The organism is Pseudomonas sp. COR18, from assembly GCF_048568395.1.
Taxonomy (GTDB): Bacteria; Pseudomonadota; Gammaproteobacteria; order Pseudomonadales; family Pseudomonadaceae; genus Aquipseudomonas; species Aquipseudomonas fuscovaginae_B.
Genome location: NZ_CP183808.1, coordinates 5,019,100 through 5,073,937 on the forward strand (window position 1 = coordinate 5,019,100; position 54,838 = coordinate 5,073,937).

Sequence of the window (54,838 nt, forward strand, 5' to 3'; positions counted from 1 at the left end):
AGAAAGCCGGGTGTCACCGATTGGCGAGGCAGGTCAATGCGGGTGCGGTGTGTTCGTCGGATCCACTACCTGAAACACCTTGCCATTGCGCCAGGCATCCGCCCCTGGCGCAATGGCAGGCGCCGGTATATCGGCCCGCGCCTTCTTTTTCTGCGCGCTGTCTATCCCGAATCGACGATCCCGTTCGGCCACCATTTCCGGATCGCTCTGACCCTCTGCGGTGAAGCCCATCATGAGCTGTGGAACGCCAAGGGGAAGATCCTTATTCAGATCGGTATGCCAGGTATGCCAGGTCTTGCCGTAGGTATGGACGAGCTTTTCCATCAAGGCATGTTCGGCCAGTTCGGGAATCCCGGGAGCCACGAGCTGGCCTGATTTGACTTCGTGAACATGACTGTGCCAGAGCGCTTGCTCGGCTTTGGGCAGACCGGCGAACAATGACTCGCTGATGATGTACTCGACCCCCATCAACTTGGCGTCCTGGCGATTACCGTCGTAGATCACGCACTGGATCACCTCCTCGTTCAGGATGGTGCAGTAATGATGTGCCTCCATCTGCGCTTCCATGTGTCCGTTATAAAAATGGAAACCATCCAGGTAGGCATTCAACGCGTCTATCGGCGGGCGCGCTTGAAGCAATGCGGCGCCCGTATCCAGGGAACGGGTGGTGAGTGACGGGGCGTCGCCCGGGGCGACCACCCCAGACGGCGAATTGTTGCCAGCGCATGCGCTCAGGAGCGCGGCGAGCGCTGTCGCGTAGAGCGCTTTGACCGGGTGGCCTGTTCGTACTTCATTCATTCCAGAGTCCTTTCCGTCAAGGGGGGTCGGTTTCCGTCTTTGTACCCTGCAAACGCTTTTTCAGCGGGCATGCTGCTTGATGGACCAGTAATCGGTCAGTGTCCCCGCCTTGCCTTGTACGGGGTCCTGGTCGGGAAAGGGCAGGGTGGCGATACGTTCAAGCTGTGTCTGGCTCGGTGCCTGCCGGCAGATATCGGCATGCTGGCCTGGTGGATACGCCCCAACCACCAGAAAGTCGGCACTCGAGCCGAGATTGCAGTGCCCCGTTCCCGCAGGAAGCAGCAACACGTCGCCCGGCCCCACTTCGATCACATGCCCATCCGGGCCGCCCAGCATCAGGCGTGCCTGGCCGCTTGCGACACCCAATACCTCGTGTCCTTCGGTGTGGTAGTGATGATAGTCATACACCCCGTCTCGCCATTGAGGCGGCCAGCCGTGAGCCGAGAAGGTCTTCTCAAGCAGCGTCGCCTGATCATCACCTGATGCAGCGATCGCGTTTCGATAAATGATCACTGGCAGGCGGGGATGATTCGGTACCCAGTCGTTGCGTTCCAGCATGAGTGTTTTCGGTGTGTTCACCGTGTCTCGAAGGTCTTTCATGTCAGCCATCTCCTGGATGGAAAACTACCCGGCATGAGATTTATGAGCGGGATCTGCCAGGTTCGTTCCTCCAGGAAGGGGAGAGCCAGGCTGTGGCGCCGGCCGCTTTCGGCGGTGCGAGGTCCTGAAGTCGAGTTACCGCTCGTCAGACATGCAGCGGATTTCTTGAACAGGCGATTCGTTCTCTCGGACAGATTGAACATGTGCTGACGAAAATTCCCTTTCGTCTCGCCTCTGGGAGAACGCAATGAAAGCCATCGTGTACAACGGTCCTCGCGACGTCAGCGTGCAAAATGTGCCGGACGCCAGGATCGAAAAGCCCACCGACGTGCTGGTACGAGTGACGACCACCAACATCTGCGGATCTGACCTGCATATGTATGAAGGCCGCACTTCTTTTGAAACAGGCAGGGTATTCGGCCATGAGAACCTGGGCGAGGTCATCGAAGTAGGTGCCGCTGTCGATCGGATCAAGGCAGGCGACCGGGTGTGCCTGCCCTTCAACATCGGCTGCGGCTTTTGCGAGAACTGTGAGAAGGGCCTGACCGGATTCTGCCTGACGGCTAACCCGGGCAGCGCGGGTGCGGCCTACGGATTCGCTGAAATGGGGCCTTATCAGGGCGGGCAGGCTGAACTGCTGAGGGTGCCATATGCCGACTTCAACTGCCTGGTGTTGCCCGATGACGCGCAAGAACGTGAAGACGATTATGTCATGCTGTCCGATATCTTCCCGACGGGATGGCATGCAACCGAGCTGGCTGGCCTCCTGCCGGGGGAGAGCATTGCCATCTACGGTGCCGGCCCGGTTGGCCTGATGGCCGCCCATTCGGCCATGATCAAGGGCGCCTCCGAGGTGTTCGTGGTCGACAGCCATCCCGACCGTTTAAGGCTCGCGGCCCAGATGGGGGCCACGCCCATCAGCGCGCTTGAGAAGGAGGCGGTGGATCAGATATTGAACCTGACCCATGGCAAAGGGACCGATCGCGGCTGTGAGTGTGTGGGCTATCAATGCTGTGACCGCCACGGGCATGAAGCCAATCACCTGACCATGAACAATCTGGTCGCCTCGACAAAGGCGACTGGCGGCATCGGTGTCGTGGGCGTGTTCGTGCCGCAGGATCCGGGTGCTGAAAATGAATTGGCCCAGGAAGGCAAGATGGCTTTCGATTTCGGTGCCTTCTGGTTCAAGGGGCAGCAGATTCGAACCGGGCAGGCCAATGTCAAAGCCTACAACCGTCGTCTGGCCGAACTGATCCATCATGGCCGCGCCAAACCTTCCGGGATCATCTCTCATCGTCTCAAGCTTGCCGAAGGCCCGGACGCCTACAGGCACTTCGACGCGCGCGACGATGGCTGGACGAAGGTGGTGCTCAAGCCCGCAGCTTGAAACGACCCGACCATTTCGGTTTGTGCAGGTTCGCGATGACCGCTACGAGGCCTCGCGCTCTGCATGACCCTCTCGCTCAAAGGTGAACGATCATGAAAAGGTTATCCATGTGCCTGGGCTTGTGCACGGTATTCATGCTTCATGGATGCTTCGACAAGTCCGATAACGAAACGAAGAACAATTCCAGTGGTACCCAGTCTTCTGTACAGATGCAAAAGGGAAAGGCAGAGGAGAGTCAGTAACGGGATGATGGCGCAGGAAACGGTCGGGAAATCCTGCCGGTTCAGCCGCAGGCCTTGAGATCCACCGCGCCGACGAACTCGTTGCCGCGGCCCATCACGCAGGCCACGCTCTGGTTGCGCTGGCGTTCCCATGGCTGTACCGGGTAGGTCTTGTCCCAGGCTTCATACAGCTGGCGATCCTGTTTCGACAGGCGCAACCCGTACTGCTTGCTCATGTAGAAGTAGGTGCGGGCGATCATTCCGCGGATCGAGGGCCGCGGCATGACCTTCTTGGCCTTGAAGTCGACCTGGGTCAGGCATGAGCCGTACTGGCCCTTCTGTTCCGGAAGCCAGCCGAAACTGAAATTGCTGCGATCGCCATTCACCTCGCCGATGCTCGGCACCAGGTTGTGCAGGTCGGCTTCGGCGCGCTGGTAGGTCGGATCGCTCTGCGTACAGTTCTTGCGCCCGCCCTGTTGCCAGCACTGGCGCTGATGGCCGATCTGCCAGGCCGGCACGATATGTTCCCACTCGATGCGCGCCGCGCGGGCGGCGTTCTTGCGCGGTACATAGCCGCAGGCCTGGAGGTCGACCCGGTTGCCGTTGTACTTGCAGCCGCAATAGAACTCCGTGGATTGTCGTTCATACAGCTTCCAGGCGACTTTCTTGGCTTCGCTGAAGGTTCGTGGGGCGTCGGCCTGGGCGGGCAGCACCCAGCACAGGCCGAGCAGGGCGATGACGGGCAGACGCATCACTCAGTCTTCCTTGGGCACGGTCCAGAAAATCTGTACGCCACCGTCATCGCGGTAGGCGAGGGTGACGTTGTCGTTTTCGTCGATCTCCTCGAGCAACTGTTCCCAGTCCTCGGAGGGCTCGTCCGGCATGCGGAAGATCAGCGCGGCCTTGGCCTGTTGGGCCGCTTGGGAGTTGATGATTTTCTGTACGCGCAGGCCCATGCGCTCGTAGGAACTGAGGGCGGCGGAGGCTGAAGTTGGGTTTGCCACGAAACAATCCTTAATTAAGCTGTACGTGCATACAGTATTTAACTGTAGGCAGTTTCGCAACTATCAGAGAGATCTAGAGCGTTTCTGACAGCGCTTTTTATGATTTGGCGTCAGCTGTAGGAAAAATTATAAGGATTTGCCTGAGCCTGAATGTCAGCAAATGGCTGCCTGCCAAGTGAGGTTTTTCGCGGCCTCTGGTGGGCGGAAGGCGCATAGCTTGCAGGAGCTTTGTATCGGCACCCGATGCACTCTCGTACGTCGTGGCTAAAGTTCAGCAGGCCACCGCCGATACGCCGGTACAGAAATTTTCCGAGGTTCTTACCATGTCAGTAGGTTTTCCTTCTCCCGGCGGCCTGATGATCAACGGCCACACCGCCGGCTCGACGGAGTCCAAGACCATCGCCATGACGAGCGAGATCGACAAGGCGGTCAAGGACAGCGATGAGGCCGACAGCAAGGACGGCAAGGTCCGTACTGGCGGCGGCAGCGCCGAAGCGGCCGGCGGCGCCCAGGAAAGCTCGGGCGGTGGCCACAACGCCGCGGTCAAGGCGCTGCAGAAGCGCATGAAGGAGTTGCAGCAGCAACTGCGTGAGCTTCAGCAGCAGTTGGAGGCCGCGCAGAAGGCTTCCTACCCTTCGGAGGATGCCCGTACCAGCGCGGTGATGGCTGTCCAGGGGCAGATCAGTACCGTCAACGGTGCGCTGATGACGACGGCCGCGGCACTGCTCCAGGCCCTGACCAAAGAGGCCAAGTCCGGCAGCAGCGGCTCGCTGGTCAGCACCACCGCGTAACCTGTTCCCACAGGGTTTCTTCGCACTTTCCCCTCGCCACCGGGCATCGCGCCCGGTGGCCGACTCACGACTATTCTTTGGATCGAACCCAGGGCAGCCCGTTGACAAATGTCGATGAGGTTCGCATAGTTCATTCACGCAAACGTTTGCGCGGGTTGTTTCCCTGGCGTTCCACCGTCGTGGAAGCGTCCTGTCGCGTGGCTGACGTTGCTCACAATAATCATAAGATCCGGAGTGAACCCCATGAAGTTGCCATTCGCTGGTCGTCTGCTCGCTGTCGCCGTACTCGCTGCCACCTTGCCGATGTCGTCGGCCTTCGCTGACGCGGCCAAGCCCAAGGTCGGCCTGGTCATGAAATCCCTCGCCAACGAATTCTTCGTCACCATGCAGGATGGGGCCAAGGATTACCAGAAAACCCACTCCGCCGATTTCGACATGATCACCAACGGGATCAAGAACGAAACCGACACTGCTGCCCAGATCGACATCGTCAACCAGATGATCCTGTCCAAGGTCGATGCCCTGGTGATCGCCCCGGCCGACTCCAAGGCCCTGGTGACGGTACTCAAGAAAGCCTCCGATGCCGGCATCAAGGTGGTCAACATCGACAACCGCCTCGACCCGCAGGTGCTCAAGAGCAAGAACCTCGACATTCCCTTCGTCGGCCCGGACAACCGCAAGGGCGCGCGCCTGGTCGGCGACTACCTGGCCAAGACCCTGGCCTCCGGCGACAAGGTCGGCATCATCGAAGGCGTACCGACCACCACCAACGCCCAGCAGCGGACCGCCGGTTTCAAGGACGCGATGGATGCCGCCGGCATGAAGATCGTCTCCACCCAATCCGGCAACTGGGAAATCGACCAGGGCAACAAGGTTGCCTCGGCCATGCTGAGCGAATACCCGGACCTCAAGGCGCTGCTGGCCGGTAACGACAACATGGCCCTGGGCGCCGTGTCCGCGGTGCGTGCCGCCGGCAAGGCGGGCAAGGTGCAGGTGGTCGGTTACGACAACATCGAGGCGATCAAGCCGATGCTGCAGGACGGCCGGGTGCTGGCCACCGCCGACCAGGCCGCGGCCCAGCAGGCGGTGTTCGGTATCCAGAACGCGCTCAAGCTGGTCAAGGGCGAGAAGGTCGATGCCGTCGATGGCGTGATCGAGACCCCGGTCGAACTGGTTCTCAAGAAATAACCCCGAGAAGCAACCCCTGGCTGCAACCGCGCCCGCTCGTCCTGAGCGGGTGCCCGGAGATTTTCCTATGTCATCTTCCGCACCGAACGCTGTCCTGTCGGTCAGCGGTATCGGCAAGACCTATGCGCAACCTGTCCTGAGCAACATCGACCTGACGCTGTTGCGTGGCGAGGTGTTGGCGCTGACCGGTGAAAACGGCGCGGGCAAAAGCACGCTGTCGAAGATCATCGGCGGGCTGGTTACGCCGACCACCGGCCAGATGCACTTCAAGGGTCAGCCCTATGCCCCCGGCAGCCGGACCCAGGCTGAAGAGCAGGGCATCCGCATGGTCATGCAGGAACTCAATCTGTTGCCGACCCTGTCGGTGGCGGAAAACCTGTTTCTCGACAACCTGCCCAGCCACGGTGGCTGGATCAGCCGCAAGCAACTGCGCCAGGCCGCCATCGAGGCCATGGCCCAGGTCGGCCTGGAGGCGATCGACCCCGACACCCTGGTCGGTGAGCTGGGAATCGGCCACCAGCAGATGGTGGAAATCGCCCGCAACCTGATCGGCGATTGCCATGTGCTGATTCTCGACGAGCCGACCGCGATGCTCACCGCCCGCGAGGTCGAAATGCTCTTCGAGCAGATCACCCGCCTGCAGGCCCGAGGCGTGGCGATCATCTACATTTCCCACCGGCTGGAAGAGCTGGCGCGGGTGGCTCAGCGCATTGCGGTACTGCGCGATGGCAACCTGGTCTGTGTCGAGCCGATGGCCAACTACAACAGCGAACAACTGGTCAACCTGATGGTCGGCCGCGAGCTGGGTGAACACATCGACCTGGGCGAGCGCAAGATCGGCGCACCGGCCCTGACGGTCAAGGGCCTGAGCCGGGCGGACAAGGTGTTCGACGTGTCCTTCGAGGTGCGCGCCGGCGAGATTTTCGGCATCTCCGGCCTGATCGGTGCCGGGCGCACCGAGCTGCTGCGGCTGATCTACGGTGCCGATGTCGCCGACAGCGGCACCGTGGCCCTCGGCACGCCGGCGCAGGTCGTCGATATCCGTTCGCCGGTCGATGCGGTGCGCCATGGCATCGCCCTGATCACCGAGGACCGCAAGGGCGAAGGCCTGCTGCTGACCCAGTCGATCAGCGCCAACATCGCCCTGGGCAACATGCCGGCAATTTCCAGCGGCGGGGTGGTCAACGGTCGCGACGAAACCGCGTTGGCGCAGCGGCAGATCGGGGCCATGCGCATCCGCAGTTCCAGCCCGGACCAACTGGTCTCCGAGCTGTCCGGCGGCAACCAGCAGAAGGTGGTGATCGGCCGCTGGCTGGAGCGCGACTGCTCGGTGCTGCTGTTCGACGAGCCGACCCGAGGGATCGACGTCGGTGCCAAATTCGATATCTACGCGCTGCTCGGCGAACTGACCCGCCAGGGCAAGGCGTTGGTAGTGGTCTCCAGCGACCTGCGCGAGCTGATGCTGATCTGTGACCGCATCGGCGTGCTCTCGGCCGGGCGCCTGATCCAGACCTTCGAGCGCGACAGCTGGACCCAGGACGACTTGCTTGCCGCCGCGTTTGCCGGCTACCAGAAACGTGATGCGCTGCTCAACGACGCGGCGCCTAGGGATACCCTATGAAAACTGCTCCTTCGACCGCCAAGGCCGGTCGCAACTTCTATGGCCTCGGCACCTACCTGGGCCTGGCCGGCGCCTTGCTGGGGATGATCATCCTGTTCTCCAGCCTGAGCAGCCACTTCCTGTCCTACGACACCTTCAGCACCCTGGCCAACCAGATTCCCGACCTGATGGTGCTGGCGGTCGGCATGACCTTCGTGCTGATCATCGGCGGTATCGACCTGTCGGTCGGCTCGGTGCTGGCGCTGGCGGCCTCCGCGGTCAGCGTCGCGGTGCTCGGCTGGGGCTGGAGCGTGCTGCCGGCGGCGGTGCTGGGCATGGGCTGCGCCGCGCTGGCGGGGACCATCACCGGTTCGATCACCGTGGCCTGGCGGATTCCGTCGTTCATCGTCTCCCTCGGCGTGCTGGAAATGGCCCGTGGCCTGGCCTACCAGATGACCGGCTCGCGCACCGCCTACATCGGTGATGCCTTCGCCTGGCTGTCGAACCCGATTGCCTTCGGTATTTCGCCGTCGTTCATCATCGCGCTGCTGGTGATCATTGCCGCGCAACTGGTGCTGACCCGCACCGTGTTCGGCCGCTACCTGATCGGCATCGGCACCAACGAGGAAGCCGTGCGCCTGGCGGGGATCAACCCCAAGCCGTACAAGATCCTGGTGTTCAGCCTGATGGGCCTGCTGGCCGGTATCGCGGCGCTGTTCCAGATCTCGCGCCTGGAAGCGGCCGACCCGAACGCCGGTTCCGGCCTGGAGCTGCAGGTGATCGCCGCGGTGGTGATCGGTGGCACCAGCCTGATGGGCGGGCGCGGTTCTGTGATCAGCACCTTTTTCGGCGTGCTGATCATTTCCGTACTGGCCGCGGGCCTTGCGCAGATCGGTGCGACCGAGCCGACCAAGCGGATCATCACCGGTGCGGTGATCGTCATTGCCGTGGTGCTCGATACCTATCGCAGCCAACGCGCCCGTCGGCGGGCCTGAGTCATGGCGACCATCAAGGACGTGGCCGCGCTGGCCGGGATTTCCTACACCACGGTGTCCCACGTGGTGAATAAGACCCGGCCGGTCAGCGAACGGGTGCGGCTCAAGGTCGAGGCGGCCATCGCCGAGCTCGACTACGTACCCAGTGCCGTGGCGCGCTCGCTCAAGGCCAAGTCCACCGCGACTATCGGCCTGCTGGTGCCCAACAGCCTGAACCCGTATTTCGCCGAGCTGGCGCGGGGGATCGAGGATTACTGCGAACGCAATAACTATTGTGTGATCCTCTGCAATTCCGACGATGATCCGGACAAGCAGCGCAACTACCTGCGGGTGTTGCTGGAGAAGCGCGTCGACGGGCTGATCGTCGCCTCCACCGGCGGTGATGACAGCTTTGCCGCCGGCCTGTCGGCGGTGCGTACGCCGATGGTGATGGTCGACCGCGATATCGACGGGGTCGACACGGACCTGGTGCGCATCGACCACGAGGAGGGCGCCTACCTGGCAACCCGCCACCTGCTGGAACTGGGGCATCGGGCCATCGCGTTCATCGGCGGACCGAAGGACACCAGCGTCGCGCAACTGCGCCTGGCCGGTTATCGCCGGGCGTTGCAGCAGGCCAAGGTCAAGGTGCCGGCCAAGTGGGTGCTGGCCAGCGACTTCACCAGCACCGGGGGGTACCTGGCGGCGGCAAGACTGCTGGACGGCGAGCGGCCCAGCGCGATTTTCGCCGGCAACGACATGCTCGGCATCGGCGCGCTGCGTGCCGCGGCGGAGCGCGGGATCCGCGTGCCGGGCGAGTTGTCGGTCATCGGCTTCGACGATATCCGCATGAGTCGTTATGTCTACCCGGCACTGACCACGGTCGGCCAGTCGATCCTGGAGCTGGGTGAGACAGCCGCCGAGTTGCTGCTGCGGCGCATCGCGACGCCGGGCCTGGCGCTCGACCAGCGTATCGTGATCCCCAGCATCGTCATGCGCGAATCGACGGCGCAGGTTTCGGATGGTTTCGCCTGAAACGTCGGCCCAGCAGTGCTGGCGCCGGCCGAACTGAATTCAAGAGTACAGATGCATGCAAGCAAAAGTAGTGGTCATCGGCAGTCTCAACATGGACCTGGTTACCCGCGCCGAACGCCTGCCCCGCGCGGGTGAGACCCTGATCGGCCAGTCGTTCGGCACCGTGCCCGGCGGCAAGGGTGCCAACCAGGCGGTGGCGGCGGCACGGCTGGGCGCCCAGGTGTCGATGGTCGGCTGTGTCGGCGATGACGCCTACGGGCAGCAGCTGCGCGATGCGTTGCTGGCCGAGGGCATCGATTGCCAGGCGGTCACCGCGGTGGAGGGTGTTTCCAGCGGCGTGGCGCTGATCGTGGTCGACGACAGCAGCCAGAACGCGATCGTCATCGTCGCCGGCGGCAACGGCCGGGTGAGCCGCGAAGGGGTCAAGGGTTTCGACGCGGTACTGCAGGCGGCCGATGTGATCATCTGCCAGCTCGAAATACCGCTGGACACCGTCGGCTATGCGCTCAAGCGCGGCCGCGAACTGGGCAAGACCGTCATCCTCAACCCGGCACCGGCCAGCGCGCCGTTGCCGGCCGACTGGTACGCGTCGATCGACTACCTGATCCCCAACGAAAGCGAAGCTTCGGCCCTGAGCGGCCTACCGGTGGATTCGCAAGCCTCGGCCGAGGCGGCTGCCGCCAGGCTGATGGCGGCCGGGGCAGGGAAGGTGATCATCACCCTCGGCGCCCAGGGTTCGCTGTTCGCCGATGGCCAGGGTTTCACCCATTTCCCGGCGCCCAAGGTTCAGGCGCTGGACACCACGGCCGCCGGCGACACCTTCGTCGGTGGCTTTGCCGCGGCGCTGGCCTGCGGCAAGAGCGAGGCCGAGGCGATCCGCTTTGGTCAGGTCGCGGCGGCGTTGTCGGTCACCCGCGCCGGTGCGCAGCCATCCATTCCGCAATTGTCTGAAGTGCAGGGGTTCGAACTGTCATGAAAAAAGCACCGTTGCTCAACATTGCCCTGTCACGCTTGATCGCCTCGCTGGGTCATGGCGAGATGCTGGTGATCGGCGATGCCGGTCTGCCGGTACCGCCGGGCGTCGAGCTGATCGACCTGGCCCTGACCCCGGGTATCCCCGATTTCGTCAGCACCCTGCGCGTGGTGCTCAGCGAAATGCAGGTGGAAAGCCATGCATTGGCCGAAGAGATCCTGCTCAAGCGCCCACCGGCGCTGGAGACCTTGGAGGCGCTGACGGTCCAGGGTGACCTGGGGCTGCGGCGCCTGCTCAGCCACGAGCAATTCAAGGCACTCAGCCGCCAGGCCAAGGCCGTGGTGCGTACCGGTGAGTGCCAGCCCTACAGCAACGTCATCCTGGTTGCCGGTGTGACGTTCTGATTTTCCAATCGCGCACAAGGAGTGCACCATGCAACGCTATGCTCAGAATTTGTCACGCTGGTTCAGGAGTCTGCTGATCGTGTCCCTGCTCACTGCCACCGGCGCCCAGGCGGCGGAAAAGATCGACCTGATCATCGACACCGACCCGGGTGCCGACGATGTGGTGGCCCTGTTGTTCGCCCTGGCCTCGCCGGAGGAGTTGAACATCCGCGCGCTGACCACCGTCGCCGGCAACGTGCGCCTGGACAAGACCTCGCGCAACGCCCGCCTGGCCCGCGAGTGGGCCGCACGCGAAGAGGTGCCGGTGTACGCCGGCGCGCCGCGGCCGCTGCTGCGCACGCCGATCTACGCCGAGAACATCCACGGCAAGGAGGGCATCTCCGGGGTGACCGTGCATGAACCCAAGGCGCCGCTGGCCCAGGGCAATGCGGTCAATTATCTGATCGACACCCTGCGCGCGGCCAAGCCCCACAGCATCACCATCGCCATGCTCGGGCCGCAGACCAACCTGGCCCTGGCGCTGATCCAGGATCCGGAAATCACCCAGGGCATCAAGGAAGTGGTGGTCATGGGCGGTGCGCACTTCAACGGCGGCAATATCACGCCGGTGGCCGAGTTCAACCTGTTCGCCGACCCGCAGGCGGCCGAGGTGGTGCTCAAGAGCGGCGTCAAGCTGACCTACCTGCCGCTGGACGTGACGCACAAGATCCTCACCAGCGACGAGCGCCTGAAGAAGATCGCCGCGCTGAACAACAACGCGAGCAAGGTGGTCGGCGATATCCTCAACGACTACGTCAAGGGCGACATGGAGCACTACGGCATTCCCGGTGGCCCGGTGCACGACGCCACGGTCATCGCCTACCTGCTCAAGCCTTCGCTGTTCAGCGGGCGTGAGGTCAACATGGTGGTCGACAGCCGCGAAGGCCCGACCTTCGGCCAGACCATCGTCGACTGGTACGACGGCCTGAAGCAGAACAAGAACGTGTTCTGGGTCGAGAACGGCGACGCGCAGGGCTTCTTCGACCTGCTGACGGCGCGCCTGGGGCGTCTGAAGTAAACCGTGTGGCCCGCAGGCGCTCGCCTGCGGGTTGGCTGGGCACAAGGCCCGGCAACGTGCCAAACTGCGGTTTTGCCTTTTCGGGAAAACCGCCGTGCAGATCGACCTGAACAACCCCGACAACCTCACTCTCGAAGCCGTGCGCCAGTTGCTCGCATCGGCCAGTGATGACGTGCACACCCAGTTGCGGGTGACCCGTTCGGGCATCGCCTACCTGTCCAGCGGCGTGGTCGGCGGGCGCGATATCGAGGGGCTGCTGTTTCGCCTGGAAACCTGGGCGGCCGGTTCCGGCTATGTCGGCAACGTGGCGGCGGCCGATGAGGTGTGGGTGCAGCAGGTGTTCAACGCGTTGAAGGACAACTGGCCCAATCCGCCCTTCGACTACATCGACATCTACTGAAATATACAAGCCGTTCATATTCAGTCACGATTGATTGCGCCAGCGGGCTGTTGGCTCAGGCAGACTTGTCCGGTATTGCTGTCAGAATCGGTTCGTCCGCCTGGCAATATGCAACCAATTGCCTGAACGGCGGTCGCACGCACTCTACCTATTTTTCACAAGGAGGCTTCATGCCTTGGAAGCTTGCATCTTTGGGGGCGATTTTCGCCATGTCGGTCTTGGCCGGTTGCTCGACGAACACCGGCTCCGCGCCGGCCAGTAGCAGCGAGCCCGTGACTCGGAACGACGGCGGTCGCTGCGAGGCCAAAGGCGCCGAGTTCGCGATCGGCAAGCAGGCCTCTGCCGAATTGCTGGAGCAGGCACGCAGCCGCAGTGGCGCGCAGACCGCGCGGGTGGTGGGGCCGGATGACATGATTACCCTGGAGTACCGCTCCGATCGCCTGAACCTCAATGCCGACCGTACCGGCAAGATCGAGCGGGTCAACTGCGGTTGATCGCGGCGTTGTCTGTCGCACGCCTTTTCGGGCACCCATAAAAAACCCCGTCACATGGACGGGGTTTTTTTCAGGCCGGGGAGATTACTCCGCGCGAACCTGGGCAGCTTGCATGCCCTTTTGGCCTTTCTCAGCCACGAAGGAAACGGTCTGGCCTTCTTTCAGGCTTTTGAAACCGTCAGCTTCGATAGCTTTGAAGTGTACGAACAGGTCGTCACCGCCACCTTGAGGAGTGATGAAGCCGAAGCCTTTTTCATCGTTGAACCATTTTACGGTGCCGGTTTGGCGATTAGACATGGTGTATCTCCAAGAAACATATATTTTCAGTAGTGCTGTGCTGCTCAGGCCAACTGGGCACACGGAGCTATCATAGTCGAAATGTTCGGCTTGGGAGCCCCCCGCGGCTGCGGATTGCCAATCAGTCGCGCTTTCTTTACCGCCTCGGTCGGCTGAAAGCCCCGGTTTCAAAGGCTTTCAGCGAAAAACGGGGCTGACAAAAAAAGCCGTAAAAACTGCATAAAATGTGTGAAAAAACTGCTTTTTCGCTCTGAAGCCGGCCAAGGGTTGCCGATTCAGCGGCTTATTTGCTCACGCGGCAGGCGGCAACGACATTCAGCGCCTTGGTTTGCAGTTCCTTGCTGGGGCCCTTGTTGGGGTCTTTCGGGTGCATCAGTTCGGACAGCTCGGCCGTGGTGAACTTGTCGTTGAGCTGGTCGGCGCTGCAGGCGCAGTGCTGCTGGGCGGTCTTGAGGTCGACGCTGCGGTTGGCGGCGGCGGTGCAGTCCTTCATGTAGGCGTCGCGTTGGCCGGCCGGCCAGGCAGCCTGTGCGCTCAGCGGCAGCAGCAGGGCGATGGGCGCGGCGAGGGCGAAAAGGTGAGTCAGGCGCATGTTGGAATACTCCTTTGGATAGAGCGCGAACTGAGCGTCGCTTGCAGGGTGTTTGAGGGCCGCAGGGCCGCTCAAGTTCACCGGTGGCAGATGAAACCTGCTGAACTGTAGCAGTTTGTGCTTGTGGCGAGGCGATGACCGTTCATCTGTGCTAGCATCCCCGCCCTGGCTGTATTCGGCGCCGTAGCGGGGTTCCTCCTGCGACGCCACGCCATCAACCCTTTTTTGAACTCCAGTCACTCTGGTTCGTTTCCGGTTGGCCTTGCGGCTCCTGCCACTGTGCGGCAGGCGTTCTTCACTGAGCGGCTGGACGGATCGCGTACTGGCTGCTCATCCCAACCCACGTGACCTTTGGTAGGGGTCACCACTAGGAGAGGAGGCGCCATGCCCACTATTACTCTTCCCGACGGCAGTCAACGTTCGTTCGATCGCCCGGTTTCCGTAGCCGAAGTCGCCGCATCCATCGGTGCCGGCCTGGCCAAGGCCACCGTGGCCGGCAAGGTCAACGGCAAGCTGGTCGATGCCTGTGACCTGATCGACGCCGATTCCACACTGCAAATCATCACGCCCAAGGATGAAGAGGGGCTGGAGATCATTCGTCACTCTTGCGCCCACCTGGTTGGCCACGCGGTCAAGCAGTTGTATCCGACCGCCAGGATGGTGATCGGTCCGGTCATCGACGAAGGTTTCTACTACGACATCGCCTACGAGCGGCCTTTCACCCCGGACGACCTGGCGGCGATCGAAGAGCGCATGCACCAGCTGATCGACAAGGACTACGACGTGATCAAGAAGGTCACGCCGCGCGCCGAGGTCATCGAAGTGTTCACCCAGCGCGGTGAAGACTACAAGCTGCGCCTGGTCGAGGACATGCCGAACGAAACGGCGATGGGCCTGTACTACCACGAAGAATACGTCGACATGTGCCGTGGCCCGCACGTGCCGAACACCCGTTTCCTCAAGTCGTTCAAGCTGACCAAGCTGTCCGGCGCCTACTGGCGCGGCGATGCGAAGAACGAGCAGCTGCAGCGCGTCTACGGCACCGCCTGGGCGGACAAGAAGCAGCTGGCCGCCTACATCCAGCGCATCGAGGAAGCGGAAAAGCGCGACCACCGCAAGATCGGCAAGCGCCTGGGCCTGTTCCACACCCAGGAAGAAGCGCCGGGCATGGTGTTCTGGCACCCCAACGGCTGGACCCTGTACCAGGTGCTCGAGCAGTACATGCGCAAGGTGCAGCGTGACAACGGCTACCTGGAGATCAAGACCCCGCAAGTGGTCGACCGCTCCCTGTGGGAGAAATCCGGGCACTGGGCCAACTACGCCGAGAACATGTTCACCACCGAGTCGGAAAGCCGCGACTACGCCATCAAACCGATGAACTGCCCGTGCCACGTGCAGGTGTTCAACCAGGGCCTGAAGAGCTACCGCGAGCTGCCGATGCGCCTGGCCGAGTTCGGTGCCTGCCACCGTAACGAGCCGTCGGGTGCGTTGCACGGCATCATGCGCGTGCGTGGTTTCACCCAGGACGACGCGCACATCTTCTGCACCGAAGACCAGATGCAGACCGAATCCGCCGCCTTCATCAAGCTGACCATGGACGTCTACGCCGACTTCGGCTTCAAGGACATCCAGATGAAGCTGTCCACCCGCCCTGAAAAGCGCGTGGGCTCCGACGAGCTGTGGGACCGTGCCGAAAGCGCACTGGCCGCGGCCCTCGACAGCGCCGGCCTGCCGTATGACCTGCAGCCGGGCGAGGGCGCCTTCTACGGGCCGAAGATCGAATTCTCGCTCAAGGACTGCCTGGGCCGTGTCTGGCAGTGCGGTACCCTGCAGCTGGACTTCAACCTGCCGATCCGCCTCGGTGCCGAATACGTTTCCGAAGACAACAGCCGCAAGCATCCGGTGATGCTGCACCGGGCCATCCTCGGTTCGTTCGAGCGTTTCGTCGGAATCCTGATCGAGCACTACGAGGGCGCGTTCCCGGCCTGGCTGGCGCCAACCCAGGCGGTGATCATGAATATCACCGACAAGCAGGCCGATTTTGCCCTCGAAGTGGAAAAATCTCTGGCCGAAAGCGGATTCCGTGCCAAGTCCGACTTGAGAAATGAGAAAATCGGCTTTAAAATCCGCGAGCATACCTTGCTCAAGGTTCCCTATCTTTTGGTTATCGGAGACAGGGAAGTCGAAACGCAAACTGTCGCTGTGCGTACCCGTGAAGGCGCTGACCTGGGCTCCATGCCCGTCGCCCAGTTCACGGCGCTCCTCGCGCAAGCGGTTTCCCGGCGTGGTCGCCAAGATTCGGAGTAATTATTATTAAGCGTGATATGAGACAAGATAAACGAGCTGCACCGAAAGCGCCGATCAACGAGAATATCTCGGCACGCGAGGTTCGGTTAATTGGCGCTGATGGCGAGCAGATTGGCATCGTCTCGATTGATGAAGCGCTTCGAATTGCCGAAGAAGCCAAACTGGACCTGGTGGAAATTTCCGCTGACGCCCAGCCACCCGTCTGCCGGGTGATGGACTACGGCAAGTCGATCTTCGAAAAGAAGAAGCAAATTGCTGCTGCGAAGAAAAACCAGAAGCAAGTGCAGGTTAAAGAAATCAAGTTTCGTCCAGGGACGGAGGAAGGGGATTACCAGGTAAAACTACGCAACCTGGTACGTTTCCTGAGTGACGGGGACAGGGCCAAGGTTTCCTTGCGATTCCGCGGCCGTGAGATGGCCCACCAGGAGCTGGGGATGGATCTGCTCAAGCGGGTTGAAGCTGACCTGCAAGAGTACGGATCGGTCGAACAGCATCCTAAGATGGAAGGACGCCAGCTGATCATGGTCATCGCCCCGAAAAAGAAGAAGTAACCACCAGGGCACGGCAGGCCTTGCGGTTATGTTTATCCATTGAATGCGGAGTATCCGAACATGCCAAAGATGAAAACCAAAAGCGGTGCTGCCAAGCGGTTTCTGAAAACTGCTAACGGCATCAAGCACAAGCACGCTTTCAAGAGCCACATCCTGACCAAAATGTCGACCAAGCGTAAGCGTCAACTGCGTGGTAGCAGCCTGCTGCACCCGTCTGACGTTGCAAAAGTCGAGCGCATGCTGCGCCTTCGTTAATTTTTGGCTCAAGAACAGAGGAAGTAACTCATGGCTCGTGTAAAGCGTGGCGTCATTGCCCGTAAGCGTCACAAGAAAATTCTGAAACTTGCCAAAGGCTACTACGGTGCACGCTCGCGCGTATTCCGTGTTGCCAAGCAAGCGGTAATCAAGGCAGGCCAATACGCCTACCGTGACCGTCGTCAGAAAAAACGTCAGTTCCGCGCTCTGTGGATCGCTCGTATCAACGCTGGTGCGCGTATCAACGGTCTGTCCTACAGCCGTTTCATCGCTGGCCTGAAAAAAGCGTCGATCGAAATCGACCGTAAGGTTCTGGCTGATCTGGCAGTGAACGAAAAAGCGGCGTTTGCTGCGATTGTCGAGAAAGCTAAAGCCGTTCTGGCCTAAGTCCCCCGACAATCACCGTGGCCTGCATTCGCAGGCTGCGGTGTTAAACGTCAGTAAATAGGGGAAGAGCCTTCAGGCTCTTCCCCTATTTCGTATCTGGAGTCTGTACATGGAAAACCTGGACGCACTGGTCTCTCAAGCACTTGAGGCTGTGCAAAGCGCTGAAGACATCAATGCCCTGGAGCAAATCCGGGTTCACTACCTTGGCAAGAAGGGTGAGCTGACTCAGGTGATGAAGACCCTGGGGAGCCTGCCGGCAGAAGAGCGTCCGCAAGTCGGCGCCCTGATCAACGTCGCCAAGGAGCGTGTCACCGAGGTGCTCAATGCGCGCAAGGCGTCGTTCGAGGAAGCGGAACTGGCCGCCAAACTCGCCGCCGAGTCCATTGACGTGACCCTGCCTGGCCGTGGCCAGACCTCCGGTGGTCTGCATCCGGTCACCCGGACTCTGGAACGCATCGAACAATTCTTTACCCACATCGGCTACGGCATCGCCGAAGGTCCCGAGGTGGAAGACGATTACCACAACTTCGAGGCGCTCAACATCCCAGGCCACCACCCGGCCCGGTCGATGCATGACACCTTCTATTTCAATGCGAACATGCTGCTGCGCACCCACACCTCGCCGGTCCAGGTGCGCACCATGGAATCGCAGAAGCCGCCGATCCGCATCGTCTGCCCAGGCCGTGTGTATCGCAGCGACTCCGATATCACCCACTCGCCGATGTTCCACCAGGTCGAGGGCCTGCTGGTCGATCGCGACATCAACTTCGCCGACCTCAAAGGCACCATCGAGGAATTCCTGCGGGTGTTCTTCGAGAAGGAACTGGCGGTGCGTTTCCGTCCGTCCTACTTCCCCTTCACCGAGCCATCGGCCGAAGTCGACATGGAATGCGTGATGTGCAGCGGCAAGGGCTGCCGCGTGTGCAAGCAGACCGGTTGGCTGGAAGTCATGGGCTGCGGCATGGTGCACCCGAACGTGCTGCGCATGTCCGGCATCGACCCGGAAGAATTCCAGGGCTTTGCCTTCGGCATGGGCGTTGAGCGTCTGGCCATGCTGCGTTATGGCGTGAACGACTTGCGTCTGTTCTTCGACAACGACTTGCGGTTCCTCGCGCAATTTCGCTAGTCGTCACGAATCTATTGGGAGAACAGGATGAAATTCAGTGAACAATGGCTGCGTGGCTGGGTAAGCCCGCAGGTTAGCCGCGACGAGCTGGTGGCTCGTCTGTCGATGGCGGGTCTGGAGGTCGACAGCGTGACCCCGGCCGCCGGCGAATTCAGCGGCGTGGTGGTCGGTGAAGTACTGAGCACCGAACAACACCCGGACGCCGACAAGCTGCGCGTGTGCCAGGTCAGCAACGGTGCGGAAACCTTCCAGGTGGTCTGTGGCGCGCCCAACGTGCGTCCGGGCCTGAAGGTGCCATTCGCCATGATCGGCGCCCAACTGCCGGGCGACTTCAAGATCAAGAAGGCCAAGCTGCGCGGTATCGAATCCAACGGCATGCTCTGCTCGCAGGCCGAACTGCAGATCGGTGAAGGCAACGACGGCCTGTTCGAACTGGCCGCCGATGCGCCGGTGGGCGACGACATTCGTGCCTACCTGAGCCTGGACGACGCCAGCATCGAGGTCGACCTGACCCCGAACCGCGGCGACTGCCTGTCCCTGGCGGGCCTGGCCCGTGAAGTCGGCGCGCTGTACGCCGCTGACGTCACACGTCCAGCCGTGCCTGCCGTTGCCGCCGTGCACGACGAAGTGCGCCCGATCGAAGTCCTGGCGCCGGCGGCCTGCCCGCGTTACCTGGGCCGCGTGATCCGCAACGTCGACCTGTCCAAGCCGACGCCGCTGTGGATGGTCGAGCGCCTGCGTCGTTCCGACGTGCGCAGCATCGACGCCGCGGTCGACATCACCAACTACGTGATGATCGAACTGGGCCAGCCGCTGCACGCCTTCGACCTCGCCGAAATCAACGGCGGCATTCGTGTGCGCATGGCCGAAGAGGGCGAGAAGCTGGTGCTGCTCGACGGTCAGGAAGTCACCCTGCGCAGCGATACCCTGGTGATTGCCGACCACAACCGCGCCCTGGCGATTGCCGGCGTGATGGGTGGCGAGCACAGCGGTGTGAACACCGCGACCACGCGCGACATCTTCCTGGAAAGCGCGTTCTTCGATCAGATCGCCGTGGCCGGCAAGGCCCGTTCCTACGGGCTGCACACCGACGCTTCGCACCGCTACGAGCGGGGCGTGGACTGGAAGCTGGCCCGTGAAGCCATGGAGCGCGCCACTGGCCTGCTGCTGGAAATCACCGGCGGCGAAGCCGGCCCGATCATCGAAACCGTCAGCGAAGCGCACCTGCCATCCGTGGCAGCGGTGACCCTGCGTGCCGAGCGCATCACCCAGATGCTGGGCATGGAAATGGACGCGGCCGAAGTCGAGCGCCTGCTCACTGGTCTGGGCCTGGGCGTCACCGCCAATGGGGCAGGGCAGTGGACGGTAGAAGTGCCAAGCCATCGCTTCGACATCAGCCTGGAAGTCGACCTGATCGAAGAGCTGGCGCGTCTGTACGGCTACAACCGCCTGCCGGTTCGTTACCCGCAAGCCCGCCTGGCACCAAAGGCCAAGGCTGAAGCCCGTAGCGGCCTGCCGGAGCTGCGTCGCCTGCTGGTGGCGCGTGGCTACCAGGAAGCGATCACCTACAGCTTCATCGATCCGAAGCAGTTCGAGCTGTTCAGCCCAGGCGTCGAGCCTCTGCTGCTGGCCAACCCGATCTCCAACGACATGGCGGCCATGCGCTCGTCCCTGTGGCCGGGCCTGGTCAAGGTGCTGCAGCACAACCTGAACCGTCAGCAGGATCGCGTCCGCCTGTTCGAAAGCGGCCTGCGTTTCGTCGGTCAGCTGGAAGGCCTGAAGCAGGAGCCGATGCTGGCCGGTGTGGTCTGCGGCAGCCGCCTGCCGGAAGGCTGGGCGCACGGTCGCGACTCGGTCGACTTCTTCGACGTCAAGGCCGACGTGGAAGCGATCCTCGGTGCTGCCGGTGCCCTGGGCGATTTCACCTTCGTGCCGGGCAAACACCCGGCGCTGCATCCGGGCCAGACCGCTCAGATCGAGCGTGACGGGAAACGGGTCGGCTTTATTGGCGCGATTCACCCGGAACTGTCCAAGACCCTGGGCCTGGATCGTCCGGTGTTCGTCTTCGAGCTGGTCCTGGCTGAAGTGGCGGCGGGCAAGATGCCGAAATTCAGCGAGCTGTCGCGCTTCCCTGAAGTGCGTCGTGACCTGGCCCTGCTGGCGGACAAGGGCGTGGCAGCCACGGCCGTGCTGGAAGTCATTCGTGAGAATGCAGGCGAATGGCTGACGGACCTCAGGCTTTTTGACGTCTATGAGGGTAAAGGCATTGATCCTCATAGAAAAAGCCTCGCCGTTGGCTTGACCTGGCAGCATCCATCGCGCACTCTTAATGACGATGAGGTGAACTCCGCAACGCAAGACATCCTCACCTCGCTTGAAACCAGGTTGAACGCCACGTTAAGGAAGTGACGTATGGGGGCTCTGACGAAAGCTGAAATGGCGGAACGTCTCTACGAGGAGTTGGGTCTTAACAAACGCGAGGCCAAGGAATTGGTCGAGCTGTTCTTTGAAGAGATCCGCCACGCACTCGAGGACAACGAGCAGGTCAAACTGTCGGGTTTCGGCAACTTTGATTTGCGCGACAAACGCCAGCGGCCTGGCCGCAATCCAAAAACGGGAGAGGAAATCCCGATCACGGCGCGCCGTGTGGTCACCTTTCGTCCAGGGCAGAAACTGAAAGCCCGAGTTGAGGCCTATGCTGGAACCAAGTCATAACGACGAGCTCCCGCCGATCCCAGGCAAACGCTACTTCACCATTGGTGAAGTCAGCGAGCTGTGCGCGGTAAAACCGCACGTGCTGCGCTACTGGGAGCAGGAATTTCCTCAACTCAACCCCTCCAAGCGGGGCGGCAACCGCCGGTATTACCAGCGCCACGACGTGCTGATGATCCGCCAGATCCGTGCCTTGCTGTACGACCAGGGCTTCACCATTGGCGGGGCGCGTCAGCGCCTCTCCAGTGACGACGCCAAGGAAGAGAACATCCAGTACAAGCAACTGATCCACCAGATGATCGCCGAGCTGGAGGATGTGCTGGTGGTGCTCAAGAAGTAAATTTTTTGGAAATAATACTTCCAAAATTCAAAAGGTTAGGTTACATTCCTAATCGCTTTCAGAGGTTTGAAAGCACAGCTACTCAGTGTCGGGGCGTAGCGCAGCCCGGTAGCGCACTTGCATGGGGTGCAAGGGGTCGAGTGTTCGAATCACTCCGTCCCGACCAATATTCGATGACAGAGCCACCTTCGGGTGGCTTTGTTGTTTCTGGCGTTTGGGGATTTTGGGGTTATCTTGAGTGTGGCCAGCATGGGGTAGCGGGTGGTGATCGGGTAGAATTGTTCGGTCAGCACACGTGAGATTTTGCGCCATGGGTACTCTCAGTCTGGAAGCCAAGAAGGCCTATGCGGCCAGGACTCGTCAGTCCAACTATGCGGCGAGTTTGCGTCTGGCGGGTTTCAAAATGACCGTTGCGGATGGAGAGAAACCTCTTCCATCGCGTGAGGAGGTTCTGAAGGCTTTCTCAAGAGCAAAATAGCTCCTTTAGTCGCTTTTTCTTGTCTTTTTCGCGCAATTTCACCGTCTATCGGTGAGGCTTGTTGTACGTCTGATTGGGCCTGTGTGTCTGTTTGTCATCTCGTCCGTCTTGCTGATCATCGGTACTGTGTCCAGCTAGGGCCGTCTCTCTTCATCATGCCATTTACGGGCGCACAGGTTGAGAATACCGTTGACCTTCTCCTGTCGGAGCTTCTCGAACCGGTGTATCAGGTACTGTTCTGCTTCCTCCCGATTGCTTGTGCCAGTGCTTTCTTGAAGTAGCTGACCTCTGACGACCTTATCGACATGCCAGATTCTGTTTCTCTCGTAGAGGCCAGTGATGGTTTTACGCGCCATGGTTTTTCTCCGTGGCGCTCGCTGCGGAACCGATCTTGTTCCTGGACACCGTTCTTTACAATAACCGCTCGTTCGATGTCGTCGTCTGCCCAGGCGCCCAGCTCCTCGTGATAAAAGCCGATGCCTTGCCGGCTTATGCGAAATTCGAGGACATATGGGCGTACAGTCTTGTTGAACTCATCCCTGCATATCCCGAGATAAGCGGGCGCCGCGCTGGCCCGGAGAACGCGGGGGCAAGAATGCCGATTGGGCAGGGATCGCCTGCTTGTGTCTGACATGGCATCTGCATCCTGGCATGACGGTATCATGCTCAAGGCCGAGCAGTTGAAGGGGCAACCCGGTGTGGCGGGTTGCTGCGTACCTAGGCAAAGGTACAGTCCCTTGCGTCCAGGCGATGTGGGTGATGTCGGCATGGGGATGTGGAACTACAGGAGGATGGTGGGTGAATTCAGTTCCGTCGGATGCTACGGATCGTGACGATCCGCCTGGGCAGGTGTCCCGTGAGGCACTCTACGATGAGGTTTGGCGTCAACCGATGCTCAGGGTGGCCGAGCACTATGGGGTTTCGTCTAGCTTCATGGCGAGGGTCTGCACTTCCATGAACGTGCCGCGCCCGCCGCGCGGTCACTGGGCCAAGCTCGAGCATGGCAAGCCAAGCCCACAGGTGCCCTTGCCAGACGCACGCCCGGGGGACCATTTGATATGGCGAAGAGGCGATGCCCCAGGGCCAGCCGAGTATCCGCTTCCCAAGCCGCCGGAGCGTCAGGTTGTTCGTCCGCGGCCACGTATTTCGCGCTCAACCAGCCATCCTCTGATCAGCGGTGTACGAGACCTCTTTACCAAGGGAAAGGTGATCGACAGTGGCTACCTGAAGCCTTCGCAGAGGCGGCTGGTGGATGTCGTGGTGTCGGAGCCGATGCTCGACGATGCGCTGGATACGGCCAATGCTCTTTTCGTCAGGTTGGAAGCCGCCGGTTACCGGGTCATGCTGGCCCCGAGTGATCGTACCTATTCCCGCGCTTCCGTGGAGGAAAGGGAATATCCCGGAAAGACGGCTAACAATCGTTATCCGAGCCTTTGGCATCCTTCCAGGCCGACTGTCATCTTCGTGGGCTCTATTGCCATCGGGCTGACTATCTTCGAGATGACCGAGCAGTTGGAGGCGCGGTATGTCGACGGGGAGTTCATCCCTCTTGGCAAACTGCCGGCTGCCGAGCGACGTCGTCCGATCCCCAGTTGGAGCTGGACCACACATAAGCACTTCGCTACCGGGCGTCTGTGCCTCCAGGCATTCAGTCCTTACCCAGTCGCGGATTGGGTGCATCGCTGGCCGGAGGCCAAGGCGCGCGAACTTCGGGGGCGGCTGGACGAAATAATCGACTATCTGGCAACGGCGGCGACAACCATTGCTGGACTGGTCGAGGAGGGTGAGCGCCAGGCTGAGATCCGAAGGCGGCAATGGGAGGAAGAGCGGCGGCGACTGGAGGAGCGGTGGGAGCGGCAGCGCCAGGAGAAAGCCAGGGCTGAAGCCCGGCAAGAGCTGCTTGAGGCCATTCGTGCCTGGGATGACGTTCGGCGCATACAGGCATTCTTTCGGGAGGCCGAGGACGAAGCCTTGTCGCGAACGAGCGAGGAGAGGGAGGTACTGTTGAGGCGTCTAGCTATCGCTAGGGAGCTTGTCGGGGAAATGGATATGTACGGCATGTTGATGAAATGGCGAGGGCCAGCAGAGCGATGATCCGGTATCGTACGCTATGTGGGGCGGTATCGTGGATTCAGTTTTAGTCAGTCAAAGTGACCATTATTCCAACTCACCGTTTAGACTTTAGAGCTCTCGGCATGTGCGTGCTTTAGATCCTGCCCAAATAAGGCCGCCACCGAGCTGTTCCATGACCCAAGAATGCGTCGTAGCTTCAGATGATCGATTTGAATTTGGATATACTTGAAGAAACTCAGAGTGTTGCCGATAACTATTGCTGGTATTGGTAAATTCGCCGGGGCATGACGCGACGGCTGCTGTGTCGGTAGAAAATTTTAGATATGAGAAATAATAAAGTATGAACTTTTCATTGAGGCGATTCATGAGTGGAGCTTCAGCGCGAGCAGTATCACTGGCGGTTTTGCTGGCGGGGGTATTTGCTTTTTTGAATAATGTCAGCGGAGTAATGAGCTATTTTAAAGGCTTCATTCCCCGTAATGAACCGCTGGCGGTTATTCAAGCTCGGCTAAGCCCGGTTTTCAGACATCCTAAAGTGCGCAGAGGGCGAGAGGAAGCGTCGCTTAGCTTGCAGGTCAGAAATTATAGTGAGGCCCCCATAACCCTTATTTCGGCCTCGCTATATCTGGAGGATAGTCAAGTGGTTTCAGTTGGAAAGGGCGGAGGGATGGGCGGTTGCACTCTTAGCCCGGTTGCTAACGAAAATAACCCTATAGTTATTGCTTCAGGAGGTACTGAGTGGTTTACTATCAGTAAACATGTTGACTTGCGAGGAGTGTCGTTGCATTTGGCTGACAAAAAATTATCTGGTTTGTATGTTCATGACTTAGATGGGGAACCATTTTCAATAGCAGAGCTGCAATACGTGGACGAGCTAAATGATTTTTTCGCTAAAGCATATGGGAGGGAGGCACGGATAAAAGTTATAACGAAATCTATCTCTGGGGATGAACATATTTTTATATTTACTTCTCAAAAGGTAAAGACCTTTTTTCGAAGGATGGAAGCCTGCATCACGATTGGTTTATTGCCAATTGGAAGAACTGGAGGGAGAGAAGATCCGTAAATGGTTATGATTGTAAAGCGTCATTTCCCACGATTGGGTGATTGAGACGTAGGTCCAGAGAGCTAGATAATAATATCTGATTGGATTTTGAGTGAGGGGATATGGTTGATAAAGATAGTAAAAATTTAAAGGGCTCGGAGAGGAATAAAGGTTTTCCTACGGAGCTGATTACTGAACCTCAAGATAAGCTAAGTTTTAATAGCCTTTTTTTGCATTTGCTTCATATTGATGCAAAAGATTTTACACTGAAATGGATTTTTGATCATATTAGAAACTACATTATCTGTGGAGTGTTATTTTGGTCCGGGTTGCGTGCAATTAATTCGCCAAAAATTACCTATGTGGATACTATCTCTGAAAACGTTGGCGGAGGCGTTCTGGTTCTGAGTTCTCTGGTCCTTTTTGCTTTTAACATGCTTCACGGTATTGTCGGTGTGTCAAAGGTGCGAAATCTAAGCACTGTTGGAAAATTTAGCTACTTGATTTTTTGTTTTCTTGCTTTGTTTGCGGCGCAAGTTCTTTATAAGACAGCGAAATCATCATAATGGATAGGGTTCGTGTGAATATTTTTAGCATGATGCTGTATGGTTGGTCGCTATTTATCGTGAGTTCTCTGGGGCGCCGAATAACAGATAGTTGATCACCGCAAACAGTGCGCCTACCGATAAAAAACTAAGTCCATGGGCGAGTTCCAATCGGTAAAGTTTACAGCCTATCTCGTCGATAAGCACCTGAAACGGGGTAAAGCAAGGAGTCTAGCTTGGCTGAGGATGCAAAGCGGCCTTCGTACGTAGAAGCCTCGCCATTGAAAATGTACTCAGCGCACTGGCACTCTTCCTCGTATTCGTCGCAATTAATACAGGTGGGGGTGCAAACCTCAATTAGCGCGTCGATGGGATCATCGTATTCCGCAAAAAATGACCCTTCGTCTTCTACCAATTCGAATCCTCCACGAGCGAACTCAAGTACATCCCACTCATTTTCGAATTGCCACCCACATAGTGCTCGAAGCACTGGGAGTAGTGCTACACGAACGTAGTCGAACCGAAATCCATCAAGTAAACAGAGAACCTTTCCGTCAGCGGCTACTAAACACTCGAAGCTGATAGGTCCATATTCTTGTATGAGGTCAGCATACCGCTTTGGATCAATTCTAATGTGTTTCATTGCATTGTTGACTGCATCAATGAGGCTCATTTTGCCGTCCTTAATGCGGGACCCTGCAACCGCGAACTTTGAGTCAAAAGAGAGAACGAGCTGATAACGCTTTTCTGCTAGACCATCAGCCATGCGAATAGCGTGGAGATAGTCAATAGCATGTGCAGCAAATAGATTCGCTCCAATGACCTGATGAAGACTCAGAGTGCGCGCTTCAGAGTCCTTTTCGAGCTGTTTCAGGGCAGGCTCAAGGATCGACTTCAGGTACTTAAGGTAATCGCAGCAGGCGCTCTCACAAGCTTTGGAGAGGGATTGCTCATCTGTCTGTTTCGGCAAGGCGTTCTCCGCGAGTAACGTTGATTTTCTTTTGAAAAGAAGGGTGTTCATTAGTGATGCGTTGGTGATCAATCATTCGCACCATCCACGCTGATGCCAATGCCAATACAAAGCTTCTGGGCTAACTTGGTCAGTTTTTTGTTTCGGATGGCGAATCGGAGATCCATCCAGCCTTCCGTAATCGGTATCTTTCAGCTTGGGTGCGACCCTTACGATCATGGTTTCGGATTCAATTGCAATCAGCCCGAGGTCGAACAAGGTGTGGATGTCGGCACGCAGTAGCAGGCCGTTGGGTACTACATTTGTGTGGTCGCCCTTGTAGGGGTGGACATGCGCGGCTTCAAGCACATCGGACAGGTTACAGCCGGTAATGGCGCAAGCGCCGCTGTAAGCCTCTAGTAGCGCTTTTCGGAAAGCGGGCTGTCCTCGGCGGCGCACGATGCTGGCGGTGATACGCTTTCTGGCGTCGGTTACGTCTGCGGGATAGAATCCCATGGTGTGCTCGGCATCTTCCTCAGCGTGCGCTAGCGCTTCTTCGATTGGGCTCGTTACCCGGCGAACAGAGACGCGATATCGGCTACCCGATGAAGTATCGGGGTAGATTTCCCAGACGCCATGTTGATCTGGATCGTATATGCCAAAGGTGCCTTTGCCGATCTGGAACAGTCTGTCGTAGCGATTGCCTTGGTCAGTCCTTCGGGGCCTTTTGTTTTGTGGATAACCTGTTCGTGCGGGAGCGTTAACAGACATCATGTAGAGGTCTGAGAGCTTGTTGCTGTTGTACCCAGGCTCATGGGCGAGCATCCACTGTTCGACCTGTTTTCGACTGGCGGTACCTCCCAATTGGGTGACCGCAGTAAGGACTTTCTCCCAATTGGGGCTGTCTTGGAGGTTGGCTGCTTGTGCGTCTTCTTCAGGTGTCTCGCCTTGAATGAGTTGGACTAACCGAGCCTTCATGTCCGATCCCACATTCACCGCAGGCTTCAGGCCAGGTATCCACGGTAATCCCAGTTCATCGAACACGGCTGAAATGTTCTGCATGCGGTATTCGAATGCTTTTGCGGTGCGATCAAAGCGAGCGGCAAGCTCTTCATACACTTGCTTCTTGGAGTAGCTAACTCCGGATTCTTGCTTCTGTGCCATCAGGCGGTAGGCCTCTACCGATGCGAGAAGCTCTTCGTTGCTCCAGCCCTTTGCCATGAGTTTTCGTTCCTTGAGTACTAGGTCTGGTCTTCGTTGGAATTCTGCTGGGCGCGTTGCCTCAGATCGTGGGTGTCATCGTCCATGAGAGAGATCCCTGACAAGGCCGAACCACGGCCGGCAGTATCAGGCAAATCAAGCTTTTATGTAATGGCTATTTGCTTCTAGTGGCCTTTTGGTCGGCTAGTCTTTGGCCTGCGGAGAGATGGCGGTTTGTTAAGGATTGAGTCTTGATCCCGAATATGCCTGGAGAGTTCTTCCACCGCCGACTTGCTCACATCCAGTCGGCGGCGCCTTGGCAGTTCAAGCCTCTGTGATTCCGTACTGGTCCTACTAATGACCTCATGTACCTTCTGTTAGGTGAATCACCCCTGTGCTGTAGGAAACTATGGTGAGTCGCTGTCAAACGATTGCGATTGCTGACAATTCGCTGCTTTCAAACTGGCTAGCGGCCATTGCCACTGTTGGCCAACACTTTTCTGTGTTTTTTTTGCGTCGCTTATCAGCTATCAGACCCAGTTGATGGCTGGCCCGTCGTAGAGGGCTCATCCGCATCGCGGGTACCGCTACCGGCCCACCATTCACCACCGCCGTCGACGTAGCGTTTGCGCATGTTGGCGGCCAGGGTCTGTAGGTCTTTGGGCATGCACTCATCTGGATCGTGGGCGGGAAGGGGCATACGGATCTTCCAGAGGTTGGCGCCTTCGATCAGGGCGAAGGCCTGGCCCTTGGGTAGGCTCACGACATGGGCGGGTTCGATCAGGGGGACGCTGGTGGAGCTGACCCGGTCCTGGGTGTTGCTGGTGAAGTCGGTGTTGCCCGAGATGTCGGAGCTGTCGGTGGCGCCGCTGACCAGGGTGGTGGAATAGACGTCGACCTTGGGTAACTGCTTGGTCAGCAGTTCAGCTGTGGCGGTCTCACGTACACGCAGCATGAAGAGGTTGTTGAAGTTGCCGACCACCTGGCCGGCCTTAGCGCGGTTGCCGATTTTGGCTTCGATGTCGCTGATGGTCTGGGTGTAGGCGGTGACCTGAATGCCGGCGCCGCCGCCCTTGTTGATCATCGGAATGAACTCGTTGCCCATCAGCTCATTGAACTCGTCGGCGTGCAGGTTGATGGGGATCTTCTGCTCCTGGGCGGCGTTGTGCAGTCCGCCGTCCAGGCCAAATTTGTAGATATGGCCGGCTACCGACACCAGGTCGGCGAACATGGAGTTGCCCACGGCCGCGGCGACCTCCGGGTCGGAGAGGGCGTCGAGGCCCACGTACACAACCCCCCGCTTACGAATGATCTGCATCCAGTCGAAGATCGGGCGGGCGTCGTCCAGGGCGCTGTAGTTGGGCGAGATCAGTTCGGCCATGCGCCCGGTGGTGAGTTTTTCCAGCAGGGGCAGGAGTGAGGCGACGATCTTGTCGAAGTAGGTCTTGTCGTAGCGTACCGCGGAACGCAGACCGTCCATCACCGGGTCAGCGATGCGAGTGCGTGAGAGGTACTGGTCGATCGCCGTCACTCGGGGGAGGCGGCCGCGCATGTTGAGGGGGATGTTCTTTTCCGTGAGGTTGCCCTCGATGGTGGCGATGGCGTCCCAGGCGCCGGGATCGTGGCGGGCGAAGTAGTCGCTGCTGTAGTCGATGAATAGGGCGTCGATGTTGATCACGTGCGTTTGGATCTGGATGTAGTCGGGGCGGTTGCCCAGTGCCACTAAGGCGCGGGCGATGATGTTGACAAAGCGCCAGGCGAACTCACGAAAGGCGGCGCTGTTGCCTTCTCCAGAAAGTTGTCCGGAGATGCGACTGGCGACTTCGGAGATGCGCCCAAAGCGGCCCACGGCGTTGTAGCGGGCGGAGAAGTCGGGCCAGCCCAGGTGAAACACGTAGAACTCTTTTTCTCGCCCGGCGCGGCGGGCCTCGACGTACATGCGCTTGAGTAAGTCGGCGTCGCCCTTGGGGTCGAATACAATGACCGGCTCGAACTCCGAGAGGCCGTTGACGCGTTTCTCTCGGCGAATGTCCTGGGTGATGAACAGTTCGGCCAGGCGGGTTTTACCGACGCGAGTGGTGCCCAGTACCAGGCTGTGGCCCACGCGTTCCCCAAGAGGGAGGGAGACCGGAATTTCGTTGGGCTCTACACCATGTAGGCGGGCAGAGCCGCCAACGGGAGGTAATGGGCGGACGGGGTTGAGTGGGTTGTCCCAGTTCGTGAGCTGGGGAATCAGGCTCAGCGGAAAAGTGGCTTTTTCCAGGCGCTGTTCCAGTTGGCGGGCGTGCTGGAATAAGGCTGTGGGTTCCACGTAGCGGCGAAACTCTGGGCGGTAAGTTTGCATCAGGCGCTGGGTGTGCCGTTGTTCCCATTTGAAGCCTATGCCGACAAACAACCGTTGATTGCTGACCGGGATGCGTTGGCTGGTGACCACGTAGCGAGGGAGGCGGCGGATATTGCGCCGGTATCGCAATACCGCCAGCCCCTGGCGAAGACGAACCCAGGCCAGTAGCAGGTAGATGCCTGCCGTGACGGCACCGAATAACGGTGTCAGGCCCAGCATCCAGGGTGCGAATAGGCAGATCGCAATACAGGGGATACACACCGCAACGGTGTACAACTCCACGGCGGGTCGCAGGAGGACTTCGACCGTATGCTGTTGGGTCATGGTCTGGGCCCCCTGTTGCAACGATGGACAGAAACGATGGAGCGATAAGGAAAGTTGGGCATGCCGGTATCCTCTGGTGTTCAGGGCGTACCGTTGCAGAACCATAGGCAGTTCGGCCGCAAACAAACGGGTATGTATCGGGCGGATTTCAGCGTATTGGACGTGTGGGTGTAGCGGTGGGCGTCCTGCCCATGTTCGAGGTGGCTCAGTTCTTTTTTCGAGATAAAACCACCGGGCCTCGATTCTGTTTTCTGGCTGATGGTGGAGGTGTTCCTGATGACACTGGGGGCTCGATACCTCAGCCAGGAGCAATCAATGTCTGACGCCATTCAAAGTCCAATTGGGCCTCTGCGCAGTAGCATGCAGTTGACGCTGCATACCCATCTCGCTCTACGTATCTGGCAAGGAAGACCTCCCCGTAACGGCAAACCACCGATCATGGGGCTTGTCGGTCTTGTCGGTTTGATGGGCCGGATCAAGAACGAAGCTGAACGGGATGATCCTTATGCCGACTTCTGGTTGATCCGTATCGAGGAAAAGTTGCAGCGCTGCAAAACCGAGTTGATGCACATGCGCCTGGAAGTGGATCTGCTGATGAATGAAGTCCCGAGGGCAATCACTGTGCAGGAGAACTTCAGTATTCGGCCAATCAATCTGCCGATGTTCATCGGTTCTCAATTCGGCTATTTGGCGTTGTACCTGCTGATCACCTATGACGACATCGTTCGGCGCTTAAAACAGGCTCACCATGTTGCACTGATTGCTCGCAAGGGAATGGAGAGTCGGATCGATGCAGCAAGTCATGTCTTTCGCAGTTTGTTTGGTCTGGTTCAGCAGTACAGATTTTTGGGGGTGACCCGGGCTGATGTTGTGGCCGATAACGATCGGGCCCGACAGGCAAGAGAGACCCTTGGGGAGTTGCCCTTGGATGTACTGGAAGGGCGTCGCCGGGCTGAGTTTGCACCACCGATTGTTCACCGTCGGGTGGGAGATATCCGTGGTGTTTTGGACGGCGGGGATGGGGCGGTTGGATGGCGTGAAGCTGCTCCAAGGAGTGCCGCTGTACAGGCGATCTCCCAGGTCATGGAGGGCTGAACGATGGTGAATTTCCGAGGGCGCGACAACGGTTTCGACCCGGCTGCGTGGGGAGATGCTGCCGAACACACTGCCTTCCGGCCTCTGGAACAGAGTGCCTTCCGCGCGTTGGAACACACCGCCTTCCCTAAAGGGCTTTTAAAGCCTTTTAAGGGTAAGGGGGAGCTGCTTGAGTTTGGTGAGCAGTGCGGTGAGCTGACCCAGGGACTGATCGCTTTGGCTATCAGGAATGTGCTGGCTCAGGCTGAGCGGTACCCGTTCACGTTGTTGCCCATTCGGTTGATTAAACAATCGACTGGGACGGGAACCATTTTCTTGCGCTGGAGCCGATCGGACCGTACCAAGATGGGCGCCAACTTGTGGGCGGAGCTGGTTCTTGATGAGCATACGCCGATCAACTTGATCTCCGATTTGTATGCGTTGGAACTGCAGCGGATCGTGATCAACATGCAGATCAGCCTGACTCACAGTATGGGGCGTCAGGCGTTCTTGTGTGCCAACAAGGTGGAGGCAGCTGACCAGGCGTACGAGCAGCGGATACTTCAACATGCTCGTCTTCACTCGGGAGGAAACTGAACATGGCCACCAACTTCTGGGGTGAGGGCAACATCGGTACCAAGCCCGAGTTTCGAGAGATCTCCAATGGCAACAACGAGCCGCGCCGGTTGTTGAGGCTCAATGTGTATTTCGATAATCCGATCTCGAAAGGGGGAGGTGAGTACGAAGATCGGGGAGGGTTCTGGGCCGGTGTTGATCTGTGGCACAGGGAGGCAGAACGGTATTCGAATCTCTACTGTAAGGGGATGCGAGTGCTGGTTATTGGGCGCATGATTTTGGAAAAATGGGAAGACGAGAGTGGGAATGAATGTCGGGCGATGAAGGTGCAGGCCAGTCGCGTGGGGATATTGCCTCACCGTATTGATCGGGTCGTGATGATGGTTCAGGAACGGCCTGTGCCTGAAGTGGATGAGCAGATGGTTATTGGGCTGTCTGCCAATGATGGAGCGCAATAGCTGCTCAGTTGCTCGGCCCGTGTGAATCCGTTTTCTACTCCTCGTTATCGCAAGTAGTCGTCGCGCTGTCAGATTGACCGCGGGCCTTGTTTCGGAAGATTTTAGGAGGGGTAGTTGCAGCGTGCGAATTGGCTTGACTCCTGTGTACTGGACAGAGCCTGTTATGCAGCGAGAGTCAGCGGTGGTTGCTCAGTGAGGTTACCCGCCTACCGATTTTGGTCATAAGCTGTTCGAGCTGTTCGCCGTCAATTTCCATAACGCGCCCCTGCGTTAGGTCTGTCACTCCCGTTGCAATAGCGCAGCGCAAAGTCTTGACCCTGAGATGTTCTTGCGCTTCAAGTTGCTCCACCGAGTGAGGTGTTTCGTCTGCGACCTCACTGATGTTTTGCTGGTTATCGGAGAAATGTCGACCTTTGATGAGTCGGTCTGGGGTGTCGCTCAGGACAATTCTTTTCGCAGACATCTTGTTCTCCTGCTGTAGTGGTTGAGTGATCTCGACAGGTGAATGAACCTGGTCTTTCTGATTCCCTTTGGCAAGGCTCTTGAAGCCTGCTGTGCAGGGACTTTCCGACGGGACCGCTCGGTGTATGGCTCGGGCGTTATGAAGGCGTTCTCGTCGCTATGGCACGCTTTGACGTGGGGGCCTGGCACACTCAGGAGGAGGCCATTGATGTTCCAATCTGATTGACCCTCCTTCCGTGAGCGGCTCTTGGCTCATAAAACAAAACGCAGATAACCCTCTCCCCGTAGGGGAGGATTATCTGCGTGGAGAGTGACAACGGATGCGTTTACTTGAGGTACTGCAACACCCCAACCACCAAGGTGCCCACAAGCACCGCAATGCCGAGGAAGCTCAAGGTAATTCTACTGCCGAGCGAATCCACCCTGACGCTCAGTGTCGAGACATCTGCCTTCATTTCGGATCGGATGATCTGAACGTCCGCAGCGAGTTTGTTTTGGATGACGTCCATGTCAGCTTTCAGCTTGGTGCCGAGCATTGTGAGATCGGCTTTGGTCGCAAGGACATTGGTCATTTCTTTCTCCAGCGCATTAATGACAGCCGTGGTGTTTCGCTCCGAAACGCCGCTGTCGCGCATCGCACCGTATAACACCGTTTCCATTTTCATCAGACCTCCAGATTTCAGTGGGAGAGCCTGCCCATACGGGCAAGGCCCGTATGGGGGAAACATCACGTTCAGTAGCGCTTCCATCGGCCGCAGTGGCAGCCGATTGGTCGCATTCTGGAAGCTTGGCGACCTGTGAATGGATCATGCGCAATGGCGCATCGTAGCTCTCAGATCCCGGCTACCTTGGCATGTTGCTGACAAGGCCAGCAGTACGCCCCTGCACGATGATTACCTCATCGGTGGGCTGTCAAAGCAGCATCTGCAACAGGCTTTTTCCGGTGCTATGGATTTGTATGAGTCCTGGAAAATGACCATCTGATCTTTCCTGTTAGGTGTGTAGGGTGCGTACATGTGTGGCTGTCGGAGGTTGCTGTAATTTGCAGCTGTAGAAGCGCCTCTTCCTTGTAGCCCGCAACGAAATGTCTCTGCACAGACCGTGACAACTGGGCTTGGCGGGCTCATCTTCAGATTTCGCACAGCGTCATCAGGCTATGAACGGGACAGGCCCGCGCCGTGTTCTGTTTCTCTTCGATTCATGCCTAGGGGGCAGGCGAGCAAAAGCGCAGAAGGCATTGGTTTACTTCTGCATAGGCAATATCAGCTCGGCGCCCTGGTTTTTGACGTTCCCAACGGCGGTGCCGACGGGGTACCACTCGAAGTCGTCGACGGGGAGGCACAGGTTCTTTGCGATGTCCTCGGCACGTGTGGGGGAGAGGTCGGGATCGATCCATTCGCGAGCGTGCTCTGGCGACAGCACCAGCGGTCGCCGATCGTGTATGTCGACCATGCCCTGATCGCTGGCGGCGGTGATGATCACGAAGCCGTCACCCTCGTGGGGCTCAAGCCCAGGGTGCACCTGGGCCAATGCCGCGAAGAACATCGGTGCCTGGCTCTTGAGCCGAATGAAGTACGGCTGTTTCTTCTTCGGGTTGTCGGGATCTTTGACCCATTCGTACCAACCGTCGGCCACCACCAGTGCTCGCCCGTTCGGCCAAAGCTGTTTGAAGAACTTGCCAGTGGTGACCGTCTCGACCCTGGCATTGATCGGATCAGGGCGTTTGCCCTTGGCCCAGAAGGGCGCCCAGCCCCAGTGCACCGGATCAATCCGTAGGCCTTCTTCCACGCTGTGCAGGATCAGCACGCGGGTGGTGGGGGCGATGTTGTACCGAGCGATCGGCTCGTTGTCGTAGCCGCTGATGACGTCCTGCTCGGCTTCCAGCTCGCGCAGGTAGTCGGCCATGCCCTGGTACTGCGCAAATCGTCCGCACATGCTGATCCCTCCGCCTGTCGCCATCACCCTCATTTGAATTGACCGCAAGACACCTACAATATTAACTGTATATTCGTACAGGTATATCGGAAGTCGTGCGTCATGAGCTTTACCATTCTAGGTCCTTTGGCAGGGGGCGGCGTTGCGCTGCCGCTCTGTGCCTTCAAGGTGCCGGCGGGATTCCCGTCACCGGCCGCTGATCACATCGAGCGGCAGATCTCATTGGATGAGCTTTTGAACATACGGGCACCCCATGTGTACCTGGTCTCTATCCAAGGTGACAGCATGCAGGGCGCGGGCATTTTCGATGGTGATCTGGTTGTGGTGGACCGGTCCCTGGAGCCGCAGCACGGGAACATCGTGGTCGCCCTGCTCAACAACGACCCGGTGTGCAAGCGACTGCGCAAACAGGGGCCCGAGGTGATCCTGATGTCGGAGAACCCGCGGTATCCGTCCCGTTACGTCATGGAAGGCGATGAGCTGTCGATCTGGGGGGTAGTGACCTTCAGTGTGCGCAGCCATGTCCATTAAGCCCCCAGCGCCAGCCTTTGCGCTGATCGACTGCAACAGCTTCTACGCCAGTTGCGAGCGTGTCTTCCGGCCAGACCTGGCCCATACCCCCATCATCGTCCTGAGCAACAACGACGGCTGCGTGATTGCCCGCTCCGCGGATGCCAAACCGCACATCAAGATGGGCGAGCCGTACTTTCAGATCCGGGACAAGATTCGTCAGCACGGCATCGTGCCGTTCTCCTCCAACTACGCGCTGTATGGCGACATGAGCCAGCGGGTCATGACCGTGATCGAGTCCATGGTGCCGGCGCTGGAGGTTTACAGCATCGATGAAGCCTTTGCTGAACTCACCGGCATGACCGAGCCCCTGGAGCAACTGGGGCGCCGCATACGCGCCCAGGTGCTCAGGAGTACCGGCATTCCGGTCGGGGTGGGGATCGCCGGGACCAAGACCCTCGCGAAGCTCGCCAACCACGGCGCGAAGAAGTGGCAGGCGCAGTTGGGCGGTGTCCTGGATGTGCGGGCACCTCACCGTCGTGAGAAGCTGCTCAAGGCCTGCGATGTGTCGGAGGTGTGGGGTATCGGCCGCAAGATGACCGCACACCTGGCGGGGATGGACATCAGGACGGCTTGGCAGCTCTCCCAGGCCGATCCCTGGATGCTGCGCAAGAACTTCAGTGTGGTGATCGAGAAGACCGCCCGCGAGCTTGCCGGCACGCCTTGCCTGGAACTGGATGAGCCCGATACCCCCAAGCAGGAGATCTGCTGCAGTCGGATGTTCGGCCAGCGCCTAGAGACCTTGCCGCCGATCAAGGAGGCGGTCGCCACCTACATGATGCGTGCCTCCGAAAAGCTCAGGGCCCAGCAGTCCCTGTGCAAGAAGATTCGGGTCAGCATTCGGACGGGAATGTTCAACCCGGAGGAGGCCAAGTACGCCAACGGGGTGGTGATCGATCTGCCGTACCCTACGGACGATGTGCGCCTGCTGACGAAGAGGGCCGTTGACGCCCTCGATCAGCTCTTTCGGCCTGGCTTTCGCTACAGCAAAGCCGAGGTCCTGCTGCTCAACCTCTGCCAGCGCGGCGAGTATACCGACGATCTGTTTGCCGAATCACAACCGGCCGAGGCCACGAAGGTGATGACTGTTCTGGACCAGATCAATCAGCGCTGGGGCAGGGGCACCCTGCGCGCCGCCAGCGTCCCGATCAACCCCGACTGGGGCATGCGCCGGGAGATGATGAGCCGCAGCTTCACGACGCGGTTGGATCAGTTGTGGAGAGTTTCCTGTTGTTGATTTCTGACCGTCTGACGACGCCCCAGAATGGTGGACAGTACTGAGGTACAATTCGCGCTCAGCATCGAGAGGCAGCGCAAGTGCATAAGATTGACAACATGATCCAAGAAAAGCTTCGAGATTGGCAAATCCGTCGTTTGGAGGTGAAGGAACGGATGCACGCGCATCCCGAGCAGACCTTGGAGTTGTCGAGGGTGCTGGATCTCATGGATGAAGAGCATGCTGCAATTCTTGCTGGATCAGCTAGTAATCAGGTGCAGCACACAGCCCAGACTGATTTGGCCAATGATCGAGCAGTGCCTGTAGAACATTCATCGCATTCGGTTGCCGGCACGTTTGAGCTGCAGTTGCATGTCGCTGCCGCAAATCCTGATCATTTTCTCAAGCTGCTGGAAATGGCTGTGCACGAGCTACAAGGACAGATTAACGCGCAGCGAACTGTGTCTGCAGGGCAGCGCAGCCGGAACTCCGGTGATATGTCAGGTACGTTAGGCTCGTATCACTTCGAGTTGGATGTAAGCGGAGGTGTAGATCATGGATGACTTAAGCGAAGCGAAGGTGGCGCAATGGATGCAGTCAGAGACGCTGGCGGAACACCTGATACCGCTGTTGGATCGGTACGACGTCAAATGGCGTGGGCACGGCGTCATCTATGTCGACCACGAGGAATACAATATCCACACTGCCCATATGATCGTCACGGACTTGAGCGCTACCTTCGGTGTGTCTGCTGAGTTGGTACGATCTAGGTTGATTGAATTGCAGTTGCTGAGAGATGTCCGCGATATTTTGCCCGTACGAGATCAAGCCGCCCGCATCGTTGCCAGAATGCCCTCTCGGGCGGATGACGCATCAGACGAGGATCACTGCGATATGGCTGAAGAGTATCCCGATGCCTGACCCTAAGACCTGTTCCCCCCTGGCCACGAGGTTGTATGCGTCCGGAGAACTTTGATTTATCCAGTCCCGCTTTCTTGCCGGTCACTGACGAAACGTGCGCGCGGCTGCTAGAGACTGATGGCGCCACAGCGCTGACTTCTTTGTCAGACCCGGAGCTGGCAGCCGTTTTGGTGATTCAGAATTTGGCAACGGCTGCGGAAAAAGACCTCACCTCCGATGCCATCGAAAAAGTCCTGGCCAGGCTCATTGCGTGGTCCGTTGATGGCTTGCATTCGGCAGATGTAGGGCTGTTGACCGAGGCGAAGCGGCTGTTCGATCCGCGTAAGTTGTACTTTGGCCTCAAGGTCATTAAAAGCTTGAAGCTGGGTTTTTTGCTGGCCGATGAGGTGGCGGCTCAGGATTACCTGCTGCCCAGTGGCAAATGGGATTTCGGTTACAAAGTCCGTCACCGTCTGAGAAACAATCCGTTCAGTGAGCAGATGGTCACGTCCAGACACGAACGTTGGCTGAGTCCTGCGCAGGACAAGCTGGTACGGCTCTTTCGCGCCAACCTCGACGAGCACTTACACATCCAAGGGTATGCGGGAATAGGTAAGAGTCATCTGCTAGGGGCTTTGATGGAGTTCCTACGACCTGGCGCGACCCTGCTGTTGGCACGCACCCCCGGAAAATTGGCAACCCTTCGCGAGCGCATTGGGGGGGATCGCGACAAGGGGCCAGGTCTGACGTTTGAAGCGTTTGCCCGAAAGTTGTTGCATGCCTCAGGGGCTCAACGCGGAACAGCTGCGGTTAATCTGCCTCATGGTGCGAACCGGCAGGCAGTGGCACAGGAACTGAATATCCTCGGCTTCCGTGGTCACGACGCGCAGGCAACGTTGAACATCTGTCTCGAGGTGCTTGAAAGTTACTGTCGCTCCTGGGACTACAGCCTTTCGGCCAAACACCTGCCGCACTTTAAGCAAGAGTTGTCCAATGTGGACGCCAAGGTGCTGCTGGAGTATTCGAGTCGGCTATGGACGTATCTGGACCACAATCCAGCATGGAGTAGGCAAACTGGATTCGAGACTTTGCTGCTGATCAAGCGTGCCAGCCTGGCCGGTTGTGTGGTTCCTGCACGTTATACCCATGTGTTGATTGACGAGAGTCAGGATATTCCCGAGTCCCTTCAACAGATCCTTGAGCGTGGACGTCAGGTGCTGGTTACTTTGGGCGACGAGTACCAGCAAGCCAGTGGATCACCGGTCAAGCGCCATCAGGAGGTCCGACAGCGAGATGTCAGCTACTCCGTTCGTTCAGGACGTAATGTAGAGCGGCTGGTCAATCCGCTGATTTGCGTCCACTCGAAGAAGGGCAAAATCCCTTTCGAAGGCGCTCGCGATGCGGGAGTGAGTATTGAGCACTACCCGCAGGGCTTCATTCCACCCGAGAACTGTGTCGTTCTGACTGCGTCGCACTGGGACACCATGAAGTGGGCAATCCAGTTGCATGATGCCAATTGTGGTTTTCGGTTCTCGAATTCCGAGGCGCGACAGGATTTTCAGCGGTTCATGAGCACGGCCATCGCATTGTTCAAACCGAATTACTACAGTTCCGGGCAGGGTGCCAATGACGCTCATCGGGATTTCAATGAGATCTCAGATTGGCAGCAAGTACGTGACACCAACCGGTTCGATGAGTCGTTTCGTTGGGTTGAGGCAGAGTTGGAAAAGGGCTTCAATGTTGCCGACATGACGCGCTTGAGCATGAGCATTGGCCAATCCGCTAAGGGTTGCATGCTGATGTTGGCGCAGGATGCTGGCGGGATGGAGTTCGACCGCGTGCTGTTGACGCCTGAGCTGCTGACGACTGAAAAATTCGAAAATGTGTATGAGTTTGATCAGCGCGTTTGTGCTGTGTATATCGCAATTTCCCGGGCCAAAATGCAGCTTTACTTACCGTTCGATGTCGTTGAATGGGTCGAATTCCACGATGGTCAGAAGTATCGAGAGGTGCTTGGTTATTGATAAATGAACGCTAGTTTTCAACTATTTTGAATACGGGGTCTGTGAGTGATTTTCTGATTACTAACAGCAATGATTCTCGCCTAAATAGGTGTCTGGGGTTGGTAGACCACTACACTGTCCTCGCGGCAGATCTTCGAAAGGCAGAAGATGACCCGGCCTGAAACGCTGACCGACATCCAGTGCGCGGCCAGGTTCTTCTACCTGCAGCAGCACGCGTTCGGCGGCAAAGTCTCTGGCCAGACGTTCGGTACCGCGACCACCGGCCCGGCCGCATTGGGAGGGTTGTTCTAATCGCGGGTTGGCTCCTGGCTCTATTCCGGGTTGGAGTCGATCACTCGCTGAATCTCCAACTGCCTATGCCGTTCTTTGAGGGGGCCTTCGACGTACTTTTTATAAGTGCCTATCTGGTCGCCCTTGAGGGACTCTATGCCATGGTCGATGACCTGCCGGGCTATTCCGTGCCCTGCTGTTCCCTCTATCAACAAGCCCTCGTCCACGAGATCCTGTATAGCGCTATTCAGATCCCAATTCACATGATCATTCCATCCCATGGTGCTGTCCTCAATGCTTTGGATGTGGGCTGAGCATAGCTGGCATATGGCAGAAATCCAGTGCGCCTGGATGTATGCTAGTCTTCGCCAGTTAGTAGGGTTGATGAAATATTAAGGAGGTAGCATGTCAGAGGATGCGGGGGCTTTAAAAATACCGGAAGGGGCTAATCTAATTTTTCAGCTCTGGAGCAGTATGGGGTGGCCACAGTCAGCTCTTCTTATTGGCGTGTTGTCTGTTTTTGTTTTTAGGAAAGATATAAAAAGTCTTTTGGAACGGCTGAGGAAAGTAGGCGCGAAGGGCGTCACTATTGCTCCTCCTCCTTTGGACCCTGTCCAGCCAGAGGCATCCTCAGAAAAAATAATTTCGTCTGCTGTTGGTAATACTGATCATTTGAAAGAATATCAAAACCTGCTAGCAGGTCAAAAGCAATTTGTGATCAATGAGATTGCCAGTATTGATAGTGATAAGTTAATTGACTATCTTGTGGAGAGTTTGGCGTTTACTCGTGGGGTTTGTTTTTTTGAACGTATTTTCAGTTTTATCTTTGCGAGTCAGATAGTTATATTGAAGATGCTTAATGATCGCAGGGGGACTGGCATGTCAAAGGTTGATGTGTTTTCTATGTGGGAGGCGCATCAGTGTAAGTATTCCCCCGCTTTAGATTCTTGGGATGGCTCGGTTTACATTGGGTTTCTCTCCTCTAATGGATTGATTATGGAAGATGGGGATGTTGTTCGGATTAGTCCTATTGGTGTTGAGTTTCTAATGTGGATGATGCGTAATGGTCGCTCTGAAGTAATGAGGTACTTATAGCTCTATTGTTTAGACGGGCTTGGGTCGTGCTCGCGAAGTCTTCCATTACATGGATCCATCCTGTTGGCAGACGGCCTGCTATGGCGTCGATTTCCCGTTCGAGGAGTACGAGCGGACGGCTGACTTCATGCGGCTCGGCAAGGGCAGTGTGATCGTGAGCATTAACGACCGTCCGGATATCCGCCGGGTGTTTGAAGGCTTCCACTTCGAGACGGTTGATATCCGCTACACTACGGCCAATCAGCGGCAGGGAAAGGCCGAGGCGACGGGTGAGCTAGTGATCATGAACTGGGAGCCGGCCGTGCTTTGGGGGGGTATTTTGGAGCACTCGGCCGCCATTATGCTGGCCGAGTTCCTTTTCTGTGACTTCTTGTAGTCTCGATGCTGTGGGAGATTGTGAAGCAGAGTCTTATGGCTGTGTTCGATCGACTTTGGTTGGTTTCTTAGACACCACCCCAACGAATAAAAAATAGAAGGTACGGATCGAGAATGTCTAAGACGTCGTGCGCGGCGTCCCACTCTAAAACATTTCGTCCCTCTGATGCATTTGCGATTGAGCACATATGTCCACAGGCTCCCGTCACGCTTGATCCGCTAGGGGTGTCGTTGGCACAGAGACTTGTAATTCGCTGTTGTAGGTTGGCATACCGGATGGTCAGCTCGGGTGGCGTAACTGCAATGGCTTTTACGATTAAGGGGTAGACGTCGAAGACTTCTCCTGTCTTTAGTACATGAGAGTTTCGCTCTGTTCCGCGAGTCTTGGGGCCATCCTTCATTAAATTGAGAGTCGAAGTGTAATCAACTATCTGTGCGGTTCGAGTGCAAACCTGGTTAACTAGGAGTAAATCAGCTTGAGGAGTGGCGGTTTTGGCTGCTCGCTCTCGAATACCCATCTCGTAGCAGCTGTTCAGGCACAGCGCCTGCATCAGTTGGGGGGAGCCGGCCGCCTCGGCGGCTAGTGCTTTGATGAAAGCTACGTGCATATCGATGTTCAGTGCTTCAAATCCAGTCGTTGCAATTTTAAGCAGCTCGGGTTCTTTCCAGTAGTTAAAGTCTAGCCTGACTGTTCGTCCCCGAAGATCTGAGTTTGCCCTTACTGCATCGTCTGCGTGATATGGGACCGCTGCTAAGACGAACAGGACACCTTTTGTAGTGGCGTCTTTAATCTGGTTTGAAATCTCTTCTCGAGCTTCGGGCTTCACATAGTGAAAATCGTCTATGAAGACCACCAAACCAGTACCTGCCAGTTCCTTGATCAAAAGAGACAGGTAGTCAATCGCTGTATCTGTTTGTGTTGCGGTGCTGTTGTTCCAGGTGCCACCAGTATTGGCCTCTGCATTTATGATTCCCGGAATCCCGCCGCTTACCTTGCCGGCAGCACTTCCCTGGAAACCTGAAGTTTCAGTTAGCTTGGCGGGTAATGGGGTCCCTACTATCGCAAAAACCCGGTCCCATAATTCATTGGGAGAGTTTATTCCTGCGCCAGAGACTGGGATTAGTCGATCCTTACCGATATTCTTCTCGATGAATACCGTTTTTCCAGACTTCGATGGCCCGGAGAGAGTGACGGCCAGTGAGGCGTCTAGGCTATCGTGTAACATTTGGGCATGCTTGACCAAGTGGTCTTCGATGTAGGTGAACTCCGGGAATTTGCCGGGGGTGAAAACTTCCGAGGCTTTCATTGGTTCGTCCATGTGGCTCAGGATATTGCTAGACGATGGCCGAAATTCTGCTTCGATGCAAGGCAGTCTCTTAATACTGTAAAAATAGCCAGCTACACGGAGCTGTATTGATGCATCTGAGCGCCAGAGTTTGCTCGCTAAGTCGTTGTTTCGGGCTGTGGCTGAACATTAGCTGCGAGCCACGGATGACTCGTCGTTTATCCTGTACTGGTTGGGGGCTAGCGTAACTAGGGGGTAGAGCTGCTCCTCACAATGAACCCCAGACACCTGCAGTTCTGAAAGTCCTTTCGCAATGCGAAACGGTCCATGCAGCTACTGCACTTTACGAACGCCGCTGCGGCCATTAGAGGACGCGCTCGTTGGTAGTCTCCGAAGTCTTGGTTTTCCAGGACGATCTGGGTGGTATCGACTAGCGCTCGGTATACATCGGGATCGTCGATGTTTGAGTACTCCCGGCCGTTGATGCGCTGGCCGGTCAGTACCAAGTCGTAAACGCTGCCGTCCGGTCTTGTGATCGTGAGCCCGTCCATGCCCCATACCTCGGCATTGATGCGAAACACCAGCCTGCGGGTTCCGTTCTCCGGCATAACCTGCGCGGCCCATGCGCCGAACTCATCCTCGGTAGCGTCCGGGTAATAGATCATTGTGCTGATTTTCCCGAGAGCTGGTCCTCCGTGTCGTGGCACCACGTCGTAGAATCCGGCCGTCATGAAGGCTGGTTCGCAGTCAATCAAGGTTTCAACGGCATGCCAATATACGGCATTGGCAATCTCGTCCATCTCCAGCTTCTCGATCTGATCGATGATCTGCGTGGCAGCCATTTCCCTGCCCATATCAAGGCAGATGCCTCAGGGTTATCCAGCCGCGACTGGTGGTTGTCGAGGTGCTGCTGCCAGTAGGCAAGCCATTCTGTTTTGGTGCGAGAGCTGATCATGGAGTGCACGCTTATAGCTGTATTTGTATACAGTAATTGAGGCGTTGCTGTCTCGCCACTTAACTCGACGAACTGCGATGTGGCGAGGTGCTTCGGAGAGCTCAGGTCTGTACCACTTTTCGTACCAATCGTGTTCCCGATAGGGGCTTGAAGGGAGCACTGAGTGCGCTGGAGCCCCCTGTTTTCCGCATTTAGGGTTCTCCAGCTATTCCGCATATCAGCTCGACCTATCGTCCGCTGGAGCTGCCTGTACACACTGGTTGATTCGTTGTTTCAGACTGCGACTGAACATCGTCTCCGGGCAGCAGCTTGCACTCTTTCTCCCCCCTGCATTGAGATATTCAGTGGTACAAAAATGGTACAGGCTCTAACAGAGTCGTCTATAAGGCTTATAAAATAAGGGATTCAGGAAAGGTACGCCCAATCCATCATAGGAAATCCTCGGCTTCAGGCGATCACAGCTATGAATAGCGATAGGCTGTTTTCTGTGGAAGAGGATTGTGCTGGCGCTTCAGAATCGCTAAGGTGGACAGGCGGCAACTACTGAGAATCCATATGGACGATCGATCATCAACCACTCAAAATGTTGCGTCTTCCGCAGAGGAACCTGAGCTGCTAGACGTGGTGACGGCTGAGCTCAGAGTCGAGTTCGCTCGACTGAATCGTATCGCTGAACAAGCTGACAATGACGCAGAGCAGTGGGCCGAGATGGGTATCGTAGTTCTCAGCGGCCTCGAGCCGACGCGTCTTGCGCGGAGAGGAGTCCAATGTGCACTTTTGGCTCTGTCTACTCTCGATCATGCAGTCGAGGTCTTTGGGACATCTGATTTTTTTGTCCGGCGGTATCGTTTCTGGGTCGCGTTCCTCGTTTACTGCCTGAGTGTCCTGGCTAAACTCAGCTCTCTTCATGCTCGTTCTCAACGAGCGTTCTTTCGTGCCCCGCTCTTCACGGATGGTCCTGAGCTCAGCGGGTATAAACACCGCCTTCGCTGATCCCCTGTCGAAAAATTTTCCACTTTCGAATGGGATGACTGTCATGAGCCATAAACATCGCTGTATCTGCATTACTTGCTCCAAAGAAATGAATCCAGGCCACGATTTCGTGCCTATCTGTGTACCTTCTAACCAGCCTGAAGTTCGAGTGATCTCGTCGGAGTCGACCTCCAATGGGCCGCCGTTGGCCGTGCGAGGCTTTGCAGATCGGCTACTGGAATGGGCAAAGGTCTTTTTGAAGTTCGGGTATCTGGTGCTCGCATTCTTCAGGTTGTGATTGCTGGCGTAGCTCACTTCTGCATGACACGGGCTCGTATGAGTAAACCCGGTAGTTAGTTGCGTATACGAGACTGAATGAGTGGTGCAGCCGCATATCACACAATGGGTGACATGCGGCTGACCCTGCTAATCAGTGCCACCTGATCGGCCACCGGCAACGTCGTCCAGACCTTCGAGCCGGAACGCTGCTCAATCTCCTCAACGGTTACTTGGTAATTGCAGACGTTGTCTGCTCAAGGATTGTCCTGGCCCATGATTAAAGCCGCAAAGGTCCCCTCGGTCGGCATACTGTTGGTGAAGATAATCCTCCAGTAACCGCTGGGGATGTTGTGCTGCTTGGTGCTGCCGGTAAGGACCATCATCCGGTGGTAGGTGAGGTTAAGGGCGCCGGTTTTTCGGCTGCACTACGATTCACCGGTGATAAAGGAAACCCGCTTCGCGAATGAAAATGATATTCCCTGGCGCTGGCGCACCAGCGGTTTCGAAGAAGGGTTGATCATCCGCTCAACCCTATGATGGATGATCATGGCGCCGGCACTGGTGGTCGGACGCAGCGAACGTGATGAGCAGGTCTAGAAAATGTGTCTCGCCACCGACCGCACGGCTCGGGAACTGAGCCGCCTCTGAGGATTGGAATACGCAGCCGCCGCTCTGCTGTTGTACTGCTAATCAAGAAGCTGAAGTACCTATGTGAACTTTACGCGTTTTTACGACTAAATGGGGCAGCGTGAGAGGTCTCTGGCGAAGTAGTAGTCGATGCTCGTTTCGATAGCTGCTCTGTTAATTTCTGCCACCGCCTTTCTATTAAGTAGTTCAATTTCCTGATTCGTTTTAGACCAAAGGCAGATGGTTGGTGAGACTGGTACTATCCGTCGGTTGTTGAAGTTGTCAGGAACGATAAACTCTCCGTCAGTCGCTTGGAGAATTCCCCATTTGGCATCTCCCATACCCTCAACTGCCATATCCACATTCATCATGATTTTCGGACCCGCCAAAAAACGTCCTGGAAATGTTAAGTCTGGGCGAATAGCACTCACACCTGCGGCCTCCAAGCGCTCGTGCTCATCCTTTGTATAATGCCGCCTCACCCCAATTATCCCGTGGTCGGTAAGGCTTTGGTCTGTTATTGGGCGTTGCTTCAGGAGCGCCCGGATATTCCAGAGGCAATAAAACTCACTGATTATGATCCCTTCAATCAGGCCAATTCTTTTTGTACGACCAGCGAGGATAGTTGATATCAGGGTTTGGTAAGCATCCTCGATAGCTTTCATGTACACAGCTTCTGATTTCTGATCCCACGTACGTTTAGCGCAGAAAACTTGATCAGTGGGCTTCATGGGAAGCACCTTCCGGGTCTTCATATGAAATAACTGGACCATCCCTGACTGACCAGTGAAGCGAGCGATACTCGTCTTAGGGAAAGTATGTTGATTAACCGTTAACTTGTGAGGATTACCTTTCTGTGGTAATTCGTAGCTCATTGTTTTTCTCATTTTTACTTTATATGATTGCGACAATTAGCAGCCGATCTCTTTCGCCAACTGTCCGCGAACAGGTTTGAGCGCCGCCTGCTCGGCCGCCGGCAATGTCGTCCAGACCTTCAACCCGGACCGCTGCTCAATCTCTTCAACCGTGACCTGGTAGCTGCAGAAGCTGGCCGCACGAGGGGTGTCCTGGTCCATGATGAAGGCCGCAAAGGTCCCCTCGGTTGGCGTGCTGTTGGTGAAGATAATCTTCCAGTAGCCGCTGGGGATGGTGTGCTGCTTGGTGGTGCTGGGAAGGGTACCGATGTAGCGCTCGTACAGCGTGCCCGTCAGCACATACACCGAATCAATCCCTGTCCGCTGAACCAGTGCCCGTTCCTTGTCTTCCAGCCTGGCCCACGCACCCTGGTTCAGGTCGCTCTTTTGCGGGGTGATGTTGGACAGGTAGTTCAACGTCTGCCAGTCACTGACGCCGGCCATGGAGGCAAGGTTCGCCTGGTGGCCGCGGTCGGTCTTCAGCGTTTCATTGGCCAGCTTGTAGTCGGCATCGTCCAAGGTCTCGCCGGCAGGAATGTCCGGATCGGTTTTCCAGTTGCGTGGCCGATTGGGGTAGGGCGTGTCCTTGGTCACCCGATACGCCACCCACTTGGCAAACTTGGTCTGCGCATCGTTGTTCAGCGTGTAGGCGGCCCTGACCAGCGTGACGTTGCTGCCTCCGGTGGGGCAGCCAACGGAGCAGTTGTCGATCTGCGGGACCGACCCTGTAACCTCAGGAGGAGGAGCAGGTGCCGTTTCAGGAGCGCGGTAGGGCTCAAGAGTCGAACAGGCGCTGACCAGGGCCAGCAGCAGATAAAGGCCGGTGTGCTTGAGATTCCGATTCACGATGAAGCTCCATTGATTTGATGTGCAGTAACCGGTTATGCGATGCCCGCAGCAGGGCAGCGCGATAGTAAACCAGCATCGTCGGAAGGTTGCCTATCGGTTTGTGAGCAGCGATGTTCTTGGAGAGGGGATCAAGCCTGAAACACCGGTGGCGTTGAATGGCCGGCTCGTGTGACGTGCGAGCATTTGGTTCGGGCGGCAATTGCTCATGCTTTTGGAGTCGCCGCCGATAGGTAATCGGCACTCAAGGAAAAGAGGTAGACATGCCCGGTATCACGCTGACCACTTATTGGCAAAAGCCTTTCACATTGGCGTTCGACAAGAGCCAACTGCTGGCGCTAAAACGGCATGTGCAGGATGAAAGTGAGTCAACCCTTCGCATCGGTGCTTACACATTTCGATGTATGGACGGGTATCTGCACTTTGCCAATGGCGGTACACCTAGCAAGTACTACTTCGAGATGTCGCTTGCCGATATCGTGGCTACAATCGATCAGGCCATTGATGCTGAAAGTTAAATAACTTTTGCCGTGACACGTCTGCAAGACAGCCTAATGAAGGCCGTGCGCCTGAAACTGCCGGTTACCTGAAGTAGGAAATATCCCAGCTGGTTTGCTTGAGTAGATGAAAAACTCATACCGGCTAGGCTGATGATACACCCGCACACTGTTTATCGATTAAGAGATACATGTAATGAGCACAGAACTGAGCGAGGAAGAAATGCGCTTGGCGCTTTTCGGTCCCTCCACTCCAGTCGCCAAACCGATCCCAGCATCTGTACCTGAAATCGAGTTCACCCCAACCCCACCTCCGGCACCCGTTCAGGCCCCGACTGCTGCCCGCACACGCCGGCCCATGTCCAAGCCGCTCTCCCCAAAGCTGCGCGTGATCCTGCACGCCACCAAGGAGTTCGAAGGCAAGGTCGAGGTCCTCACCTACGACGCCAATACCCTGAGCACCTTCACGGCCGAGCAGGAAGCCAAGGCCGAGGCGAGAAAGAAGAAGTTCCGGTATTTTGAGGTGGTGTCGATCAAGCCGATCTAATGGTATCGGGCGGGCTTGATCGGTTAGTCTCCGAAATGTCTTGCATGGTCCATGCTGGTCTCTAGGTTGCCTCTGAAGGGGTGACGGCTTCAGTGTGATGGAAACACACTGATCAAATGCTCCGAGGAGGGAGCAATCGATGCTTCACGCTTATCTGCGTAATAAATCTGCTCTGTACCATAGGTATCTGCCAGCCAAGCTTCGTGACCCCGCTGAGGGGCGAGTTACGCAGGAGGATGAGGTCACCTCGATCGTTTTCGGTCCTCTGGAGTTCCCGCTGAAGGATGAAAACGAGATCCTGCAGGACGGCTCCTTGTTCGTCTTCGGCGATGCAGACAGGGCAGCGCGTTCCTGGGCTTTTTCGATAGCCCTGATGGGCGTCAATACCATTGATGATGTCAGAAGGAAGGTCATCAAACCGATGCAGGCGCTCCTGCTGGGCGCACCCGCGAGTGAGGCGCTCACAGGGGACATCGGTGGCCTGATCCACTACGAAAACGTTAAGGATAAAGCCGGGGGAATACACGGTTTCAGTGTTTGAGGCCTGAGCGTCAGTAGTCCGTTGGCGCACCGGGTAGCCAGCGCTTGAATGTTATGTCAGGGAGTAACGTCCAGTCGCTGCTGCAAGTAATGGGCGATGCTCAACGCATCTTCTGCGTTGCCCAGCTCGATGACTCCCACCCCATGCTCTGCGTGAAAGGCTGGCGCCTTCAGGACCTGTACCTGACTGGCTCGCGGAATGAGCAGCAGGGCCAGATCCGGCTGGCGTCCTCTCCATCGCAAGCTGTCGTGATACAGGTGGGCGGACTCCATTGCGTTCAGCACGTTGGTGCGTGATGACCGGTACTTGGCATCCAGGACGATGAAGCGAGCAGGTTGATCCTTGCGAGTCAGGGTAATGGCGATGTCAGGGTTTCGCTCACGGGACAGGCTGGTAAACCCCTGCCAGTCAGGTAGATCGACCGCTGGGCAACGCGCCTGTAACCAGACATCAATGACCTGCTGGTCGTCGGCACCTCGCCAGAAAAAACGATCAACCTTCTGAGAGGGACTGTATTGAGTCCAGCGCAGGTGCGGATAGCACCGGCGCAACTGCTCCAGAATCTTCACATAGCACCAGCGTTCGTAGATCTCCCAGGTGGGGCTGATCCAAAGCGACTCAGCCGATGCCTGGCCCTGTACGCCAGCACGCAGCGCGTACCAGGTGAACCGGTAGGCGCGGGCATAGTCGGGGTGAGCAGAAATGGCGTTGAGGCCGGCGGCCGATAGCCGCCGCTGACTGAGCTGACGAAAAAGAGGGGCGTTGGCGAGACGTTCCAGGCGCTGGCGCAACTGACTCAGGAACTGAATGCGTCGGCGCAGACGCGGCGCCAGGGGCGTACGGGTCTCGCTGGCTCGTTCACTGCTTTCCAGCGCCGAGAAGTCAGCAATGACGCTGTTGCAGCGGCGCAGCACCTCATGCAGAACCAACCCCAACGCTTGGTTGGCGGGGTTGTCCAGCGTCTCTTGGGCCAAGGCCACATCCAGGTTGACAGTGTTGAGGGGCGGGCGCGTCAAAACATCACGGTGGAGCAGGGCTAGGCCATTGGGAGAACCCATGGCCTTGCGGACCGTGGTGGCGTCCATGCGTTTGACCTGATGAGCAGGCGCTGAACGGCGCTCGCGGTGCAGTCTGGTCAGAGGCTTGCGCAGCACCTGGGCATAGGCATCGACGATCGGCTTCCAGTAACGGCGCAGCCTGGCGTATTGCAGGTGAGGGTTGGACAGTAGGCCGTCGGTGCCGATCAAGCTCTGGGCCTGCTCCGATCCGTACAGCAACTGTGGATCGAAGTCGGCGATGTCCTGCAGCATGCCGGCGAAAATCTTTGCGCCCAACTTGCCTGGATTAGGCGACACGTCCAGGCGGTAGGTCGCCAACGGATTGCCCTCGGCATCGACCAACTCTCCCGCGACCTCACCAGCGTAGTATCCCACCGACCAGCGCCAAGCCTGCGAGCTGCCGTGCAGGACGACCTCAAGGGACTGGTCATCAATGTACAGCTGCGCGCCAGGATGCACCGGGATGAAGTACTCACCCTGTTCGATGAATCCTGTAGTGAGCTCGTCGGGGACCAGTTCCAGGCGTGTTGCATCGCTGGCACAGTGACAATAAAGTCGCATCCGCTATTACCGCCAGAACCGCGTTGAACCACTGTGCAGAAGGTCCTGCAGCATGTCACTGACCTTCACTGCTGACCGTTCCAGCTTGTAGCGCTCCAGAGTGTCACCAAGCTCCTTGAAGACCTTCTGCAGGCGAGGTGAGTCCTCACCTCGTAGCTTGGGCAGTATCTTGGAGTAGATGGCCTGGTCCAGGGCCTCCTGGAACTCGATGATTCCACCGTGCTGGGTCTGCTGCAGGTAGCCGATGATGTCGTGCAGGGTTCGCCAGCCAAAGTGCAGGCGGGCAGGGCGCAGGACCGTCATCAGCCGCTCCATCAGTTCGCGTAGCGTCGCCAACTGCTCCGTGGCAAGGTCCGCCTTGTCCCAGCCCGGATAGGCATGAACATCAATGTCCCAGAACTCGATCACCGAGGCCCGGTCCAGCACCTTGTCGCTCAGCCCATGAGTGGTCTCGTCCATGTTGACCGTGCCGATGATCACCAGGTTGGACGGGTAGGCGATGGTGGCGGGTACGCCATTGATGGCTTCTGCCTGGCCATGCAGGTCGATGCATTCGCCCGTCTCCATCGCAGAAAGGAAGGGCGCCAGGTACTGCTCGGGGTGGGACAGGTTCATCTCGTCGAGCACGAGGGTGTAAGGGCGAGTGGGGTCCGAGGCAGCCTGCAGGACGAAGTCCAGAACGCGGGTACGCACATAGGATTCGCTTTCCAGCGGATTCACGTACCCCAACAGGCTTGAGTAATCGTGCCAGCCTGGCTGCACGGGGACGATCAGTAGACCATCCGAGGGCTGTTGCTCAGTCTGCCAGAGGCTCAGGGCGTAGCCGCGGGCCAGTTGTGTCTTGCCAGCGCCACTCAGACCTGTGAGCACTGCAAAGTGCCTGCGAGGATGGCTCCAGAGCCCGGCATCGAGCTGGCCGATCAAGCTGGGCGAGAAGGGCAAGCTTGAGTCGAAGGCTTGGATGATCTCCGCCAGCGCTGGGCGTTCGACATCTTCACTCCAAGCCAGGTTTGGGAGGAGAGCGATCAACGAATCTATATCTTCCTCGACCTGAAGTGGCTCGGGTGTCCAGTCGATGCGCTGGACCCACTGCTCACCAAGGGCGGTCAGACGTACCCACTTGTCGGCGATCTCTATCAGATGCAGCGCGCGTAGCCAGTTGAAAAGGCTTGCTGGAGCGAAGTCTGACTTCCAGTTGGGGTTGGCTTCGCGCAGCTTGAGCAGTGCATCGCGACGGCTCAATCGCTCAAAACTGAGCGCCTTGAGCAGGTAGTCGAAGCCCAGGATGCGTGTGATCATCCAGTCGATCACTTCGTTCGGGTCGCCTGACTCCAGCAGCGCCTCACCGCGTGAGGTCAGATGCAGACTTGCCTGATCTGCCCGGATCACCCCCCATTCCGCGATCAGAGCGTTGAGTTGGGTATTCAGGGTGGAGCGTTTGGACTGTGGGCTCATTGAATGCAGATGTTCAATGAAGTCATCCCGTGTGCTGCCATGAGCCAGAAATTCAATCATCGCCTGGATCGTTGCCAGACCGCCGCCGATGGCTAGCATGCCACGTCGCCGGCGCTCGGGAGGCAATGGATTGAGTCGCTCGTCGCGGCTATCTGGCTCTGAAATCTCAGTGGCTTCCTGCTCTTGGTTCTGCACGTAGGAGGCGTATAGGAACCAGGGAAGGGTCAGTCGAGTTACACCTTCATGACTCAGCGCATCAGGGGCCGCACCGAGAACTTCCTCAAGGCGTTCTAGCACCAGCCTGTGCATTGCGGGGCGAACCTCGCCTGAGTGGTTCACGCCCATTTGAGAGGCGAGGTCCAACAGCTTGCGAAAGTCAGCGATAGTGGTGAAGGAGCCTGGGCACAGCAGCGCGAACAGGCGGTACATCTTCAGTCTGGGGCGACGCTTTGAAAGTTGTGCGACGAGGCTGGAGACTTTGGACCAGGCATTGTTGATCAGTACTTCGCGACCCAGCGGGGCGGGCGTGTTCGCGTAGCTGACCTTCAACTGCCAGAGCTGTTCTGCTACCTCAGCATCGGCTGCCACTTTGGAGATGTCGACGTGGCCCATTCCTGTGGCCGACACCGCTTGGGTGTTCCAAAGCTCAAGCTGGAATTTTTCACTGACGAACTCGTCGTGACCCACATCTCTGACACGCTGCATCCAATGCAGCACTTCACTGATCCAAGCCTGGTTGCCCGGGAGTGACACGACGTTTTCCAGCAAGCTCTCACAGGCAAGGCGGAGCTGTTCATCATCCATTAGATTAAGCACGGCGTCCTGGCTCTCGGTTCCAAAATGATGGCCGGATGATGCCAGCTAGAGCTGATTGGCCGCCAGCGTTTCCTTGGTCCTTGCTTAAAAGCGACCTGAGGAGTCTGCTGCACGCTCCTCCAGAATCATGGTTCCGTACGCTGAAGGTCGGTGAGCAGAAGCGTGGACGCAGTCTGGAGGCTTCTGTAGCCTGGTTGGAGCATGGACTCGAACACGGAAGACAGCTCCTCAATGAATCGCCTGACCATCGTTCAGCACACCTCCAAATACATCACCGAGCCATACCCGACGTTCGCCATTGATGGCCTGCCGTTTGAGGTCTGGCTACCGCAGCAAAACCCAAACACGGAGATGGACCTGGTAAGCGCGCATTGGGGACTCGACAACGATAGGGAAATCGAGCTGATCTGGGACCGGAGCTACTCAACGGCCCCAGGCTGGAAAACACTGGTTCCGCTGCTGGTGTGCTCGGAAGATCTGGATCTGAACTGCGCTGTCGTGGCGGTCGAACAGGTAGCGGATCAAGATCGTATTCATTGGCAGCGGTTCGGGGTGATGCGCGGCTGGATACATGACGCAGACCCCGAGGTCGATTGGTTTGAGGGCGTGGCGCCAGTCTCGTTCCAGAGGGCGGAGTTCATGAGCGCTCTGGACAGCTTCCGTCAGCTCATCGGCCTCAAGCTCGACTGGTACGACTAACGCGGAAACCGTCGCGCATTGGCACAGGCTCAGCCACCGCCGTTAGCACCTGCCCACGCAGTCGTCTCCCTGCTGAGGGAGCGACCCACTTCCTGCCGTTCGAGACTCCATGAATACCCAACTTGCCCGTTTGATTTCTGACTACCAGGCCAGCGTCCGAATGGCCGTGCAGCTCATGCAACGCTCGGGTTTCGAACTGCCGGCGACCCCTACCGATTGGCTGGCCTCTGGCCTTCCCGAGCAAGGAACGCTGGAGGGTGGCGTACGCTACTTCAAGCATGGCCACGGCTGCGCCGTTCTGCTTTCCACGGGCGCTGTGAGCTTTGACTTTGGGGCGCAGGGAGAGATCGACGGCTTCAATGTGGGACGGCTTGCAGGCTTTGCAGCATCCCGATTGCCCGGGTACGGCTTTGCGACGGAGGATGCGCTCAAGGCGTGTTTCAAGGCTGAGGTGGAGCAGGGTTCGCTGGTGTATTCAGGGGACGTCCTTTACTACGTTGCCGGTGCGGCTCATTCATACGCGGTCGACCTTCACACGAGTAGCGCATCACGGCTGGAAGTCGAGAGCGCCAGGTACCACGAGTTTCTCGAACAATGGGAGCAAGGCTTGTTTGCTGGGCAGCGACTGGGCCAGGCGTTCTACAACCATTTTCGCCTGCATCGACTCGCTGACCAGTCCTGTTTACAGGGCCTGTATGAGGCCGACGGCGACAAAGCCCGTGCTGTGATCTCTCGGGTTTTTCAGATCCGCTAGCACGGGGCGCCGGCATCGTCGTCAGGTCCGACGGATACGAGTAGAGCGGGAAGCCGTGCTCCTGCTTCCCGCTTTTCCTTCAAGCGCCTGCGCGATCAAAGGCTGGCGCTGACCGCCTGCCGACTCAGGACCGTGTCCATCCTCAACTGCGCCAGCTCGATCAGGTGCACCACGCCCATCGCCAACTGGCGATTGGTACCGGTCTGGTTGTCGGCGTTCTCATAAGCCGTGGCCGCGGCCGACTGCAGGATTGAGTGAATGTCGGCCAAGGCCTCTTCCTGGTGAACGGATGAGCACACGCATGGCGGTGTCACAGCAGGCGCAGGCGGCAGAGGAGTGGGAGTCGAACCTGCATTCGGCCCGAGGTTGTGGTGGGCCAGCGCCCGGTCGGCGACGCGGGAGTCGATGCTGGCAGCGTTGGATTTTGCCGGCGGATTGGGGGTCACTTTGAACATGTCTGCACTTCCAATGTTAAGTGGAACTGCCAGTTATCGCTGCTAAACGAAGAGGTGGCAGCTGTACGCAGGTTAGCAGACCGGAACATTGGGAACCCGGCGCACCCATGAGGGTGCCCTGCGCACAGCCACCATAAAGCGAAGACAAAAATGTCTCGTCAGGGTGGCGT

General features: G+C 57.8%; 57 protein-coding genes, 1 tRNA gene and 5 pseudogenes. 43 read left to right on the plus strand and 20 right to left on the minus strand.

Annotated elements, in window-relative coordinates; genetic code table 11:
• Positions 1 to 33: 33 nt before the first annotated feature.
• Positions 34 to 798 carry an OBAP family protein gene (locus ACM62G_RS23050; protein WP_419735631.1) on the minus strand — a complete coding sequence of 255 codons (765 nt, stop codon included), beginning with the start codon at positions 796 to 798 and terminating at the stop codon, positions 34 to 36.
• A gap of 60 nt (positions 799 to 858) precedes the next feature.
• Entirely contained in the window at positions 859 to 1,398 is a 540-nt protein-coding gene (locus ACM62G_RS23055) for a cupin (RefSeq protein WP_419735632.1), read from the minus strand.
• Between the two features lie 247 nt (positions 1,399 to 1,645).
• Here ACM62G_RS23055 and ACM62G_RS23060 point away from each other — a divergent pair, with 247 nt between their 5' ends.
• Complete coding sequence (locus tag ACM62G_RS23060; protein ID WP_419735633.1) at positions 1,646 to 2,785, plus strand: glutathione-independent formaldehyde dehydrogenase; 1,140 nt, start codon at positions 1,646 to 1,648, stop codon at positions 2,783 to 2,785.
• 283 nt (positions 2,786 to 3,068) lie between these two features.
• Here ACM62G_RS23060 and ACM62G_RS23065 read toward each other — a convergent pair whose 3' ends face one another.
• On the minus strand, positions 3,069 to 3,758 hold the full coding sequence (locus tag ACM62G_RS23065; RefSeq protein ID WP_054057768.1) for an endonuclease: 690 nt from the start codon (positions 3,756 to 3,758) through the stop codon (positions 3,069 to 3,071).
• A gap of 3 nt (positions 3,759 to 3,761) precedes the next feature.
• Positions 3,762 to 3,962, minus strand: a complete 201-nt coding sequence (locus ACM62G_RS23070; RefSeq protein WP_054057767.1) for a DUF1654 domain-containing protein — start codon at positions 3,960 to 3,962, stop codon at positions 3,762 to 3,764.
• Positions 3,963 to 4,333: 371 nt separating this feature from the next.
• Here ACM62G_RS23070 and ACM62G_RS23075 point away from each other — a divergent pair, with 371 nt between their 5' ends.
• From ACM62G_RS23075 to ACM62G_RS23120, 10 genes are all read left to right on the plus strand, one after another.
• Positions 4,334 to 4,801: a hypothetical protein gene (locus ACM62G_RS23075; protein WP_241494469.1), complete on the plus strand. Its 468-nt coding sequence runs from the start codon at positions 4,334 to 4,336 to the stop codon at positions 4,799 to 4,801.
• A 243-nt stretch (positions 4,802 to 5,044) separates the two neighbouring features.
• Positions 5,045 to 5,989, plus strand: coding sequence for a sugar ABC transporter substrate-binding protein (locus ACM62G_RS23080; protein WP_054057750.1), 945 nt, complete (start codon positions 5,045 to 5,047; stop codon positions 5,987 to 5,989).
• Positions 5,990 to 6,056: 67 nt separating this feature from the next.
• Positions 6,057 to 7,610 carry a sugar ABC transporter ATP-binding protein gene (locus ACM62G_RS23085; protein WP_054064487.1) on the plus strand — a complete coding sequence of 518 codons (1,554 nt, stop codon included), beginning with the start codon at positions 6,057 to 6,059 and terminating at the stop codon, positions 7,608 to 7,610.
• On the plus strand, positions 7,607 to 8,584 hold the full coding sequence (locus ACM62G_RS23090; protein ID WP_054057748.1) for an ABC transporter permease: 978 nt from the start codon (positions 7,607 to 7,609) through the stop codon (positions 8,582 to 8,584). The genes ACM62G_RS23085 and ACM62G_RS23090 overlap by 4 nt, the downstream gene beginning before the upstream one ends.
• A 3-nt stretch (positions 8,585 to 8,587) precedes the next feature.
• Positions 8,588 to 9,598: a LacI family DNA-binding transcriptional regulator gene (locus tag ACM62G_RS23095; protein ID WP_054064489.1), complete on the plus strand. Its 1,011-nt coding sequence runs from the start codon at positions 8,588 to 8,590 to the stop codon at positions 9,596 to 9,598.
• 55 nt (positions 9,599 to 9,653) lie between these two features.
• Entirely contained in the window at positions 9,654 to 10,574 is a 921-nt protein-coding gene (gene rbsK / locus ACM62G_RS23100; RefSeq protein WP_419735634.1) for a ribokinase, read from the plus strand.
• Positions 10,571 to 10,975, plus strand: coding sequence for a D-ribose pyranase (rbsD, locus tag ACM62G_RS23105; RefSeq protein ID WP_054057746.1), 405 nt, complete (start codon positions 10,571 to 10,573; stop codon positions 10,973 to 10,975). Before rbsK ends, rbsD begins: the two co-directional genes overlap by 4 nt.
• Before the next feature lie 28 nt (positions 10,976 to 11,003).
• Positions 11,004 to 12,032, plus strand: a complete 1,029-nt coding sequence (locus ACM62G_RS23110) for a nucleoside hydrolase (RefSeq protein ID WP_273822440.1) — start codon at positions 11,004 to 11,006, stop codon at positions 12,030 to 12,032.
• Between the two features lie 94 nt (positions 12,033 to 12,126).
• Positions 12,127 to 12,432, plus strand: coding sequence for a hypothetical protein (locus ACM62G_RS23115; protein ID WP_054057744.1), 306 nt, complete (start codon positions 12,127 to 12,129; stop codon positions 12,430 to 12,432).
• A 170-nt stretch (positions 12,433 to 12,602) separates the two neighbouring features.
• Positions 12,603 to 12,926: an I78 family peptidase inhibitor gene (locus ACM62G_RS23120; RefSeq protein ID WP_419735635.1), complete on the plus strand. Its 324-nt coding sequence runs from the start codon at positions 12,603 to 12,605 to the stop codon at positions 12,924 to 12,926.
• 84 nt (positions 12,927 to 13,010) lie between these two features.
• Here the strand turns inward: ACM62G_RS23120 and ACM62G_RS23125 are convergent, their stop codons facing one another.
• Entirely contained in the window at positions 13,011 to 13,223 is a 213-nt protein-coding gene (locus ACM62G_RS23125; RefSeq protein WP_054057742.1) for a cold-shock protein, read from the minus strand.
• Positions 13,224 to 13,506: 283 nt separating this feature from the next.
• On the minus strand, positions 13,507 to 13,815 hold the full coding sequence (locus ACM62G_RS23130) for a hypothetical protein (RefSeq protein WP_054057741.1): 309 nt from the start codon (positions 13,813 to 13,815) through the stop codon (positions 13,507 to 13,509).
• Positions 13,816 to 14,199: 384 nt separating this feature from the next.
• On the opposite strand from ACM62G_RS23130, the gene thrS reads away from it, so the two are divergent.
• From thrS to ACM62G_RS23180, 10 genes are all read left to right on the plus strand, one after another.
• Positions 14,200 to 16,122 (plus strand): threonine--tRNA ligase, encoded by a 1,923-nt coding sequence (gene thrS / locus ACM62G_RS23135; protein WP_273822436.1) that lies wholly within the window; start codon positions 14,200 to 14,202, stop codon positions 16,120 to 16,122.
• Positions 16,122 to 16,673: a translation initiation factor IF-3 gene (gene infC / locus ACM62G_RS23140; RefSeq protein ID WP_186676118.1), complete on the plus strand. Its 552-nt coding sequence runs from the start codon at positions 16,122 to 16,124 to the stop codon at positions 16,671 to 16,673. Before thrS ends, infC begins: the two co-directional genes overlap by 1 nt.
• A 60-nt stretch (positions 16,674 to 16,733) precedes the next feature.
• Positions 16,734 to 16,928 (plus strand): 50S ribosomal protein L35, encoded by a 195-nt coding sequence (gene rpmI / locus ACM62G_RS23145; protein WP_002553160.1) that lies wholly within the window; start codon positions 16,734 to 16,736, stop codon positions 16,926 to 16,928.
• Between the two features lie 30 nt (positions 16,929 to 16,958).
• On the plus strand, positions 16,959 to 17,315 hold the full coding sequence (gene rplT, locus ACM62G_RS23150; RefSeq protein ID WP_010443727.1) for a 50S ribosomal protein L20: 357 nt from the start codon (positions 16,959 to 16,961) through the stop codon (positions 17,313 to 17,315).
• A gap of 109 nt (positions 17,316 to 17,424) precedes the next feature.
• Positions 17,425 to 18,441: a phenylalanine--tRNA ligase subunit alpha gene (pheS, locus tag ACM62G_RS23155; protein WP_054057739.1), complete on the plus strand. Its 1,017-nt coding sequence runs from the start codon at positions 17,425 to 17,427 to the stop codon at positions 18,439 to 18,441.
• 27 nt (positions 18,442 to 18,468) lie between these two features.
• Complete coding sequence (gene pheT / locus ACM62G_RS23160; protein WP_419735636.1) at positions 18,469 to 20,850, plus strand: phenylalanine--tRNA ligase subunit beta; 2,382 nt, start codon at positions 18,469 to 18,471, stop codon at positions 20,848 to 20,850.
• A 3-nt stretch (positions 20,851 to 20,853) separates the two neighbouring features.
• On the plus strand, positions 20,854 to 21,156 hold the full coding sequence (gene ihfA, locus ACM62G_RS23165; protein ID WP_002553164.1) for an integration host factor subunit alpha: 303 nt from the start codon (positions 20,854 to 20,856) through the stop codon (positions 21,154 to 21,156).
• A complete protein-coding gene (locus ACM62G_RS23170) occupies positions 21,137 to 21,493 on the plus strand; it encodes a MerR family transcriptional regulator (RefSeq protein ID WP_010443730.1) in 357 nt (118 codons plus the stop codon). The genes ihfA and ACM62G_RS23170 overlap by 20 nt, the downstream gene beginning before the upstream one ends.
• Positions 21,494 to 21,582: 89 nt before the next feature.
• A tRNA-Pro gene (locus tag ACM62G_RS23175) sits at positions 21,583 to 21,659 on the plus strand.
• Positions 21,660 to 21,803: 144 nt separating this feature from the next.
• Complete coding sequence (locus ACM62G_RS23180) at positions 21,804 to 21,971, plus strand: YhfG family protein (protein ID WP_419735637.1); 168 nt, start codon at positions 21,804 to 21,806, stop codon at positions 21,969 to 21,971.
• Positions 21,972 to 22,111: 140 nt separating this feature from the next.
• Here ACM62G_RS23180 and ACM62G_RS23185 read toward each other — a convergent pair.
• A pseudogene (locus tag ACM62G_RS23185) lies at positions 22,112 to 22,327 on the minus strand (site-specific integrase); the annotation flags it as partial.
• A gap of 598 nt (positions 22,328 to 22,925) precedes the next feature.
• Between ACM62G_RS23185 and ACM62G_RS23190 the strand changes: the two are divergent.
• The 3 genes from ACM62G_RS23190 (at position 22,926) to ACM62G_RS23200 (ending at position 25,655) form a co-directional block, all read left to right on the plus strand.
• Positions 22,926 to 24,065, plus strand: coding sequence for a hypothetical protein (locus ACM62G_RS23190; protein WP_419735638.1), 1,140 nt, complete (start codon positions 22,926 to 22,928; stop codon positions 24,063 to 24,065).
• A gap of 343 nt (positions 24,066 to 24,408) precedes the next feature.
• A complete protein-coding gene (locus ACM62G_RS23195) occupies positions 24,409 to 25,110 on the plus strand; it encodes a hypothetical protein (protein ID WP_419735639.1) in 702 nt (233 codons plus the stop codon).
• Positions 25,111 to 25,211: 101 nt separating this feature from the next.
• Positions 25,212 to 25,655 carry a hypothetical protein gene (locus tag ACM62G_RS23200; RefSeq protein ID WP_419735640.1) on the plus strand — a complete coding sequence of 148 codons (444 nt, stop codon included), beginning with the start codon at positions 25,212 to 25,214 and terminating at the stop codon, positions 25,653 to 25,655.
• A 160-nt stretch (positions 25,656 to 25,815) separates the two neighbouring features.
• Here ACM62G_RS23200 and ACM62G_RS23205 read toward each other — a convergent pair whose 3' ends face one another.
• The 3 genes from ACM62G_RS23205 to traD form a co-directional block, all read right to left on the minus strand.
• Positions 25,816 to 26,676, minus strand: a complete 861-nt coding sequence (locus ACM62G_RS23205; RefSeq protein ID WP_419735641.1) for a hypothetical protein — start codon at positions 26,674 to 26,676, stop codon at positions 25,816 to 25,818.
• The gene (locus tag ACM62G_RS23210; protein ID WP_419735642.1) at positions 26,677 to 27,804 is read right to left on the minus strand and encodes an HNH endonuclease; all 1,128 of its coding nucleotides are present in this window, start codon (positions 27,802 to 27,804) and stop codon (positions 26,677 to 26,679) included.
• Between the two features lie 502 nt (positions 27,805 to 28,306).
• Positions 28,307 to 30,451, minus strand: coding sequence for a type IV conjugative transfer system coupling protein TraD (gene traD / locus ACM62G_RS23215; RefSeq protein WP_419735643.1), 2,145 nt, complete (start codon positions 30,449 to 30,451; stop codon positions 28,307 to 28,309).
• A 315-nt stretch (positions 30,452 to 30,766) separates the two neighbouring features.
• Between traD and ACM62G_RS23220 the strand changes: the two genes are divergently transcribed.
• From ACM62G_RS23220 to ACM62G_RS23230, 3 genes are read left to right on the plus strand one after another with little or no spacing between them, the layout of a single operon-like run.
• Positions 30,767 to 31,546 (plus strand): PFL_4669 family integrating conjugative element protein, encoded by a 780-nt coding sequence (locus tag ACM62G_RS23220; RefSeq protein ID WP_419735644.1) that lies wholly within the window; start codon positions 30,767 to 30,769, stop codon positions 31,544 to 31,546.
• Positions 31,547 to 31,549: 3 nt separating this feature from the next.
• Positions 31,550 to 32,122 (plus strand): DUF3158 family protein, encoded by a 573-nt coding sequence (locus ACM62G_RS23225; protein WP_419735645.1) that lies wholly within the window; start codon positions 31,550 to 31,552, stop codon positions 32,120 to 32,122.
• Positions 32,123 to 32,124: 2 nt separating this feature from the next.
• Entirely contained in the window at positions 32,125 to 32,559 is a 435-nt protein-coding gene (locus ACM62G_RS23230) for a single-stranded DNA-binding protein (protein ID WP_419735646.1), read from the plus strand.
• A 175-nt stretch (positions 32,560 to 32,734) separates the two neighbouring features.
• Here the strand turns inward: ACM62G_RS23230 and ACM62G_RS23235 are convergent, their stop codons facing one another.
• The 3 genes from ACM62G_RS23235 to ACM62G_RS23245 form a co-directional block, all read right to left on the minus strand.
• Positions 32,735 to 33,022 carry a hypothetical protein gene (locus ACM62G_RS23235; RefSeq protein ID WP_419735647.1) on the minus strand — a complete coding sequence of 96 codons (288 nt, stop codon included), beginning with the start codon at positions 33,020 to 33,022 and terminating at the stop codon, positions 32,735 to 32,737.
• 325 nt (positions 33,023 to 33,347) lie between these two features.
• Positions 33,348 to 33,686: a hypothetical protein gene (locus ACM62G_RS23240; protein WP_419735648.1), complete on the minus strand. Its 339-nt coding sequence runs from the start codon at positions 33,684 to 33,686 to the stop codon at positions 33,348 to 33,350.
• Positions 33,687 to 34,263: 577 nt separating this feature from the next.
• Positions 34,264 to 34,956: an SOS response-associated peptidase family protein gene (locus ACM62G_RS23245; RefSeq protein ID WP_419735649.1), complete on the minus strand. Its 693-nt coding sequence runs from the start codon at positions 34,954 to 34,956 to the stop codon at positions 34,264 to 34,266.
• A 102-nt stretch (positions 34,957 to 35,058) separates the two neighbouring features.
• On the opposite strand from ACM62G_RS23245, the gene ACM62G_RS23250 reads away from it, so the two are divergent.
• The 9 genes and pseudogenes from ACM62G_RS23250 to ACM62G_RS23290 form a co-directional block, all read left to right on the plus strand.
• A complete protein-coding gene (locus ACM62G_RS23250; RefSeq protein ID WP_419735650.1) occupies positions 35,059 to 35,487 on the plus strand; it encodes a LexA family protein in 429 nt (142 codons plus the stop codon).
• A complete protein-coding gene (gene umuC, locus ACM62G_RS23255) occupies positions 35,477 to 36,763 on the plus strand; it encodes a translesion error-prone DNA polymerase V subunit UmuC (protein WP_419735651.1) in 1,287 nt (428 codons plus the stop codon). The genes ACM62G_RS23250 and umuC overlap by 11 nt, the downstream gene beginning before the upstream one ends.
• Before the next feature lie 98 nt (positions 36,764 to 36,861).
• On the plus strand, positions 36,862 to 37,305 hold the full coding sequence (locus ACM62G_RS23260) for a hypothetical protein (protein ID WP_419735652.1): 444 nt from the start codon (positions 36,862 to 36,864) through the stop codon (positions 37,303 to 37,305).
• Positions 37,298 to 37,663 (plus strand): hypothetical protein, encoded by a 366-nt coding sequence (locus ACM62G_RS23265; RefSeq protein ID WP_419735653.1) that lies wholly within the window; start codon positions 37,298 to 37,300, stop codon positions 37,661 to 37,663. Before ACM62G_RS23260 ends, ACM62G_RS23265 begins: the two co-directional genes overlap by 8 nt.
• Positions 37,664 to 37,698: 35 nt before the next feature.
• Positions 37,699 to 39,666: a hypothetical protein gene (locus ACM62G_RS23270; RefSeq protein WP_419735654.1), complete on the plus strand. Its 1,968-nt coding sequence runs from the start codon at positions 37,699 to 37,701 to the stop codon at positions 39,664 to 39,666.
• A gap of 114 nt (positions 39,667 to 39,780) precedes the next feature.
• Positions 39,781 to 39,936: pseudogene (locus tag ACM62G_RS23275) on the plus strand (DNA adenine methylase); the annotation flags it as partial.
• 161 nt (positions 39,937 to 40,097) lie between these two features.
• Positions 40,098 to 40,250 (plus strand): hypothetical protein, encoded by a 153-nt coding sequence (locus ACM62G_RS23280; protein WP_419735655.1) that lies wholly within the window; start codon positions 40,098 to 40,100, stop codon positions 40,248 to 40,250.
• A 91-nt stretch (positions 40,251 to 40,341) separates the two neighbouring features.
• A complete protein-coding gene (locus tag ACM62G_RS23285; protein WP_419735656.1) occupies positions 40,342 to 41,031 on the plus strand; it encodes a hypothetical protein in 690 nt (229 codons plus the stop codon).
• 40 nt (positions 41,032 to 41,071) lie between these two features.
• Positions 41,072 to 41,407, plus strand: a pseudogene (locus ACM62G_RS23290) (hypothetical protein); the annotation flags it as partial.
• Between the two features lie 67 nt (positions 41,408 to 41,474).
• Here the strand turns inward: ACM62G_RS23290 and ACM62G_RS23295 are convergent.
• Both ACM62G_RS23295 and ACM62G_RS23300 read right to left on the minus strand, forming a co-directional pair.
• Complete coding sequence (locus tag ACM62G_RS23295; RefSeq protein WP_419735657.1) at positions 41,475 to 42,713, minus strand: hypothetical protein; 1,239 nt, start codon at positions 42,711 to 42,713, stop codon at positions 41,475 to 41,477.
• 227 nt (positions 42,714 to 42,940) lie between these two features.
• Positions 42,941 to 43,534 (minus strand): hypothetical protein, encoded by a 594-nt coding sequence (locus tag ACM62G_RS23300; RefSeq protein WP_419735658.1) that lies wholly within the window; start codon positions 43,532 to 43,534, stop codon positions 42,941 to 42,943.
• A 1,741-nt stretch (positions 43,535 to 45,275) separates the two neighbouring features.
• Between ACM62G_RS23300 and ACM62G_RS23305 the strand changes: the two are divergent.
• A pseudogene (locus tag ACM62G_RS23305) lies at positions 45,276 to 45,495 on the plus strand (aspartate aminotransferase family protein); the annotation flags it as partial.
• A gap of 137 nt (positions 45,496 to 45,632) precedes the next feature.
• On the opposite strand, the gene ACM62G_RS23310 reads toward ACM62G_RS23305, so the two are convergent.
• Positions 45,633 to 46,400 carry a hypothetical protein gene (locus tag ACM62G_RS23310; protein WP_419735659.1) on the minus strand — a complete coding sequence of 256 codons (768 nt, stop codon included), beginning with the start codon at positions 46,398 to 46,400 and terminating at the stop codon, positions 45,633 to 45,635.
• Positions 46,401 to 46,436: 36 nt separating this feature from the next.
• Positions 46,437 to 47,285 carry a DNA/RNA non-specific endonuclease gene (locus ACM62G_RS23315; protein WP_419735660.1) on the minus strand — a complete coding sequence of 283 codons (849 nt, stop codon included), beginning with the start codon at positions 47,283 to 47,285 and terminating at the stop codon, positions 46,437 to 46,439.
• A 263-nt stretch (positions 47,286 to 47,548) separates the two neighbouring features.
• Here ACM62G_RS23315 and ACM62G_RS23320 point away from each other — a divergent pair, with 263 nt between their 5' ends.
• The 3 genes from ACM62G_RS23320 (at position 47,549) to ACM62G_RS23330 (ending at position 48,870) form a co-directional block, all read left to right on the plus strand.
• Positions 47,549 to 47,803: a hypothetical protein gene (locus ACM62G_RS23320; protein WP_419735661.1), complete on the plus strand. Its 255-nt coding sequence runs from the start codon at positions 47,549 to 47,551 to the stop codon at positions 47,801 to 47,803.
• 175 nt (positions 47,804 to 47,978) lie between these two features.
• Positions 47,979 to 48,329 (plus strand): hypothetical protein, encoded by a 351-nt coding sequence (locus tag ACM62G_RS23325; protein WP_419735662.1) that lies wholly within the window; start codon positions 47,979 to 47,981, stop codon positions 48,327 to 48,329.
• Positions 48,330 to 48,468: 139 nt separating this feature from the next.
• Complete coding sequence (locus ACM62G_RS23330; protein WP_419735663.1) at positions 48,469 to 48,870, plus strand: hypothetical protein; 402 nt, start codon at positions 48,469 to 48,471, stop codon at positions 48,868 to 48,870.
• Between the two features lie 56 nt (positions 48,871 to 48,926).
• On the opposite strand, the gene ACM62G_RS23335 is transcribed toward ACM62G_RS23330, so the two are convergent.
• Positions 48,927 to 50,489 carry a DUF2357 domain-containing protein gene (locus ACM62G_RS23335; RefSeq protein WP_419735664.1) on the minus strand — a complete coding sequence of 521 codons (1,563 nt, stop codon included), beginning with the start codon at positions 50,487 to 50,489 and terminating at the stop codon, positions 48,927 to 48,929.
• A gap of 6 nt (positions 50,490 to 50,495) precedes the next feature.
• Positions 50,496 to 52,748 (minus strand): McrB family protein, encoded by a 2,253-nt coding sequence (locus tag ACM62G_RS23340; protein WP_419735665.1) that lies wholly within the window; start codon positions 52,746 to 52,748, stop codon positions 50,496 to 50,498.
• 243 nt (positions 52,749 to 52,991) lie between these two features.
• Here ACM62G_RS23340 and ACM62G_RS23345 point away from each other — a divergent pair, with 243 nt between their 5' ends.
• From ACM62G_RS23345 to ACM62G_RS23355, 3 genes and pseudogenes are all read left to right on the plus strand, one after another.
• The gene (locus ACM62G_RS23345) at positions 52,992 to 53,459 is read left to right on the plus strand and encodes a hypothetical protein (RefSeq protein ID WP_419735666.1); all 468 of its coding nucleotides are present in this window, start codon (positions 52,992 to 52,994) and stop codon (positions 53,457 to 53,459) included.
• Positions 53,460 to 53,568: 109 nt separating this feature from the next.
• Positions 53,569 to 53,943, plus strand: a pseudogene (locus ACM62G_RS23350) (DUF6896 domain-containing protein); the annotation flags it as partial.
• Positions 53,944 to 54,012: 69 nt separating this feature from the next.
• Positions 54,013 to 54,213 carry a hypothetical protein gene (locus ACM62G_RS23355; RefSeq protein WP_419737550.1) on the plus strand — a complete coding sequence of 67 codons (201 nt, stop codon included), beginning with the start codon at positions 54,013 to 54,015 and terminating at the stop codon, positions 54,211 to 54,213.
• 95 nt (positions 54,214 to 54,308) lie between these two features.
• Here the strand turns inward: ACM62G_RS23355 and ACM62G_RS23360 are convergent, their stop codons facing one another.
• Positions 54,309 to 54,668, minus strand: a complete 360-nt coding sequence (locus tag ACM62G_RS23360) for a DUF6124 family protein (RefSeq protein ID WP_419735667.1) — start codon at positions 54,666 to 54,668, stop codon at positions 54,309 to 54,311.
• Between the last annotated feature and the right edge of the window lie 170 nt (positions 54,669 to 54,838).

Coding starts and splice junctions, on each gene's coding strand:
- ACM62G_RS23050 (WP_419735631.1), bottom strand. CDS start 798: ATGAATGAAGTACGAACAGGCCACCCGGTCAAAGCGCTCTACGCGACA.
- ACM62G_RS23055 (WP_419735632.1), bottom strand. CDS start 1,398: ATGAAAGACCTTCGAGACACGGTGAACACACCGAAAACACTCATGCTG.
- ACM62G_RS23060 (WP_419735633.1), top strand. CDS start 1,646: ATGAAAGCCATCGTGTACAACGGTCCTCGCGACGTCAGCGTGCAAAAT.
- ACM62G_RS23065 (WP_054057768.1), bottom strand. CDS start 3,758: ATGCGTCTGCCCGTCATCGCCCTGCTCGGCCTGTGCTGGGTGCTGCCC.
- ACM62G_RS23070 (WP_054057767.1), bottom strand. CDS start 3,962: ATGGGCCTGCGCGTACAGAAAATCATCAACTCCCAAGCGGCCCAACAG.
- ACM62G_RS23075 (WP_241494469.1), top strand. CDS start 4,334: ATGTCAGTAGGTTTTCCTTCTCCCGGCGGCCTGATGATCAACGGCCAC.
- ACM62G_RS23080 (WP_054057750.1), top strand. CDS start 5,045: ATGAAGTTGCCATTCGCTGGTCGTCTGCTCGCTGTCGCCGTACTCGCT.
- ACM62G_RS23085 (WP_054064487.1), top strand. CDS start 6,057: ATGTCATCTTCCGCACCGAACGCTGTCCTGTCGGTCAGCGGTATCGGC.
- ACM62G_RS23090 (WP_054057748.1), top strand. CDS start 7,607: ATGAAAACTGCTCCTTCGACCGCCAAGGCCGGTCGCAACTTCTATGGC.
- ACM62G_RS23095 (WP_054064489.1), top strand. CDS start 8,588: ATGGCGACCATCAAGGACGTGGCCGCGCTGGCCGGGATTTCCTACACC.
- rbsK (WP_419735634.1), top strand. CDS start 9,654: ATGCAAGCAAAAGTAGTGGTCATCGGCAGTCTCAACATGGACCTGGTT.
- rbsD (WP_054057746.1), top strand. CDS start 10,571: ATGAAAAAAGCACCGTTGCTCAACATTGCCCTGTCACGCTTGATCGCC.
- ACM62G_RS23110 (WP_273822440.1), top strand. CDS start 11,004: ATGCAACGCTATGCTCAGAATTTGTCACGCTGGTTCAGGAGTCTGCTG.
- ACM62G_RS23120 (WP_419735635.1), top strand. CDS start 12,603: ATGCCTTGGAAGCTTGCATCTTTGGGGGCGATTTTCGCCATGTCGGTC.
- ACM62G_RS23125 (WP_054057742.1), bottom strand. CDS start 13,223: ATGTCTAATCGCCAAACCGGCACCGTAAAATGGTTCAACGATGAAAAA.
- ACM62G_RS23130 (WP_054057741.1), bottom strand. CDS start 13,815: ATGCGCCTGACTCACCTTTTCGCCCTCGCCGCGCCCATCGCCCTGCTG.
- thrS (WP_273822436.1), top strand. CDS start 14,200: ATGCCCACTATTACTCTTCCCGACGGCAGTCAACGTTCGTTCGATCGC.
- rpmI (WP_002553160.1), top strand. CDS start 16,734: ATGCCAAAGATGAAAACCAAAAGCGGTGCTGCCAAGCGGTTTCTGAAA.
- rplT (WP_010443727.1), top strand. CDS start 16,959: ATGGCTCGTGTAAAGCGTGGCGTCATTGCCCGTAAGCGTCACAAGAAA.
- pheS (WP_054057739.1), top strand. CDS start 17,425: ATGGAAAACCTGGACGCACTGGTCTCTCAAGCACTTGAGGCTGTGCAA.
- pheT (WP_419735636.1), top strand. CDS start 18,469: ATGAAATTCAGTGAACAATGGCTGCGTGGCTGGGTAAGCCCGCAGGTT.
- ihfA (WP_002553164.1), top strand. CDS start 20,854: ATGGGGGCTCTGACGAAAGCTGAAATGGCGGAACGTCTCTACGAGGAG.
- ACM62G_RS23170 (WP_010443730.1), top strand. CDS start 21,137: ATGCTGGAACCAAGTCATAACGACGAGCTCCCGCCGATCCCAGGCAAA.
- ACM62G_RS23180 (WP_419735637.1), top strand. CDS start 21,804: ATGGGTACTCTCAGTCTGGAAGCCAAGAAGGCCTATGCGGCCAGGACT.
- ACM62G_RS23190 (WP_419735638.1), top strand. CDS start 22,926: ATGAACGTGCCGCGCCCGCCGCGCGGTCACTGGGCCAAGCTCGAGCAT.
- ACM62G_RS23195 (WP_419735639.1), top strand. CDS start 24,409: ATGAGTGGAGCTTCAGCGCGAGCAGTATCACTGGCGGTTTTGCTGGCG.
- ACM62G_RS23200 (WP_419735640.1), top strand. CDS start 25,212: ATGGTTGATAAAGATAGTAAAAATTTAAAGGGCTCGGAGAGGAATAAA.
- ACM62G_RS23210 (WP_419735642.1), bottom strand. CDS start 27,804: ATGGCAAAGGGCTGGAGCAACGAAGAGCTTCTCGCATCGGTAGAGGCC.
- traD (WP_419735643.1), bottom strand. CDS start 30,451: ATGACCCAACAGCATACGGTCGAAGTCCTCCTGCGACCCGCCGTGGAG.
- ACM62G_RS23220 (WP_419735644.1), top strand. CDS start 30,767: ATGTCTGACGCCATTCAAAGTCCAATTGGGCCTCTGCGCAGTAGCATG.
- ACM62G_RS23225 (WP_419735645.1), top strand. CDS start 31,550: ATGGTGAATTTCCGAGGGCGCGACAACGGTTTCGACCCGGCTGCGTGG.
- ACM62G_RS23230 (WP_419735646.1), top strand. CDS start 32,125: ATGGCCACCAACTTCTGGGGTGAGGGCAACATCGGTACCAAGCCCGAG.
- ACM62G_RS23235 (WP_419735647.1), bottom strand. CDS start 33,022: ATGTCTGCGAAAAGAATTGTCCTGAGCGACACCCCAGACCGACTCATC.
- ACM62G_RS23240 (WP_419735648.1), bottom strand. CDS start 33,686: ATGAAAATGGAAACGGTGTTATACGGTGCGATGCGCGACAGCGGCGTT.
- ACM62G_RS23245 (WP_419735649.1), bottom strand. CDS start 34,956: ATGTGCGGACGATTTGCGCAGTACCAGGGCATGGCCGACTACCTGCGC.
- ACM62G_RS23250 (WP_419735650.1), top strand. CDS start 35,059: ATGAGCTTTACCATTCTAGGTCCTTTGGCAGGGGGCGGCGTTGCGCTG.
- umuC (WP_419735651.1), top strand. CDS start 35,477: ATGTCCATTAAGCCCCCAGCGCCAGCCTTTGCGCTGATCGACTGCAAC.
- ACM62G_RS23260 (WP_419735652.1), top strand. CDS start 36,862: ATGATCCAAGAAAAGCTTCGAGATTGGCAAATCCGTCGTTTGGAGGTG.
- ACM62G_RS23265 (WP_419735653.1), top strand. CDS start 37,298: ATGGATGACTTAAGCGAAGCGAAGGTGGCGCAATGGATGCAGTCAGAG.
- ACM62G_RS23270 (WP_419735654.1), top strand. CDS start 37,699: ATGCGTCCGGAGAACTTTGATTTATCCAGTCCCGCTTTCTTGCCGGTC.
- ACM62G_RS23280 (WP_419735655.1), top strand. CDS start 40,098: ATGGTCGATGACCTGCCGGGCTATTCCGTGCCCTGCTGTTCCCTCTAT.
- ACM62G_RS23285 (WP_419735656.1), top strand. CDS start 40,342: ATGTCAGAGGATGCGGGGGCTTTAAAAATACCGGAAGGGGCTAATCTA.
- ACM62G_RS23295 (WP_419735657.1), bottom strand. CDS start 42,713: ATGAAAGCCTCGGAAGTTTTCACCCCCGGCAAATTCCCGGAGTTCACC.
- ACM62G_RS23300 (WP_419735658.1), bottom strand. CDS start 43,534: ATGGCTGCCACGCAGATCATCGATCAGATCGAGAAGCTGGAGATGGAC.
- ACM62G_RS23310 (WP_419735659.1), bottom strand. CDS start 46,400: ATGAGCTACGAATTACCACAGAAAGGTAATCCTCACAAGTTAACGGTT.
- ACM62G_RS23320 (WP_419735661.1), top strand. CDS start 47,549: ATGCCCGGTATCACGCTGACCACTTATTGGCAAAAGCCTTTCACATTG.
- ACM62G_RS23325 (WP_419735662.1), top strand. CDS start 47,979: ATGAGCACAGAACTGAGCGAGGAAGAAATGCGCTTGGCGCTTTTCGGT.
- ACM62G_RS23330 (WP_419735663.1), top strand. CDS start 48,469: ATGCTTCACGCTTATCTGCGTAATAAATCTGCTCTGTACCATAGGTAT.
- ACM62G_RS23335 (WP_419735664.1), bottom strand. CDS start 50,489: ATGCGACTTTATTGTCACTGTGCCAGCGATGCAACACGCCTGGAACTG.
- ACM62G_RS23340 (WP_419735665.1), bottom strand. CDS start 52,748: ATGGATGATGAACAGCTCCGCCTTGCCTGTGAGAGCTTGCTGGAAAAC.
- ACM62G_RS23345 (WP_419735666.1), top strand. CDS start 52,992: ATGAATCGCCTGACCATCGTTCAGCACACCTCCAAATACATCACCGAG.
- ACM62G_RS23360 (WP_419735667.1), bottom strand. CDS start 54,668: ATGTTCAAAGTGACCCCCAATCCGCCGGCAAAATCCAACGCTGCCAGC.